Source organism: Arthrobacter sp. NPDC058130, assembly GCF_042884475.1.
GTDB lineage: Bacteria > Actinomycetota > Actinomycetes > Actinomycetales > Micrococcaceae > Arthrobacter.
In genome coordinates, this window is record NZ_JBHVTV010000001.1 from 350,245 (window position 1) to 404,953 (window position 54,709).

A 54,709-nucleotide genomic window follows, 5' to 3' on the forward strand; every position below is an offset into this window, starting at 1 on the left:
GCCCAGCCAGTATTCGGTCTTCTCCGACAGTTCGGCGATCGAATGCCGCGCCCAGAACCCGGCCCCGACCGTCCTGAGCGTGTTCTCCTCCGCCACGGCCTTGGCGCCGTTCTCGCAGAATTCCGCCGTCTTGCGTTTCTTGTCCGATTCGGGCCAGGCGCAGCCCGGGCAGTCGAACCCGCCGCGCTGGTTCAGCCGCAGCAGCGACTGAGCGGTGCGGGTGACTCCGGCCTGGGCCACGGCGCGTTCCAAGGCGACCATCACGGCTTTGACGCCCGCCGCCTCGGTCTTCGGTTTGTGGACTTCGAGTTCGTCCTCGTTAATGTCCGCGACGGGGGCGGGCTGTTTCCCGAACTTCATTGTTCCAACTTCCTTGCCGCTAAATTCCTGCTGGTTCGATCGCCAGTAAGGCGCGCCCGGCTTTCCAGGCGCGCCTTACTGGATGTGTTGCTCAGAACCCTGCTTACTGGGGCACCTTCGCGAGGGTCTCCCGCTCTGCCGCGATGGATGTGTTGTCGCCGTGGCCGGTGCGGACCACTGTGGCCGCCGGCAACGTCAGCAGCCGCTCGCGGATCGAGGCGAGGATGGTCGGGTAATCGCTGTAGGAACGTCCCGTGGCGCCCGGGCCGCCGTTGAACAGCGTGTCCCCCGTGAAGACGGTCCCCTCGTCCTCCAGGTAGAAGCACGTGGAACCCGGCGAGTGGCCGGGAGTGTGCAGGGCCCGGAGGGTCGCGCCGCCCACGTGGAATTCCTCGCCGTCGGTGAGGTAGCGGTCCGGTTTGACGCCGGGGTAGACCTGTTCCCAGAGCATCAGGTCCTCAGGGTGCAGGTGGATCGGCGCGTCCACCGCCTCCGCCACGGCCCGGGCCGCGCCGATGTGGTCGTTGTGCGCGTGCGTGAGCAGGATGGCCAGCACCTTCCGCCCGCGGACCTGGTTGATGATCGCGTCCGCGTCATGCGGGGAGTCGATGACCACGCATTCATCGTCATTTCCCACGATCCAGACGTTGTTGTCCACGTCCCAGGTGCCGCCGTCGAGCGAAAAAGTGCCGGAGGTGACCAGGTTCTCGATGGTGACGCTCATGCGGAGGCCACCGACGTCTCGATTTCGACAGCGGGGCGGATTTCAACCACGGAACGCAGGACCTTGCCCTCGTGCATCTTGGTGAAAGCCTCCTCCACCTGGTCGATGGAGATGCGCTCGGACACGAAGGCGTCGAGGTCGAGGTTTCCCTGCTTGTAATGCTGGACCAGCATCGGGAAGTCCCGGGAGGGCAGGCAGTCGCCGTACCAGGAGGACTTCAGCGAGCCGCCGCGGCCAAAGACGTCCAGCAGCGGCAGCTCGAGCTGCATCTCCGGGGTGGGTACGCCCACCAGCACCACGCGGCCGGCCAGGTCCCTGGCGTAGAACGCCTGCTTGTACGTTTCGGGGCGTCCCACCGCTTCGATCACGACGTCGGCGCCGAAGCCGCCGGTCAGCTCGCGGATGGCCTCGACCGGGTCCGCGGAGCGGGAGTTCACGCCGTGCGTCGCGCCGAGGGACTTGGCCATCTCGATCTTGTTGTCGTCGATGTCCACCGCGATGATCGTGGTGGCCCCGGCCAGCTTGGCCCCGGCGACTGCCGCGATGCCCACGCCGCCGCAGCCGATCACGGCCACGGACTCGCCGCGTTTTACCTCGCCGGTGTTAATGGCGGCGCCGATGCCCGCCATGACACCGCAGCCGAGCAGGCCGACGGCGGCGGGATCGGCGTCGTCGTCCACCTTGGTGCACTGCCCGGCGGCGACGAGGGTCTTCTCGGCGAAGGCGCCGATGCCCAGCGCCGGTGAGAGCTCCGTGCCGTCCTCGAGAGTCATCTTCTGCGTGGCGTTGTGCGTGTTGAAGCAGTACTGCGGCTGGCCCTTGGCGCAGGCCCGGCACTGACCGCACACCGCGCGCCAGTTCAGGATCACCCTGTCGCCGGGAGCCACCTCGGTGACGTCCGGCCCCACGGCGCTGACCACACCGGTGGCCTCATGGCCCAGCAGGATGGGGAAATCGTCGGTGATTCCGCCCTGCTTGTAGTGCAGGTCCGTGTGGCAGACCCCGCAGGTGAGGATGTCCACCAGGGCCTCACCGGGTCCGGGATCCGGCACCAGGATGGTCTCAACCGAGACCGGTGCGTTCTTCTCCTTGGCGACAACTGCTTTTACTTTATGAACCATTAGCTCTGTTCCTTTCCTGAGCCCGGGGCTCTTTGCAACGGCGCCCGTTGCCAATCTAGCTGACTTGTTGCGGTTCCAAATCTTTGTCTCGCCGGTCGGCACTGTCCCGCGGATCGTTGCTTCCGCTCCGGGCCTCGCGGAGGTCCATCTGGACCGGAAGTTCCTGCGACGTGGCTGACGCCCGGGACGTTCCTTGATCGAGAAGCCGGCCTGCGCACACCGCAAAGAAGGATCGGTGAATTGCGTATTACACAACACGATGCACATGGCGCGTACCGGAAAATATGACAGCCGTCACATGGGGATGTCAATAGATCGCCCAAGTGCTACGGGCGGGCTCGCTGCCCGATTACTGCTTCTTTCTGTGCAACTCAGTCTCAATATATGCAACGAAACAAAGTCCGGTCCCGGCTCTTCCTGTGCCAGCGCCTAGGAGTATTTCCCCAATTAACTCACAAGTCTCAAGCAAAAAAGCCTTGACTGTGGTACGCGTCACCTCTACTCTGGTGCAACAGCGTTGCATTGAATGCAACCCCAAAACACTTTGGTGGACACATGAGTAACGAACCTTCTTCTCCCGCCGCTCTTGCGGGGGAGACCAGCCCGGAGTCGAATGGCGGGCATGGCAGTACCTACTCTGGGCAAACCTCGTTGATAGGCCGTGGGGGGCCGGGCGGGCAAGACGCACCGGCTAACGGCCAAGGCGTCAGCAGGGAAACCCGACGGCGGGTAGTCGCCGCCAGTTTCATCGGCAACTTCGTCGAATGGTTCGACTACGCCGTCTACGGCTACCTGGCCGCAACCATCGGCGCCGTCTTCTTCCCCGAATCCAATCCCCAGACCGCGCTCCTGCTGACTTTCGCGCTGTTCGCCATCTCGTTCCTGGTCCGGCCGCTCGGCGGCTTCGTATGGGGCCACATCGGCGACCGGGTGGGGCGCCGGACCGCGCTTTCGCTCTCCATCCTGATCATGTCCGGAGCAACCTTCTGCATCGCCCTCATTCCGGGGTTCAACTCCATCGGCATCTGGGCGCCGATCCTTCTGCTGGTGGTCCGCGTGGTCCAGGGCTTCTCCGCCTCCGGGGAATACGCCGGCGCCTCCGCCTTCCTGGTGGAGTATGCCCCGGCCAACAAGCGCGGACTGTACGCCGCCGTGGTTCCGGCCAGCACGGCCGCGGGGCTGCTGCTCGGCTCCCTGCTCGCCGGCCTGCTGACCATCCTGCTCAGCACCGAGGCGATGCAGAGCTGGGGCTGGCGCCTGCCGTTCCTGCTCGCGGCCCCGATGGGCCTGATCGGACGCTACATCCGCACCAAGCTCGAGGACACCCCGGTCTTCCGCGAACTGGCCGAGGAGGACCACGCCGTCAAGGCGCCGGTATCCAGCCTGTTCCGGAACCACTGGTGGTTGCTGCTGAAGGCGGTCGGAGCCGTGCTGCTCAACGCCGTCGGCTTCTACGTGATCCTCAGCTACATGCCCACGTATCTGTCCTCGGAACTGGGCCTCGGTGCAGCCGAGTCCTTCCTCGCCACCACCATCGCGCTGGTGACCTACATCGGGTTCATCTTCCTGACCGGGATGCTCTCGGACCGCTTCGGCCGGAAAAAGGTCCTCATCGCCGCATCCCTGAGCTTCATCGTGCTGACCGTGCCGGCCTTCGCCCTGCTGGACACCGGAAACTTCCTGGTGATCGTCCTGGTCCAGATCCTGCTGGGCGCCATGCTGACGCTGAATGACGGCACCCTGCCGAGCTTCCTGGCGGAAATGTTCCCCACCCGGGTCCGCTACAGCGGCTTCGCCGTCAGCTTCAACCTCTCCAACGCCCTCTTCGGCGGCACGGCACCCTTCATGGCGACCCTCCTGATCGCCGCCACGTCCAATGACCTGGCCCCGGCCTGGTACCTGGCGGGCGCCGCGGCCGTCTCCCTGATCGCCGTCGTCCTCTCCCGCGAAACCAGCAAGGAACCGCTGAGCCACGAGTAGCCCGGCCGGCCCCACATCTTCCCTCCAAAGAAACCGAACCGCAGAAAGGCACCACCACCATGACCATCACCACCTCAGACAACGCCTCGTCCATCGCCGAACTGGAGCGGCTGAAAGTCCTGCACAACGGGCAGAAGGAAAAGCTGACGTTCTCCAACGCCGAATTTGAGCGCCGGCTCGGCGGGCTGCGCCGCATCATGGCAGAGAAGGACCTGGACGCCGTCGTCCTGACCAGCTACCACTCCATCAAGTACTACTCCGACTTCCTCTTCACCTACTTCGGCCGGTCCTACGCGATGGTGGTCACCAAGGACGACACCGTGACCGTTACCGCGAACATCGACGCCGGCATGCCGTGGCGGCGCAGCTACGGAGACAACGTGGTCTACACGGACTGGCGCCGGGACAACTACATCTTCGCCATCCAGGAAGCCCTGCGCACCCGCGGCATCAACCCCCGCCGGCTCGGCGTCGAAGACGACTCGCTCCCGCTGGACAACCGGAACAAGATCCAGGCGGCGTTTGCAGGGGCAACCCTCGTGGACGTGGCCCAGGCCGCGATGCGCCAGCGGATGATCAAGTCCGCCGAGGAGATCGAGGTGATCAAGCACGGAGCCCGGATCGGCGATCTCGGCGGCGAAGCCATCCGCAACGCCATCACCGCAGGCATCACCGAATACGAGGTCGCCCTGATCGGCACCGAAGCCATGGTCCACGAAATCGCCCGGACCTTCCCGGATTCGGAAATCCGTGACACCTGGGTGTGGTTCCAGTCCGGCATCAACACCGACGGGGCCCACAACTGGGCCACCACCCGCAAGATCCAGGAACACGACATCCTGTCCCTGAACTGCTTCCCCATGACCTCCGGCTACTACACCGCACTGGAGCGCACCCTGTTCTACGGCGAACCCGACGCCCGCTCCCTGGAACTGTGGAACATCAACGTGGAGGTCCACAAGCGCGGCCTGGAGCTGATCAAGCCGGGAGCCGTCTGCAAGGACATCGCCGCCGAGCTGAACGAGATCTACGTGAGCCACGGACTCCTCGCCAACCGGACGTTCGGCTACGGACACTCCTTCGGCGTCCTGAGCCACTACTACGGCCGCGAAGCCGGGCTGGAACTCCGTGAGGACATCGACACCGTGCTGGAACCGGGCATGGTGGTCTCCATGGAACCCATGATCACGGTCCTGGACGGCCAGCCCGGCGCCGGCGGCTACCGCGAGCACGACATCCTGGTGGTCGGTGACGACGGAGCCGAGAACATCACAAAGTTCCCGTTCGGCCCGGAATACAACATCGTGGGCGCCTGACACACCCACACGCCCCTGAAAGGGACAGCCGCCCGACAGGGACGGCAGAAGCGGCGCCACGTCCACCGTGGCGCCGCTTTTCGGCCCCTATACGGAATGATGGTAGACACCATGACCCCAGCAGAATCTCCCGAGACCACCGGAAACGGCGACACCAAGGGCACCTCCGTCATCGTCAACGCCATCGCCGTGCTGCGAACGTTCACCCCGGATGAACCGCTGCTCGGCGTCACCGAGATCGCCAACCGGGTGGGCCTGCACAAGAGCACCGTTTCCCGGATCCTGGCCACCTTCGAGCAGGAGCACCTGGTGGAACGGGACCCGGAAACCCGCCGCTTCCGGCTGGGGCTGGGGCTGATCGCCGTCGCCGGGCCGCTGCTGGCCGAACTGGAAGAACGGCGCGTGGCCTACCCGGTCCTGCGTGAACTCACCGAACAGACCGGTGAAACCAGCGCCCTTATGGTGTGGAACGGCGCCGAGTCAATGTGCGTGGAGCAGATCGCCAGCCACCACCAGATCAAGCACGCCACCCCGCTGGGCGCCCGGTACACGGACGCCATGAGCGCCTCCGTACAGGTTTTCCTGTCCGCCGAGCCCGCCGAACGCGTCCGTACGCTCCTGCGCAGCGGGGCCATCAGCTACCCGGGCCTGGACGACGCCGGCCTGGACGGCTACCAGATCAAACTCAAGGATGTGGCGGCTCGCGGTTGGGCCATCAACTACGGCGAATCCTCCATCGACGAAGTTGGTGTGGCGGCCCCCGTCTACGACCACCGCGGCGACGTCGTGGCGGCCGTCCTGATCTCGGCACCCCGGTTCCGCGTCTCCCGGGAACGGCTGCAGGGGCTGGGCGAAGCCTGCGCCGCCGCGGCAGGGAAGATCACCACACGGCTGGGCGGACGCGCCCCCCGCAGCGCTGACCAACACAGCGCGGACTAACACAGCGCGCACTAACACAGTCCGACTAACGCAGTTCGACCAACCCAGTCCGACCAGGGCAGTCCGGCCAGGGCGGCACCGGCGCCTCAGTCGAGCCGGGCCAGCCGGGCGGCCAGGTGCAACGCCGCGAGCCGGCCGGTGCCCCGCGGGTCGCCGCCGCACAGTTCGAAGATCCGTTGCAGCCGTTGATGCATCGACTGCCGTTCCACGTGGAGCTCCCTGGCCGCCTGGGCGGTGTTGCAGCCGGAATCCAGCCACGTGGCCAAGGTGCCGAGCAGCCGCGAATTGCGTTGCGCATCATGGTCCAGGACCGCGCCCAGCTGCTGGCGCACGAAGTTGCGCCGCTGATCGGAGTCCAGGCTCCCCACCGCGAGGCGTTCGACGGCGAATGCCTCGGAATCGATCACGGGACACTGGCCGGATGACCCCGTCTGTGGTCGTCCCGGCGCGCCCGCCAGCTCCAGGGTGAGCCTGGTTTCCGAGAGGGACCAGGGCGCATCCGAAATGCCGTCAGCCAGCGGGCCAACGGCAACAAGCGTCCCTGCCAGCGCCGGAAGCGCCCGCAACCCGGCCAGGAGCGCGAGCCGGCTCTCCCGCGGGCTGTCGCCGGAGAGGACGGCCACTGCCAGGAGCTCGGCGTTATCGACATACGTGGCGCACGGCTGCGCCCCCCGGGACAGCAGCTGTTCCACGGACGCCCGGAGCTGTTGCAGCATGTCAGACCGGACCACGAGCGCCACGAGCGGGGCGGCGGCCGGAATCCCCGCCGCGGAAGCCAGCTGCTGGAGCCGCCAGGCCTGGCTACCTGAATCGATCGCCCGCAGCAGGGCTGCCCCGGCGACTTCCTTGAGCCCGGGGGACATCCGCTGCAGCAGGGCGAGGGCCAGAATGTCCACCGAGCGGTTCCCGGCTGTGCGGGCCAGGTTCTCGTCCTCACCCGAGGGAACCCGGAGCAACAGCTGCGCCGCCAGGATGCCGCGGATCGGAACCTCGATGCGGATCAGGCGTGCCTGCTCCTGGGGCCCAACGGCTGAGCTGTCGGCGCCGGCGGCCTCAGCGTTCCCCGGCGCTGCGCTGGCCAGGGTGGCACCCGTTGTGGACGTCAGGGTCACCTCGGAATGGGTGATACCGGCCAGCACGGCGAGAATCCGGTCCAGGCTGCCGCCGTGCGCCAATTCGACGGCCATCGCGTGGCTGGCCTCGTCGGCCCGCCGCAACTGGGACACCGAGTCACTGACCAGCATGGAGTTGATCGACTGCATGACGCCGACGAACGGCACCACCCTGCGGAGTTCAATCAACGGCAGGCCGGCCGCTTCGGCGGCTGCCACCATGGAGGAGGGGAGCGACGGAAGGGCGTCACCGGTTTCGATGGCTACCGCCGCGATGCCCCGCTCGGCCAGTTGGCGGACGTAATTTATCCGCCGCTCCTCGGAGGCGAGGGCCAGGGCCTCCCCGCCGGTCAGCAGTAGCTCCCCGCCGGCAAGCAGGGGCGCGATGTCGATAATTTCGCTGGAGTGGATCCACCGCAGCTGCGCCTGCGCCGCGGCCCGCGCCGCTGCCCGGATGACGGGATCGGCGGCGGCCAGGGTCGGATGGTTCAGGGCGTCTTCAAGACGTATGGACATTACACTCCGTCGCGTAGCTCTACGTTTATTCAGACACATTGTACATAGTGTGATGTGGCCTGCGACACATAATCTTGAGGAATTCCACACACCCTCGGAGGCTCCCAATGCGTCAAAACTCCCCAGCGGCCCCTGCCGGCACCGCGCCGGTGGCCAGCCAAGACCACGAAGCCTGGCTTCACCCCATCCCCGAATCCGAGCGGACCCGCAAAGTATCCGGCCAGTTCTGGATCTGGGCCGGCGCCAACCTCGCCCCGATCAACTGGGTGCTCGGAGCGCTCGGCATCCAGCTCGGCCTGGGATTCGCGGACACGGTCACCGTCCTGGTCCTCGGAAACCTGATCGGGATGCTGCTCTTCGGGTGCTTTGTCCTGCTGGGCCAAAAGACCGGAGCGACCGGCATGGTGCTGGCCCGTGCCGCCTTTGGCCGGCGCGGGAACTACCTGCCGGCGGGCATCCAGGCCCTTCTGGTGATCGGCTGGTGTGCGGTCAACACCTGGATCATCCTGGATCTGGTCATGGCGCTGTTCGGAACCCTGGGATGGGTTGACCCCGAGGCCAAGAACTATGCATGGAAGATCGGCATCGCCACGTTCATCATGGCGACCCAGGTGGCCATTGCCTGGTTCGGCTACAAGGCGATCGCCGCGTTCGAGAAGTGGACCGTCCCGCCAACCATCATCATCCTGACCGTGATGTCGGCAGTGGCCTGGTTCGGCATGCAGATCAACTGGACCTACGCAGGCCCCGCGGGCCACATCCTGGAAGGCTCTGAACGAATCGCCGCGATGAGCGCCGTCATGACGGCCATCGGCATCGGCTGGGGCATCACCTGGTTCACCTACGCCGCAGACTACTCCCGCTTCGTCAGCACTTCGGTGCCCAAGCGCAAGGTCTACCTTGCCTCGGTGCTGGGCCAGTTCATCCCCGTCGTCTGGCTGGGCATCCTGGGGGCCAGCCTGGCCACCAACACAGGCGAAATTGATCCCGGAAAACTCATCGTCCTGAACTTCGGTGCGCTGGCCCTTCCCGTGCTGCTCATGGTGCTGCACGGCCCGATCGCCACCAACATCCTGAACATCTACACCTTCTCCGTCGCCACACAAGCACTGGACATCTCCATCAGCCGGCGCAAGCTGAACCTGTTCGTCGGCGTCTTCTCCCTTGCCGCGGTGATCTTCTTCATCTTCCAGGAGGACTTCGCCGCCGTGCTGGATGCCTGGCTGATTGGGCTGGTCGCCTGGGTGGCCGCCTGGGGCGGGGTCATGCTGGTTCACTACTTCTGGATCGAGAAGCGCTGGCCCGGCGACCCGGCCAGGCTCTTCGACGCAGTCGGCACCAAGCGCCTTCCGGGCGTGAATCCGGCCGGTATTGCGTCCCTGATCGTCGGCATCTTCGCCACCTGGCTGTTCATGTACGGGCTGGTCCCGGTCATGCAGGGACCCATCGCCGTCGCCCTGGGCGGATGGGACTTGTCCTGGCTCGCCGGGGGCCTGTCCAGCGCCGCGACCTACGCCGTTCTCGGACCGCGGTTCCACCGCAAGTTCCTGTCGGTCCCCGGCGGAGACGCGCAGGCCTCATCAGGTTCAGTCATGTCTCCCACGACAGACCTTCCGGTCACGTCCACCACCCCCGCCCTTTAGCAGGAGATCAACCCGTGAACTTCCCCGCCTTCGCCGATACCGCCCACCCCATCACCTGGCCCGAGGGCCACCGAGCCGCAGCTTCCTTTACTTTCGACGTCGACGCCGAATCCTGCACCATCGCGCACGACCCGCAGAGCACCCGGCGCATGTCACTCATGACGCACCAGTCCTACGGGCCCAAGGTCGCCGTCCCGCGGATCCTGCAGATCCTGGAGCGCCAGGACATCCAGGCGACGTTCTTCGTCCCGGGTTTCACCGCCGAGTGCTACCCGGACGTGGTCCGCCGGATCGCGGACGGCGGCCACGAGATTGCCCACCACGGCTACCTGCACGAACCCATGCAGGGCATCGACGCCGCCACGGAGGCGCGGTATCTGGACCGCGGCCTGGACGCGCTGGCCAAGGCCGCCGGCGGCCGGCCGACGGGCTACCGGGCACCGTGGTGGGAGCTCAACTGGCACTCCGCGACGCTGCTCGCCGACCGCGGATTCCTTTACGACTCAAGCCTGCTCGACGGCGACGCCCCCTACCGCTTCAGCGTTGCCGAAGGAGACCCCCGCGACCTCGTGGAGATCCCCGTCGACTGGGCCCTGGATGACTGGGAGCAGTATGCCTTCTACCCCGGCGTGACCGGAAGCGGGGTCATCGAAAGCCCCGCCAAGGTCCTCGAAATGTGGACGCTCGAAGCCGAAGCGCACCACGCCGCGGGGAGCTGCTTCGTCCTGACCAACCACCCCTTCATCTCCGGCCGGCCGTCGAAGGCCGTGGCCCTGGAACAGCTGATGGACCGGGTCAAATCCATGGACGGCATGTGGGTCACCACCCTGGAGAAGATCGCCCAACACACCCGCGACTCCGTCCAGGAAGTCCACAGCCATGCCCGCATTGCCGTGCCGGAATTCCCGGATACCGGCGCACGGTTCACTGCCGCGACAGTGCGGCAGCCCCACGGAGCCGCAGGGCGGCACTGAGTCGACATTTAAGCAGCCGAAATCTAGGCAGCCGAAATCTAGGAACCGGGTCGTCCCTGCGAAGCGCAGGTCCCCGGCATGCCACCTCATCAGCAGGTGCGTGCCGGGGACCTGTGCATCTAACAGGGACCCCTTCCACTTATCCGGTCTTGGCCATGGCGTAGGCGGCGGTGGCATAGGCCAGGGCGCCGGACATTTCGGTCAGCAGTTCGGGGTTGGTGTTGGCGATGGTGTCGCAGGCCTCGTGGTAGCAGGGGTCCAGGTCCTTGCCGGCGGTCCCGCCGTAGGCCTGGGCCTGGGCCTGGGTTTTACGTTCCACGTCGCCGGTGAACAGCCCTCCGCCGGGAATGCCGGCCGAGAGGAAGGCGTCGTAGTCGGATCCGCCGTCAAAGGGCGTGGTCTCGGCCGGCAGCGCGTTCTCCCGGAAGTAGCGGAAGAAGATCTCCTCCATCGCCCCGGACCCGTCCGGACCGGCGTGGCCGAAGTCCGAGCCGTCCCCGTCGTGCACGGACCGCACGCCGTTGGGCGAGGCCGCCATGTCCACGTTCAGGTTCGCCGCGGTCTGGCCGACCTCGGCCTGGCTCAGTTCGTCCACGTAGTGCTGGGAGCCGTAGAGGCCGTCCTCCTCCCCGCCCCAGAACGCGAACCGGACCCGGTTGGCCGGGCTGATCCCGGCCTCCTTCAGCCACGCCGCGGTTTCCAGGACCGCGGCCACCCCGCTGGCGTTGTCGTTGATGCCTGGACCCTCCCGCACCGAGTCCAGGTGCGCGCCGACCACCACGGTGCGCCCGGCATCGCCGCCGGTCTCGGCCAGAATGTTGAAGGACTCCACCCGCGGCCTGCCCCGGCCCTCGCCCCGGAACGAGAAGGACTGCCGCACCGGGTTGTACCCGGCCGCGCGCAGCTGCTCTTCGACGTACCGGGCCGACTCCTCGTACCCGGAGGTTCCCGACGCGCGGTTTCCGCCGTTGGCATCGGCCACCCGCTGCAGCGCCTCCATATGCCCCACCATGTTCCGGGACTTGAACGCCGCCAGCACCGTCCGCGCGTCCACCGCGCCCACCGGATCCAACCGCGGCACGGAAACGCCGGGACTGGTCGGGGCGCCAGGCTTGGCGGACGCACTGGGGCCGGCAGAAGCATTGGGTCTGGCGGGCTTGGCGGCCTTGCTCGTCGGGCTATTGGACGGGGCTCCGGTTGCGGTCTCGGAGGTACAGGCCGACGTCGTGAGCAGGACCAGGGCCAGGAGTGAGGGAAGCCCGGGCTTGCGCAGCGTGACTTTGGGCTGGGTGATTTTGCTGAGTGCAATCTTGCTGCGGGTCATCATGCTGGGAGCCCATCACTAGTCGGTGCACTTTCGCTTGCTCGCGGTTCGATCGGCAAGACGCTCGCCACTGACGCTCCAGTAAGTCGCGGCCACCATCGCCCGGCAAATACTCCTATCAGGTCGAACCATTGTCGGTCCTTCGGCGGCGCCTCTCATAGCTTCCAAAGCTGTGAATATGCTGAGGAAACCGGTTGAGGTCCCGCTAACGCAAGGAAGCGCGCACGCCGGTGGCGTTTTCGGGTGGGCCGTGAGGCGGCGGAGCATGCCCGAATGCCGCTTCCGGACCACAGAATCTAGGGGAGCGAGCGGGTCTAAAGACCCGCTGTTTCTTAAAGCAATACAACTGTTGACTGGTGAGCAACTTCACAGTTAGAGTTGCGAAACCGAAAAGCCGCTGGAAGGCGGATTCGACGGCTCCAAGTGGAATTGATGGCGTGCGCGAACCGCCGCTGTCACTTCTTCCCGCTTCCCCGCGCTACACGCAGTCGCACGCACCACTCCCGCAAAACCGGCACGTCTTCCTTCGGCGTGCCCGCGTCCATGAGAGGCATTTCCCCCATGACAGCATTCCGTTCCACCCCCTTTGACCGCAGGCAGCTCCTCAAAGCCGCAGCACTGACGCCGTTTGCGGGCCTGGCGCTCTCCGGCTGCGCAACCAAGCCCGCCGAAAGCGCCGCCGCCAACAAGACGGTGACGGTCACGTCCTACGGCGGCTCGTACAACGACCAGCTGACGCAGACCATCCTGGACCCGTTCTCCAAGCAGTCGGGGATCCAGACCACGCTGCTGGCCAACACCAGCCTGGCCGCGCTCAAGGCCCAGGTTCAGTCCGGCGACGTGCAGTGGGACCTCGTGGAAATCACGGCGCCGGAGTATGAGGTGGCTGTGGCAGAGGGGCTGCTGGAGAAGTTCGACTACGACATCATCAGTGACAAGGGCCTGCCCGGCTACGCGAAGGCCGAATACGGCATCAAGTACCTGAGCTTCCTGTTCGTCATGGCGTGGGACCAGAAGGTCATTTCCGACGCGCAGGCCCCGAAGGACTGGGCCCAGTTCTTCGACCAGGGCAAGTACAACACCAAGCGCTCGGTGTACAACCAGCTCTCGGACAGCTCCGTCCTGGAAGCTGCGCTGCTCGCCGACGGCGTCCCGTTTGAGAAGATCTACCCCCTCGACGTCGACCGGGCCCTCAGGGTCTTGGGCCAGCACCCGGGCAAGGACCGGCTGCTGTATCACGCGGCCAACCAGGAGCCCATCCAGCAGCTCACCTCCGGCGAGGTCTCCCTCTCCACCAGCTTCAACAACCGGATCAACGCGGCCCGCAACGACGGCGCGAAACTGAACTTCTCCGCCGAAAACGCCGTCCTGGCCGGCGACTACTTTGTGGTGCCGAAGGGTGCGAAGAACAAGGAAGCGGCCTTCAAGCTGATGAATTTCATGTCCAACGACGCCGAGGCCGGCGCCGCATTCGACAAGGTCACCAACCTGACCCTGGCCAACACCCCGGCCCTGTCCAAGCTGCCGAAGGAAATCGCCGACACGCTTCCCACCAGCCCCCGGCTGGCGGACAAGATCCTGGTCCGCGACGACAAGTGGTGGTCGCAGAACCTGAAGAAGACCGAGCAGCAGTTCAAGCTCTGGCAGGCCAGCTGAGATGACCAACGCAACCCTGGAACGAACCCGGCCGCGGGGCCGCGGTGCGCCGCCTTCCGCTGAATCGGCACCACGACGGCGGCGCGGCGGCTGGTGGCTGCTGCTGGCCCCGATCCTTGCCTTCGACGTCGTGCTGTTCCTGACGCCGCTGGGCAAGCTGGTCGGCGCAAGCTTCGCCGACAACGCGTACCAGCGGGTCCTCGAGGACCCGCTCGTGATGCGCGCCCTGGTCAACACCCTGACCATCAGCCTGGCGAGCACCACTGTGACCGTGGTGCTCGGCTACGTCATCGCCATGGTCCTGTGGCGGGCCGGCAACGTCACCCGGGTGATCCTGTTCGCCGTCGTGCTCCTGCCTTTCTGGACCGGCATCCTGGTGAAGAACTTCGCCTGGGCGGTCCTGCTGCAGGACAACGGCATCGTGAACGCCTTCCTGCAGGGAATCGGGCTGACGGGTGCACCGATTCCGTTGCTGCACAACCGGTTCGCCGTGATCGTCGGCATGGTGCACTGTCTCCTGCCGTACGCGGTGTTCCCGATCTTCTCCTCGCTGGCCTCCATCGATGACCGGCTGGGACTGGCGGCCCGCTCGCTTGGCGCGCGGGAAGGATCGGTCTTCCGGCGGATCACGCTGCCGCTGAGCATGCCCGGCGTTTCCGCCGCCGGGCTGCTGGTCTTCATCATCAGCACGGGCTTCTTCATCACCCCCGTGGTGATGGGCGGGCCCGGCGACATGATGATCGCCAACCAAATCGACTACTACGCCCGGCAGCTTACGGACTTCTCCGGGGCAGCTGCGCTGGCCGTCATCCTGACGGCGATGGTCAGCATCCTCGTGGCGCTCTACCAGCGCGTCCTCAAGGCAGGAGGCCAACATGAAGACAACTAATCCGCAGCACCGCCTGCTGGTGCTGCTTTCCATCCCGGCATTCCTGTTCCTCGTCATTCCGACGGCGATTGTGGTGCCGGTGGCACTGAACGACAGCCGCTACATCACCTTCCCGCCGGAGGGGATCTCCTTCGCCGCCGTAGCCGGATTCTTCGCCGACCGGGCCTGGACTTCCGCACTGACTGCCAGCCTCCAGTCGGCGGCAATCGCCGTCGTGATCGGTGTCCTGCTGGGCGCCACCGCGGCGATCGGCCTGCACGGGCGCAAGTTCCCCGGGCAGCCCGCGGTAGTGGGCCTCATCCTCGCGCCGATGATCGTCCCCACCGTGGTGCTAGCGCTGGCGTTTTACCAGTTCTTCATCTCGATCGGCATGGTGGGCAGCATTGTTCCCATCGGCCTGGCGCACGCAGTGATTGCAACCCCGTATGTGTACCTGACCACCCGTGCCAGCCTCGCCGGACTCAACCCGGCCCTGGTCCGGTCGGCACAGAGCCTGGGGGCCGGCCCGCTCTCCGTCCTGCGCCACGTGTATCTGCCCATCATCCTGCCCGGCCTGATCTCCGGGGCGCTCTTCGCGTTCTCGGTCTCGATCGACGAGACGGTGATGTCCCTGTTCATGCAGTCCCCGGGGGCCACAACCTTGCCGGTGAAGATGTTCACGGATATCCAGTTCAACCTGACCCCAAAGATCGCGGTGTCCTCCGCGCTGCTGGTCAGTGTCGCCACGATCGGGCTCCTGCTCCAGGTCCTGTTTGTCCTCAAGCGCCGTTCTACAACCCGGATGCTGCCGCTGGCCGTGTCCGCCCAAACGTAAGGAAAGTCGATGACCGCATCAGTGATTTCCGCGGAGTCAATTCCCGGGACGGGGAGGGCCGCCCAGGGCGCCATTGAGCTCCGCCAGGTCAGCAAGCACTACGGCGACGTCGTTGCCGTGGACCACCTGGACCTCACGGTCCAGCCCGGCGAGTTCGTGACTCTCCTGGGGCCCAGCGGGTCCGGCAAGACGACCACCATGATGATGGTTGCAGGGTTTGAAGAACACACCGCCGGAACCGTCCTCATCGACGGCAAGCCCGTGGACTCGCTGCCGCCACGGGACCGCAACCTCGGTGTGGTGTTTCAGAACTACGCCCTGTTCCCGCACATGAGTGCGCTGGAAAACGTGGAGTTCGCGCTCCGCATGAGGAAAGTGTCACGGGCGGAACGGCGCCAGCGCGCCTCGGATGCCCTGGACCGTGTGGGCTTGGGCAAGATGGGCGACCGCAAGCCCCGCCAGCTTTCCGGAGGGCAACAGCAGCGCGTGGCCCTGGCCCGGGCGCTGGTGTTCAACCCGGCGGCCCTGCTGCTGGATGAGCCGATGGCGGCCCTGGACAAGCGCCTCCGCGAGCAGATGCAGGAGGAGATCAAGACCCTGCAGAAGAGCCTGGGCATCACCGTCCTGTTCGTGACGCACGACCAGGACGAGGCCATGGCCATGTCCGACCGGATCGTGGTGATGAAGGACGGGAAGATCGTCCAGGCCGGCCCGCCGGAGGAGGTTTACAACCACCCCACCACCGACTGGGTGGCTAGTTTCCTCGGCGATACGAACCTCATCCCGTGCACCGTTGTCGAGCGAAACGGCGAGGAGGCCGTGGTTGATCTCGGCGGCCTGGGCCGGGCGCGGGTCAGGGACCGCGGGGCAAGTGGCGAGAACTATGCCGTCTCCATCCGTCCCGAGCACCTCAAATTCAGGACGCGGGCCTCGGCGGGCAACGGATGCGCCGCGACCCTGGTCTCCTCCACGAATCTGGGCGCCACGGTCCGCCACCGTCTCACGGCCGGCGGCCACGAACTCCAGCTCCGTGAACTGAGCTCTGACCGCTCTGACCGCTCTGACCGCTCTGACCGCTCTGACCGCTCTGACCGCTCTGAGTGGCGTGCCGGGATCCTGCCGGACGACGAGCTGTGGGTGGGGTGGGACGCAGACAAGGCCCAGTTGCTGGTCCTGGAGTCCTGAGCCGGGAAGGACAATGCGGGCCGGGCGAAGCCGGTGCCGGTCTGCGGGTCACGGGCCGGTCGAGCCCCCTCGCCTCGGGACATGCCCTCCTCTGGCGCCCGGGGATGGACATAGTCCCACTATGTCCGTTCCTGGGCCATGCCGGGGGACATGTCCACTTGAGTCCGCTCCTTGAGGGGGACATGTCCACTTGAGTGCGCTCCTGAAGGGACATGTCCAGTCGACCCGCACGTTGCCTCGGGACATGCCCTCCTCTGGCGCCCGGGGATGGACATAGTCCCACTATGTCCGTTCCTGGGCCATGCCGGGGGACATGTCCACTCGAGCCCAGTCCTTGAAGGGGACATGTCCGTTCGAGTCCGTTCTTGAAGGGACATGTCCAGTTGACTCGCCACGCGCGCCCCGGCTGCAAAGACCGCGCCCACCAGGGCCGGCCCTACAATGGTCACAATGATGCCAGGACCCATAACCGCAGCCGACGGGAAGAACGTGCTCAGCGTCGGCGCGGGCATCATTACATCGGTCTGGCAGCCGGGCTCCTTTGTTGATGTCAACGACGCCAAAGACGCCATGCGGGCCGTGGCGCAGATCAGCCGCGGGATCCCGATGCCCATGCTCTCCGAAATGACGGATGTGGAAATCAGCGCGGCCGCCAGGTACGAGTTTGCACAGACTACAGGGGTGCTGGCCATTGCCGTGCTTGGATCCAGCACCGTGGATCGGGTCATTGCCGCGGCCATGAGCCGGCACACCAAGTATCCCCACGAGTTCTTCACGTCCAGGGACGACGCCATGGCCTGGCTGCACAACTTCATCTCCGGCCGCGGCCAGTCCGGCGGCTACGCGGACGGCATGTCGGCCCTGGCGTGAGAGGCCCTCGCATGTCCGCCCTTGCGTGAGAGGCCCTCGCATGTCGGCCCTGGCGTGAGAGGCCCTCGCCGTTAGGCCCTGGCCTGAGCGGCCTCAGCGTGAGAGGCCCCTGGCGCGAGCGTTCCGGCCGGCTCGGGGCGGTTAAGCCTTCTCCGCCGCGGTAACCGCCGTGACCGGGGTACCCGCCTCGGCCTCCTTGACCTGCCGGTTGGTGGCAGCCCAGCCGGCCAGGAGGTGCAGGGCGTCCTCCGTCGCGGAGCCGGGCTCGGCGGTGTAGACCAGCATGGACAGTCCGGCGTCGGCCGAGACGTCCAGCGCCTCGTACATCAGGTGGAGTTCCCCGACCACCTGGTGGCGGAAGTGCTTGAGCCCCGTGTAGTGCTGGCGCACGTTGTGCGCGGCCCACAGGGTGCGGAATTGCTCGCTCCGGGTCGAGAGTTCGCCTACCAGGTCGGTCAGCCCGCGGTCATAGGGGTCCCGGCCGGCCTCGGTGCGAAGGATCGCGACGGTGTCGTTAGCCGCACGCTCCCAGTCCGGGTAGAAGCTGCGCGAGCGGTCGTCCAGGAAGATGAACCGGGCATGGTTCGCCGGGCGGGCCGGACCCGCGTACATGTCCGAGTACAGGGCATAGCCCAGCGGGTTCGCCGCGATGATGTCCATGCGCCCGTTGCGAACAAAGGCAGGCGCGCTGGTGATTGCGTTCAGCGTCAGCTGCACGCTGCGTCGAACGGACTCTGCGGGACGGGAACGACGGCGGGTCCGGCTTCCCGGGGCAGCTGCCCGGGCCAGATCGAAAAGGTGGGCCCGCTCGGCGTCGTCGAGCTGCAGGGCCTTGGCCACCGCATCCAGCACGCTCTCCGAAACCCCCGACAGGTTTCCCCGTTCCAGCCGGGTGTAATACTCGACGCTGACACCGGCCAGCATCGCGACTTCCCCGCGGCGCAGCCCGGGCACCCGGCGCTTGGTGCCGTAGACCGGCAGCCCGGACTGCTCAGGGGTGATCTTGGCCCGGCGCGAGGCAAGGAATTCGCGGGTCGCGTCTCGATTGTCCATGCCATCAACGTTAGGCCTTGCCGCCCCCTGAGGGAGACCCTGCCAGTACCCCTATCAGCAGGGACTCCCTCTGTAGTGCGGCGACGGGTTTGATGGATGGTGTTCCGTTGAACAACCCCCCAACGATCGACAAGCAGGAGATTCATTGCTTACCGTCAACGCTTACGCATCACCTTCCGCGACCGAGCCGCTCGCCCTTACCACCATCGAGCGCCGTGACGTGGGCCCGCACGATGTCCTGATCGAGATCAAGTACGCCGGGATCTGCCATTCGGACATCCACACAGTCCGCGGCGACTGGTGCCCGCAGTCCTACCCGCTGGTCCCCGGCCACGAGATCGCCGGGATCGTCACCGAGACCGGCTCTGCCGTGACCAAGCACACCGTCGGCGACCGGGTCGGCGTCGGCTGCATGGTCAACTCCTGCGGCGAATGCGTCAACTGCCGGGCCGGCGAGGAACAGTACTGCCTGGCCGGAAACACTGGCACATACGGCGCCGTCGACCGTGACGGCACCATCACCCAGGGCGGCTACTCCACGCACGTGGTGGTGGCCGAAGACTTCGTGGTCACCATCCCCGAGGGCATCGAGCTCGACGTCGCCGCGCCGCTGCTGTGCGCCGGCATCACCACCTACTCGCCGCTGAACCACTGGGGCGCGGGCCCCGGCAAGAAGGTCGCAGTCGTGGGCCTGGGCGGCCTGGGCCACATGGCCGTCAAGATCGCCCACGCCATGGGCGCCGACGTCACCGTCCTGTCCCAGTCGCTGAAGAAGCAGGAAGACGGGCTGCGCCTGGGCGCGGACCGCTACTACGCCACAAGCGATGAAAACACCTTCACGGAACTCGCCGGCAGCTTTGACCTGATCATCAACACGGTCAGCGCCCCGATCGATATCAGCGCCTACCTGCAGCTGCTCTCGCTCGACGGCGCACTGGTCAACGTCGGCGCACCCGCGGAACCGCTACCGGTGAACGTGTTCTCCCTGATCATGGGCCGCCGTTCCTTCGCCGGCTCGGCCATCGGCGGCATTCGCGAAACCCAGGAAATGCTCAACTTCTGCGCCGAGCACGGTTTGGGCGCCGAGATTGAGGTCATCCCGGCCGCGAAAATCAACGACGCCTACGAGCGCGTCCTGGCCTCCGACGTCCGCTACCGCTTCGTGATCGACACCGCGACCCTGAACTAGGGCCTCCGGTCGCGCCAGGCGAAATCAACACCAAGAAAAAACCCAGTGAGGGCATGGCACTGGCACGGCGCCGCGCCGGAGCATTTCATGACCCACCCTGCGATGTGGGAAGCCCCTGCCGACGGCGCCGAGTCCGAGTGGGGCGAGCTCGTCACCGACGCGGAATACAATTCCGCTCAGTAGCGCAACCGCTGCAACACCAACGCCGCAAATAGCACAGCCGCGCTAAAACCCCGCCGCCGGTGTGGAGCCTACCTTGAAGGGCCGGGTCCGCACCGACGGCGGGGTTTTGGCGCGGTTGCTGTTTGCCCGGCGGCCACCGTCAGACTCACTGCCTTGAGGCCCATCGCCCTGCAGCCGCTTGCCTTGCAGCAGTGCCCGGCTACGACCCCGTAGCGGCCGGAACCATCCAGAATCCCGCGACTGCGCCGGTCCCTGGCCCGGTCCTGCGGCGTACGGTCTGGGCCTGGACCGGACCAGCCGCGAGGTCCACCTGTGCTTGCGTGGCCTTTCCGCAGTCGAGGGCCAGTTCGAGTTTCCCTCCGTCCCGGAGGCCGTCCTGGGAGATCACTATGAAGCCTTTGGGCGCCCCGATGCAGGCGGCGGTCACCGTGTAGGTCCCTTTCGCCAGGGCTTGAACCGATTTGCGCACCCCGGCGCCGCCGAGACCGCCGGCGCCTTCCAGGACGATCCCCTCCGGCCGGGCGCCCAGGATTGCGCCGAGGTCATTGAGGTTGCGCTGTTCAGCGGCGGCCGCTTCGGGGTCCGCCGTGGGCGGAGGCGGAGGTGCGCCCCGGCCGGTCCTGCTGGGGGCCGCCGTCGGCTCAGTCACGTCGTCAGGATATTCACACCCGGCCAGGCCTGCAGCCGTGGCGGCCACTGCCAACAGCAGCGCCGCGCCGCGCAGCCAGTGCCTTCCCCGGCCGGGTGCCCCGCCGAATGACGTTTGCTGCAACTTCCCCAGTGACATGCCCCGAGCCTACTGGCAACCGCGGCTAATGCCGCTGAAAGGAGAAGGCTGTGGCGAAGTAGATCGTGGACACGAGCACCAGGGCGGCGACGCCGTAACCGGTCGCGAGGGCGGTGAGCGCCAGCCCGCGTCCCCGCTCGGCGCGCATCCTGATCTGGTTGAGCGATGCATGGCCGGCGCCGACGGCGAAGACGGCGAGAACCGCCACGCCCGCGACGACGGTCCCGATCACGGCCAGTGTGGCCAATGCGAGCGAGGCAATGGCCAGACGGTTATAGCGCGTGCCCTGACGCATTTGTAGCCCAGACAATCCCATGAGTCCCCCAATTCACGTAGCTGGACCGAGTCTAGCCCTGCGGCTCACGGTGGGCGCAGAACCATGAACACGCGGCCCTGCCGGTGTTGGTGGGGTGAGATCGTGTGTTCGGGTGATTGGGGCGGGGAATTACTGCCCTGGCGCCCGGTACGACGGCGTCTTTGTGATTGCCTCGTCGAGATCCTCCGGCGTCATGAGCGGCTTGAGGTGCAGGTCCACCGCCCCGGTGGAGTTGATCATCAGCGACAGGGCGACCGCGTTGGCCTGATCGGGGATTTCGAAGACCCCCACGACGTCGGTCTCGCCGAAGGCGTAGTAGAAGCTGTCCAGTGAGCCACCCACCGATTTGAGGGCTTCGACAACCGCATCACGCCGCTTGGTGCCGCCCTCCCGCATGAGGCCCTTGATACCGTCACCAACGTAATTCGCTTCGAACAGATATTTGCTCATGGTCTTTTTCCTATCCTGTGACGCCCAGGACATCGGCCTCTCGAATGTGTGACCGCTCCCGACGATGGAAGGTCCGGGGCTGGTCCCCAGAGTGGGGCTCTGCCCACATGCTAGGCCTTCCACCGCAACTCGGACAACGGTTCATTTTGCAGGCCCCAAACCGCGCTGCGGGCAATCCGGCCCTACCGCCGCCCGGGGGACAGGAACATAATCGCGTTATCAACCCAGTACGGACAATGGAGGCGATCGACGTGTCTGTTTATACGCTCGGAATCTGGCTGGTGCATCCCGGTCGCGAGAACGATTTTGTGCAGGCTTGGCGGGATCTGGCCAGGAAAACGAAGGAGGATTTTCCCAACGCGAAAGGCGTGCTGATGCACGACCGCGACGTCAAGAACCGGTTCATCAGCACCGGACCGTGGGATTCCCTGGAACAGATTGAGCAGTGGCGGGATTCTGCACTTTTCAAGCAGGGCCTCGAGGCGATGAAAGACATGCTGGAGCATTTCGAGTCCCGCACCCTGGATGAGGCAGCCAGTATCGGCTGGGATGCAACCGACATGTGAATTCAGGCAGGCTAGCCAGCCTCCAGCGCCTCAAATACGTCAGTCAGCAAGACATCGTTCCGACCCCAGATGGGATCGAAGATTTCCACGTACCACGCATCCGCCAGGACCAGGGCCAAGGTCTCATTGGACTCCGCCGCCCAGTCCCGGAGCTGGTCTTCGCCATCCGGCCCCTCGCTGCTTCCAAGGACGGTGACGACGGCGTCATCCTGCACGGTCACCGGGATGGAGGCGCTGCTCGCCTCGCCAGGGGCATGGGCGACCGTCACCAGCCCGGTCCGCGTGGACAGCGCCAGGAGCGCCGACGCCGTCTCCGGGCTGCAGAAGGCCGTCACGTAGGCGCGCTGCGCGAGGCCCCCGGCCCGGACGCCCGGCTGCGATTCCTTGGTGAAGAGCCCGTTGCGGTTGAGCCGGGCGAGCTCTCCGGCGATGGCCGTGGTTTCGTCGTCGAACCCGGGCGAGAATACTCCCGGCTGGTATTCGCTGTTGCCCTCCAGCCAGCGGGCGGTCAGTTCGCCGGCCGCCGGGATGGTGGTGGCCTGCCGCCAGACTTCGCGGTCCGCGAGAAGCCGGCCGAAGCTGTCCCGTTCGGTCGTGAACCTGTCCTCTGACATTCAGGCCTCCTTTGCGGTGGGCGGCGGCTGGGGTGTGGGCTCCGCCGTGGAATGGGGCGGCGTGGGCTGCGTCTGCGGGGCGTGGTGCTGCAGGAGCAGGGACAGCCGTTCGCAGCTGACCCGGAGCGCCTCCAGTTCACGCCGGCTGTAGTCCTCGATGATCGCGATGACCCGCCCGGCGAGGTCTTCGTCGTCGACCTCGAACTCATGGTGCAGCGTGACTTCGGAGAGCCCGTCCGCCGGCCGGATTTCCCAGTCGCCGGCGAGTTCCCGGAGCGGGGTGTCGAGTTCCAGCTGGTGGAACTCGGCACGGTGGCTGGCGGCATCGAAGACGCGCCAGCTGTGGCTTGAACTGAGTGAGCCGTTGGAAACCACCGAGGTGCGGAGCTCGTGGGCCACGTCGTCGCCGCTGACACGCTCGGAGTAGACCGTCAGTCCGTCGAGGTACGGCCAGTGTGAGGCATCGCGCAGCATGCTGAAGACAAGGTCCGCCGGGGCGTTGATGCTGAGCCGGTGCGTGGTCCGGTGCGTTCTCTGGTGCGTGCTCACTGACAAGTTCACCCCTCCTTTGTCGTGCTGTCACCGTGCAGGTCTTCTTAGCAGGCTAGGCCAGTTGGGGCCCGGCCGGAACAATTCCGTCCCGCCGCGTCACGCAGGGCAATCTTCGGTAACACTGGCCCGCCGCCGGCCGCCTCCGCGGACGCCGGATGAACGGGTATTACCGTCTGTATCCCTTGGTTTCACCCGGTTTCACGGCGTTTTGACCGGGTTTCCGGCCCCCCGGATAGTTGCTGGCATCAGCACCATGACCACCCTTTCAAGGAGAATACATGTCCGGTCTTTCATTCAAGTCAGGCGTCGCCGTCGCGTTGGCGGCCACCACTGTCCTGGGCCTCGCGGCCTGCTCCGATCCCGGCGCCGCCGCTGCCGGCGGAGCTGCGGCGGCGCCGTCGTCCTCTTCCGGCGTGAAGCAGTTCAACCTCTCGCCGCAGCAGGACCGGATCAAGGCCACGGAGGATGCCGCGGCCGCCGCGCTGGTCCCGGAGGCCGTCAAGAAGGACGGGAAGCTGACCGTGGCGGTGAGTCCGTTCGCCGCGCCGCTGGCCGTTTACGCCACTGACAACAAGACTCCGGTCGGCAACGAGGTGGATCTCGCCGTCGCACTGGCCGAGTCGCTGGGCCTGGAAGCGGACATTGTCCCCACCGCGTGGGCCGACTGGCCGCTCGGCGTCGATTCCGGCAAGTACGAGGCGGTGCTGTCCAATGTCACCGTCACGGAGGAGCGCAAGCTCAAGTTCGACTTCGCCAGCTACCGTGAGGACAAGCTCGGCTTCTACGCCAAGGCTGACAGCAGCGTCAGCAAGGTCGAATCGGCACCGGACGTCGCCGGCAAGCGCGTGATCGTTGGCTCCGGCACCAACCAGGAAGCGATCCTGCTGCGCTGGGATGAGGAGAACAAGAAGAACGGGCTCAAGCCCGTGGAGTTCCAGTATTACGACGACGACTCCGCCTCCCAGCTGGCTATCCAGTCCGGCCGGGCGGACCTCACCTTCGGCCCCAACGCCACGGCAGCCTACAAGGCGGCCTCCGACGCCAAGACCAAGCTGGTGGGCCTCGTGGACGGCGGCTGGCCGCTGAAGGCCAGCATCGCCGCCACCACCAAGAAGGGCAACGGCTTGGCTGCCGCGGCCCAGGCCGGGCTGAACCACCTGATCCAGGACGGCACGTACGCCAAGATCCTGGACCGCTGGGGGCTGTCCGCGGAGGCCGTGGCGACGTCGGAGCTGAACCCGGCAGGCCTGCCGAAGAAGTAGCCCGCCTTAAGCAGGGAAAAACCCCGCCGGGACGTCCGGCGGGGTTTTCTGTGCCCGTTGGGTGCAACGGTTGCTCCGTAACCGCCCTTATGGGGCCCGAAAACGGCAGTTACGGAGCAATCGATGACGATTGATTAGGCCTGTGCGGTGACGGGGTTGGCGTCGATGCCGGCGGCTGCGCGGACCGGCGTGGCCAGGCCCAGGTTCTCCCGCAGCGTGCTGCCGGCGTACTCCGTGGGGTACACGCCGCGCTCCTGCAGCTGGGGGACGAGGTGGTTGACGATGTCATCGAGTCCGGACGGGATGAGCCACGGCGAGATGTTGAAGCCGTCGACGGCGCCGGTCCGGGCATACTCGGCCAGCCGGTCCGCGACCTCGGTGTAGGAGCCGGTGAAGGTGGAGTCGCCCCGGCTGGTCTTGGCCGAGACGAACTGCCGGATGGACAGTCCCTTCTCCTTGGCCTCGGCCCGCCACTGGTCGGCCAGCTGTCGGGCCTTGGCGCCGTGGAAGCCGCTGCCGCGGGTTTCGGAGGTCTCTTCCACCACGGGATCGATGTCCGGCAGCGGGCCGTCGGGATCGTAGCCCTGCAGCTCCCGTCCCCAGAACTGCTCAAGGTACGCGATGGCCTGCTGCGGGCCGATCTGCAGGCTGCGGACCCAGGCCTTCTTCTCGAGGGCCTCGTGCGGCGTGGCGGCGAGGATGAACTCGCTGGCGGGCATGATCTTCACATCGTTGGCGCCCCGGCCGGCCCGGAGCGTGCGCTCCACGATGTCGCGGCGGAACTCCAGGGCGTCGTCGAGCTGGGGGTGCGCGGAGAAGATGACGTCCGCCAGGCGGGCGGCGAAGTTCCGTCCCTCGGGCGAATCTCCGGCCTGGAACAGCACCGGCCGGTACTGGGCGCTGCGCGGCAGCCGCGGGGTGACATCCACGGTGTAGTGCTGGCCGGTGTGGCGCACCCGGCGGACCGCTCCCTCCGCCGACCAGCGTGCCGAGGAGGCTGACGGGGCGATTGCGGCGTCGTCCCACGCGTCCCAGATCCGCCTGGCGGTTTCCACGAAGGCCTCGGCGTGGGTGTACCGGTCCGCGTGGTCCAGGTAGCCGCCGCGGCGGAAGTTGGCGCCGGTCCAGGCATTGTCTGTGGTGACGATGTTCCAGGCCGCCCGGCCGCCGGAGAGCAGATCCAGGGTGGAGAGACGGTGGGCCAGGTCTGCGGGGTCGTTGTAGGTGGTGTTCTGGGTTGCGACCAGGCCGATGTTGGTGGTCACCGCGGCGAGGGCGGCCAGCGCGGTCTGCGCGTCGGGGCGGCCGGCGACGTCGAGGGCGTGCGGACGGCCGAGGTGCTCGCGCAGCCGCAGGCCTTCGCCGAGGAAGAACGCCGCGAACAGGCCGCGTTCGGCGGTCTGGGCGATGCGCCGGAACGACTCGAAGTCGGTCTGGGAGCCGGACTCGGCCGCCTTCCAGACGGTCCCGGAGTTGACGCCCTGGAAGAAGACGCCCAGCTGGAGCTGGCCGGACGGCATGAATTCGGACGCAGCGAATTCGGTGGCGGGGTTGGTGCTGTGGCTCATGGTGGGTTCCTTAGTTTTCCGCGCGGGCGGCCGCGGTTGCGGCAGCCGCATCGGTGCCGTAGCGGCTGGCGGGCCGCGTCAGCCCCAGCTGCTCGCGGAATCTGGTGTCGGGGGAGTTCGGTGCCAGCAGCCCGCGCCGGCGCAGTTCAGGGAGCACACGCCGCGCGAGCTCCTCGAGGTCCGTGTCCAGCACGGCGGGGTGCAGCCGGACGCCGTCGGCCCAGGCCAGCACGTCGGTGAGCAGCTCGGTCAGCTCGGCTGCCGTTCCGACGAACCGCGCCCGCGGGCTCAGCCAGGCCGTGTGGCTGTCCAGCCCGGCCAGCCTGTCGGCGGCGGCCTGTCCGCGGGCGTCCAGCACGACGTCGAGCTCGGCGATCAGCGCAGGCTCGCTTCCGCCGGCGGCTAGTCCCGCCCGTACCTCCGCGAGCTCGGCGGCCAGGAGCTCGGGAGTCGGTGCCGACACGAGGAGCGCATCAGCCGCTCCGGCCGCGACGGCCTCCGGGGCCAGGAGCCCGGCCGGGGCCAGCACTGGGAGCTGGCCCTGGAGCGGCCGCGGAATAATCGACGGTCCCTTGACGGAGTAGTTTTCCCCCTCAAAATCCGCGTAGTGCAGCTTGTCGACGTCGAGGTAGCGGCCGGTGGCGACGTCGCGGATCACGGCGTCGTCCTCCCAGGAGTCCCAAAGCCTGCGGCCGACCTCGACCGAATCGGCGGCCTCGCGGGAAAGCCCCTCCCCGGGGACGGTGTCCCGTCCGACGGCGGCGGCATCGGCTGCGCTTGTAGAGGCGGCCACCAGCCAGCCGGCCCGTCCGCCAGAGACATAGTCCAGGCTGGCCAGCTGGGTTGAGACGTGGAATGGCTCGGTGTAGACGGTGTCCACCTCGGGAATGAGGGCGAGGGAGCGCGTCACGGGGCCGGCGAAGGCAGCGCGCTGCAGGGCGTTGAGCCGGGCGGCGGTGTCGGGACCCTGGCCCTGCTGGCCCGCCTGCAAGGAGTCCGGCAGGCCGGGGTCCGAAAATGTCGCCGCGTGGAACCCGGCGGACTCGGCGGCGAGCACCGTGCCGCGGAGGTTTTCCGGGGCCAGCACGGCGGCGGGTGCCGTGCTGGAATACCGCCACGCGGCGGGGTGGCTGCCGGCGCCGTCCAGCTCCAGCAGCAGGAGGCCGCGACCCCGGGGCTCGTTCGTGGCGGGCTGGGTGCTCATGATGCGTCCTGACGTTCGTAGGGGATCTGCTCGCCGGCTTCGATGGCCACGGGCAGGCGGTTCTCGGCCGGCGGCAGCGGGCAGGTGGCGAGGTCCGTGTAGGCGCACGGCAGGTTCACCGCCCGGTTGAAGTCGAGCCGGACTGAGCCGTCGGCGCCCGGCGCCTGCACGGTGAGCGAGCGGTTGGCCGCATAGGTGGTTTTGCCCGACGTCGCGTCCGTGAACAGCACCGACAGCGTGCCCGGAGCGTGGCCGTTGAAGGCGGTGAGGCTCAGCTCCTCACCGCGCAGCCGGAAGCGGATTTCCCCCGGGGCCTCGTAGACGTGCTGGATTCCTTCGACCGCCGCGCCCACGGTGGTGGGCCGCGGTGCGGCGAACGGAACGAATATTCCAGAAACGGCATATTCGGTGCTGGGGGCGTAGGCGGGGGTGCCGCGGTAGCGGGCGAGCAGCGGGTTCAGGGGGTGCCGGGGCCGCACGACGTAGCGGCCGCCGCGTTTGGCGAGCTCGATCACGGTGTGGCCGGCGCCGTCGTCCTCCACCCGCAGATTGAGGCCTTCGCGCTCGGGAATCGGGCCCAGGACCACGGTGGCGCCGGTCCCGTCGGGGTTCAGTTCGTGCCCGTCGCGGAGGACGCGTTCGCCGGCGCCCAAAACCAGGCGGACCGCGTCGTCCTCAACGCTCCACGTGCCCGGCGCGCCGTCCAGGCGGGCGGGAGCGGTGTCCAGCCAGTGCAGGTGCGTGACGGCGAGGAAGCCGTGGGGGTCGGCGCGGTGCCGTTCGTGCGCGGCGTGCCAGTCCGCCCAGGCGGCCTGGAATTCCCGATCGGCCTGGTACTCCCGATCGGTACCGGGGCCGGGAAGGTTCCGGCTCTCCGGGGTGCCCGCGCCAGGGGAGCGGCCGTCGATGTCAGTGGGTGTAGACATGGGAGCTCCTGTGGTTGTTGTGCTCGGGTTCGGTGGTTCCTGCAGTGCCGGCGCCAGTGCCAGTGCCAGCGCCCGCCGGGCGGCCGGCGTAAGGGTCGCCGTCGGCCCACAGGGTGGTGGGCGCCGCCGCGCGGACGGCCGGAATGACCTCGAGGGCGAAGCGCTCCAGGATGTCCAGCTGCTGGCCGAACGGCAGGGTGGTGGGCAGGGAGATGGACTGCAGGTCGTGGCCGTAGAGCGCGTGGTAGCTGAGGATCTTGTCGACCACCTGTTCCGGGCTGCCCACCAGGGCGGGGCCTTCGGCGACGGCGTGGTCGATGTCCCGGTAGGGGGAGTTGTTGCCCGGAACATTCCGCCCGGTGGTGAGGGCCTCGTAGACCGGGCCGAACTGCCCCTTGGCCTCCTGCGTGGTGTCCGCGATGAACACCCCGCCCGCACCCGATCCGGAGCCCAGGTACTGGTGCCGGGGATCGTGGCCGTGCCGGTCGTATTCCTCGCGGTAGTGATCGATCAGCACCTTGTAGTTCTCGCGCGGCTGGATGGCGTTGGCGGTGAACAGGGGATCGCCCCACTGTGCCGCCAGGGCCGCCGACGTCAGGCTGGTGGCGGACCCGTGCCATACCCGGGGCGCGCCGGCGAATGGCCGCGGCGTGGTGGTGGTGGGCTCGGTCAGCGCCGGGCGGAACGTCCCGGACCACGTGACGTTCTCCTCGGTCCAGAGCCGCCGCAGCAGCCCGTACTTTTCCGCGAGGAGCTCCCACTGGTCCGCCAGGTCCAGTCCGAACAGCGGGTACTGCAGCACCTCGTTGCCCTTGCCGATCACCAGTTCCAGCCGGCCGCGGCTGAGCTGGTCGATCGTGGCGTAGTCTTCCGCGACCCGCACCGGATCCAGCACGGAGAGCACGGTCACGCCGCTTTGCAGCCGGATTTTGGTGGTGACCGCGGCGATGGCGGCGAGCACGGTGGCGGGGGAGGAGGAGATGAACTCGCCCGCGTGGCGTTCCCCCACCGAGAAGCTGTCGTAGCCGAGTGCTTCGGCCCGGCGCGCGGTCTCCACCACCTGGTTGAGCCTGTCCGCGGTGGAGACAATTTCTCCGGTGACGGGGTTCTTCAGGTGCGGGATGATGTCGAGGACCTGGAACCTCATGGTGTTTTCCCTGCGGGGCCGTTCCCGAAGTTGGCCTCGGTGACCGTTTTCGACTCCGGAAGCGCTTCCTCGGAGAGTCCCCAGCGGTCCAGGACCTTGGCGTAGGAGCCGTCCTTGATGGCGGAGTTCAGCGCGTCCGTGATGGCCGGGGCCAGACCGTTGCCCTTCAGCGTGGTGGCCGCGACCAGGGTCTCGGACGGCCAGCCGGCGTTGACCTTGCCCACCACCTTGAGGTCGTCCCGGGTGTTTTCCCGGTACGTGACGGACGGGTAGGGCGCGAGGTTCAGGTCGGTGCGCCCGGAGGACAGGGCCAGGATGGTGTCCGCGTCGGAGGAGTAGTACTGCAGCGCCGCCGGTGCCTTGCCCTTGGCCTCAAGCTCCTTGTTCCAGGCGATCAGGATCTTCTCCTGGTTGGTGCCGGATCCCACGGAGATCTTCAGGCCGGAGATGTCATCGGAGCCCTTGATGTTGTAGCTGGAGCTCTTCTTGGCTTCGAAGCCCATGTACGCGGCGCGGTAGCTGGAGAAATCGAACAGCTTCACCCGGGCCGCGTTGATGCCCACATTGGAGAACACGGCCTCGAAGTCGCCGGACTGGGTCTTCAGCGGCCAGTTCTCCCACGAGGTCACCTGCACATCCAGGTCCAGGCCCAGCTTGTCCGCCACCAGCTGGGCCAGGTCAACCTCAACGCCGATCGGGGTCTTGTCGTCCGTGGCGTGGAAAGACAGCGGAATCGCGCCCGCCGTCGTGGCGACAGTGAGCTTTCCGTCCTTGCCGATCAGTGCGGGCACCTCGGCGGCCAGGGCCGTGTCCTTCTCCGCCCGGATCGGCTGCTGGTCCGGCGAGGTGTTGTAGACGACGCCGTTGCGCGCCGCCGTCGTCGCCGGCGGACCGGCCGCGGAAGCGCCGGGATCGGCGCAGGCGCTCAGCGCCAGCGTGCCGGAAAGGGTGCCGATCAGCACGACGGCGGGAAGCGCCGCACGCTTCCGCCGGGGACCAGTACCGGGGCGGGCGAAGCGGTGGTCGGTGCGGATTGCCATGGGTGTTCCTTAGATGTTGAAGGCGGGTTCGAGCACTTTGGAGAAGAAGCTCCGGGTGCGCTCCTCGCGCGGGTTGGTGAAAATTTCATGGGGTGTGCCTTGCTCGACGATCTGGCCCTGGTCCATGAACACCACGGTGTCGGCGACGTCGCGGGCGAAGCCCATCTCGTGCGTGACGATGATCAGCGTGGTGCCGGACTTGGCGAGCCCGCGGATGACGTCCAGGACCTCGTTGACCAGCTCCGGGTCCAGGGCCGAGGTGGGCTCGTCGAAGAGCAGGATCTTGGGGTCCAGGGCAAGGGCGCGGGCGATCGCGACGCGCTGCTGCTGGCCGCCGGAAAGCTGGCGCGGGTAAGCGCCGGCCCGCCCCTTCAAACCCACCCGGTCCAGCAGTTCCAGCCCGCGTTCGCGGGCCTCGGCCTTGGTCAGCCGGGGTTTTCCGGCCCGCGGCGCGACGACGGGAGCCTCGGTGACGTTTTCCAGCGCGGTCAGGTGCGGGAACAGGTTGAAGTTCTGGAACACCATGCCGATCTCGGTGCGCTGCTTCAGGATCTCCTTTTCGCGCAGCTCGTGGAGCCGGTGGCCGCGGACCTCGTAGCCCACGAGCGTGCCGTCGATCGCGATGAACCCGGCGTCGACCTTTTCCAGGTGGTTGATGGTGCGCAGGAGGGTGGATTTGCCGGACCCGGACGGGCCGACGATCACGGCGACGCCGCCGGGCTCGACCGTCAGCGTGATGCCCTTGAGGACTTCCGTGGCGCCGAAGGACTTGCGGACCTTGGTGATCTGGACGAGGCCGCGGGTGGCCTCGGTGGTCCCAGTTGTTCCGGCCGGGCCGGCAGATTCAGCGGCGGCGAGGACTTCGGTGCTCATCGGGTGCCCCTTTCCTGGTTGGTGTCCCGGGTGGCGGGCGCATGCGTGGCGAGGAACTTGCGGACCTTCTGCAGCGGGGTCAGCGGCAGCGTGCGGACGGCGCCTTTGGAGTAGTGCCGCTCGATGTAGTACTGGAAGACGCTGAGGACCGAGGTGATGACGACGTACCAGAGGGTGGCCACGAGCAGCAGGGGCAGGACCTGCTGGGTCCGGTTGTAGATGACCTGGACGGTGTAGAACAGCTCGGAGTAGGCCAGGACGTAGACGATCGAGGTGCCCTTGACCAGGCCGATCACCTCGTTGAACGCGGTGGGCAGGATGGCGCGCATGGCCTGCGGCAGCACGATCCTGGTGGAGCGCCGCCAGGCCGGAATGCCCAGGGCGGCTGCGGCCTCGAGCTGGCCCTGGTCCACGGAGAGGATGCCGCCGCGGATGATCTCGGCGGAGTAGGCGGCCTGGTTCAGGGTCAGGCCGAGGACTGCGGCGGCGAACTGGCTGATCAGGGTGGTGGTCTGGGCCTCGAAAAAGCGCACGTCCGTGAAGGGGATGCCTAAGCTGATTTTCTCGTAGAGGTAGCCCAGGTTGTACCAGAGCAGCATCTGCACCAGCAGCGGCGTGGAGCGGAAGATCCAGGAGAAGGTCCAGGAGACGGAGACCAGCAGCGGGGACGCGGAGAGCCGCATCAGGGCCAGGACGAATCCCAGGATGAAGCCGAGCGCCCCGGAGATCGCCGTCAGCTTGAGGGTTTCCAGCAGGCCGTTCACGATCGACTGCGCGGTGAACCACTGTGCCACCACGCCCCACTCCCAGCGCGGGTTCGTGGCCAGGGACCAGGCGATGCCGGCCACGCCCAAAGCGACGACGGCGGTGCCCACCCAGCGCCACGGGTGGCGGGCCGGGACAAGACGGTAGTCGGCATAGTCGGTGGCGGCCTGGCGTCCGGCCGAGCCGGAGACGGCGGTTTCCGGGACTTCGGCGCCAGCGGTTCCGGCGGCGCCAGGTCTTCCGGCAGCGCCGGTTGTGGTGTCGGGGACGGATTCGATGCCGGCGGACGCCGGCCCGGGGGTGGACTGCGCCACCGGGGTTGCTGTTGAACTCATGCGCCACCTCGCTTCTTCCAGTTGCTGTGGGGGTACGGTTGGCTGCCAATCTAGGGGCCGCCGAAATCGCGCGGCAAGGCGGCAAGTTGCATGCGTTCACGCAGGTTCGCACGGCGTCACACGACGAATTCTTGCCTCGACTTACGCCGTGTTACGTGCGGTGACCGGCCGTGACCCGCGCCTCGACCGGCCCGGATTCCGGTGCCTAGCATGAGGGCTCCGCACCAGAGCCGAGGAGACCGCCATGCCAGTGAATGAACCATCCGTGGTCCTCATCGGCGGCGGCCCCCGCACGGCCGGGTTGCTGGAACGCCTCGCCGCCAACCGGCCCGAGCTCCTCTCCGGCGCGCTCCAGATCCACGTCGTGGAGCCGCACACCCCGGGCGCCGGCAGGATCTGGCGCTATGAGCAGCATCCCGGGCTGATGCTCAACTCCGCTGCCGCGGACGTCACGATGTTCACCGATGCCTCTGTCCAGTGCGAGGGACCGGCCGTCGAAGGCCCCGGCCTGGCGGATTGGGCCGCCGGGGTCCTGGCCGGCACCATCACCGATGTTCCGGAGCTGCCGCACGAACTCCGTCGCCAGCTGGCCTCCCTCACCGGCGGCACCTTCCCCACCCGGCAGCTGCAGAGTGTCTATCTGGAATGGTTTTTCCGCCGTTCTGTCGCCGCACTGGGGCCGGCTGTCAGCGTTACGGTGCACCGGGACACGGCCACCGCCGTCGAACCCGTGCAGGGCGGAACGGAGCCGGCCAGCCAGCAGGGCGCCGAACGCTACCGCGTCCGCCTGGCCGGTGGCGCGGTGCTGCGCGCCGACGTCGTGATCGCCGCCCTGGGGCACACGGATTCGCAGCCGGACCGGGAGTCTTCCGCGTGGGCTGCTTTTGCCGCCCGGCACGGCGCGTTCCACGCGGCGCCCAGCTACACCACCGACGTCGACTACTCACCGCTCGCCGCCGGCCAGGACGTGATTGTCTCCGGCATGGGCCTGGCCTTCGTGGACCTGCTGGTGCTCCTGATGGAAGGCCGCGGCGGCAGGTTCGAGGAGCTGCCCGACGGCGGTCTGCGCTACCTGCCCTCCGGCGCTGAGCCGAGGCTGTGGGCCGGGTCCCGGCGCGGCGTGCCCTACCACTCCAAGATCACCTCAGCGCTTCGCGGCGATGCTGCGGCGGAGCCGGCGTTCTTCACCGCAGAGGCCCTCGCCGGGCTGCTGGATGCGCCCGGGGAGCTGGACTTCCGGGCCCAGCTGTGGCCCCTGATCGCCAAGGATGCCGGCTACGCCTACTACCGCGAGCTGTTCACCGGCTACCCTGACCGGGTCCGGATCGGCTGGGAGGAATTCTCCGAACGGTTCTCCGCCGCGGACTGGTACAGCCAGGACCGCCGGCGGCTCGTCACCGAGTCCGTCCCGGATACCGAGCTCCACCTGGACCTCGAGCGGCTGGACCATCCCTTCGCCGGCCGCACCTTCACCGGCCACGCGGACATCCAGGACGCGGTAGCCGCGTACATCGGCCGCGACCTCGAGCTGCGCACCGGACCGGACCATTCGGAGACCCTGGCGCTGTTCACTTCCCTGCTCAAGACCTACATGGACCTTGGCCGGCTGGTGCCGGCCGAACGGTTGAACGCACGGTCCCAGCGCGAGGTCCAGGGCTGGTGGCACGGCTTCTTTAGCTTCGTCGATTCCGGGCCGCCCCCGCGCAGGCTGCGGGAGATGCTGGCGATCCACCGGGCGGGGCTGCTGCAGTTCATTGGCCCGGGGCTGGAGATCGACGCCGCGGAGTGCTCGGGCCGGTTCGTTGCCCGCTCGGCCCAGTCCGGCATCACCGTGTCAGCGACCGCCCTGATCGAGGCCCGGCTCCCGGCGCCGTCGGTGGCCCGCTCCGCGAACCCGCTGCTGCACCAGTTGCACACCTCCGGGCTCGGCACCGAGCAGCAGCTCCTGACCGCGGACGGTACGCACGCGACCGGGAGGCTCCTGGTGTCCGCCCACAACGAGCTGGTCAGCCCGGTCGGGGAGCGGCACGAGAGGCTGTTCGGCGTCGGGCCCGGCACCTCCGGCTGGGGCGCCGGCGCCTTTGCCCGGCCCGGCACCAACGCCGCGCCGTTCCGCGAAAACGACGCCCTGGCGCGGCGCATACTGACCCTGCTGGCCAGCAACATCAAAGGCCAGGACGCCAACGGCCAGGACGCCAACGGCCAGGACACAACCAGCGAAGACATCACCCATCGAGCGACAAGCGAGTCGGCGGTTCCGCAGGCGGCCGCCAGCGGAAAGGACCGGGCATGACCCCGTCACCACTACACGCCACACCCGTGGACAACCGGCCGGCGGACGCCCCGGGCGTTCCGCACGGGGGCAACCAGCCCGAGGGCGCCCAGCCTTTGGGCGGCAGGCTTGTGGCCGGCCGGCCGCTGGACAACTCCGCGCTGACGGTCCTCAGCCTTCCCATGGATGATCCCCGGGTCCGGCCGCTCCTGGACGAGCTCGCACTTGAATATGACGCCCGGTACGGCAACCTCTTTGGCCAGGGGGCTGCCGCGGAGGAACTCAACCGCTACCCGGCCGGGGAGTTCGCCGCGCCGGGCGGGGCCCTGCTGATTGTGCGCGAGAACGGTGAATCCGTGGCAGGCGGTGCCTTCCGCCGGTACGGTCCGCAGACCGCCGAGTTCAAACGGATCTGGACGCATTCGGCGCATCGCCGCCGGGGGCTCGCCCGGTTTGTCCTGGCCGAGCTGGAGGCGCTGGCCGCCCGCCGCGGCTACCGGAAGGTCTATCTGACCACCGGACCCCGCCAGCCGGAGGCGAAACACCTTTACCTGAACACCGGCTACGAGGCACAGTTCGATCTCTCCGCGGATCCGGAGACCATCGGAGCACTGGCATTCACCAAGGACCTGCCCGTCGGGTCACGCCCCGGGCCGTCGAGGCGATAACGTCTGCGCCGCCACCGTGCCGCTCTAACTCCACCGCAGCGGCGGGATCAGGTCCTACGAGGCCAACCGCTCACGTGCCTCGCTGCCAGATCTGGGCGGTTCTGCGCGTCGTTCGGGCTGGCTGATCTCGGCCCACACCGCATCGAGGGAAAGGCCCAGGACACCGGCGATCGCCGCGATGGTTGGGAAGGCAGGAGTCGCCACGCGGCCCGACTCGATCTTCCGAAGGGTCTCCGGGGAGACGCGGGCATCCAGCGCGGTATCGAGCATCGAGCGTTCCCCCCTTGCGAGGCGCAGCAGGGCACCGAGGCGCTGCCCGCGCTCGACCTCTGCGGGAGTGAGCGGCAGTCTGACCATGGCTCCAATACTAATACCGGGATAATATGGCCGGGATAGTTATTGGTTGCGTAGGAAAGGCGCCACATGATCGAGATCCTGAACCCCACCGAACTGCACCGGGCGAAGGAGGCGGGTGCCCTGGTCGCCAACATTCTGCAGACGCTGAAGGGCCGCAGTTCAGTAGGTACCAACCTCCTGGACATCAACCGGTGGGCCGAGGCCATGATCGTCGAGGCCGGGGCGCTGTCCTGCTACGTCGACTACGAGCCATCCTTTGGACGCGGGCCGTTCGGCCACTACATCTGCACGTCCGTCAACGACGCCGTGCTCCACGGACTGCCATATGACTACACGCTTGCCGACGGCGATCTGCTCTCACTCGATCTCGCCGTCTCCAAAGGCGGAGTCGTTGCGGACTCTGCCATCAGCTTCATCGTGGGCGACTCAAAGCCCCCGGAGAGCGCCGCGATGATCAGCGCGACCGAACGAGCGCTGATCGCAGGGATAGCCGCCGCCGGACCTGGGGCTCGCATCGGCGACATCTCCCATGCCATCGGCTCGGTCCTCAGCGAGGCGGGGTATCCGATCAACACCGAGTTCGGGGGTCATGGCGTCGGGTCAACGATGCACCAGGACCCGCACGTTGCGAACACCGGACGGCCCGGCCGTGGATATAAGCTCCGGCCCGGGCTGCTGCTGGCCCTGGAGCCGTGGGTCATGGCGGATACCGCTGAACTCATCACCGATGCCGACGGGTGGACGCTCCGAAGTGCGACGGGCTGCCGGACGGCGCACAGTGAGCACACGATCGCTATCACCAGCGACGGTGCCGAAATCCTCACCCTGCCGAAGCAGCCGGACTCCTGAGATCGGAGTCTAGGCCTCCTGCGCCGCGGCGTCCCGGAGCGGGCGCCGGGCCAGCCATGCGGCCACGATTGCGCCGGAGATGTTGTGCCAGAGCGAGAACACGGCGGAGGGCAGGGCGGTCAGCGGGCTGAAGTGCGCCGTGGCCAGGGTGGCGGCCAGGCCGGAGTTCTGCATGCCGACCTCGAAAGCCAATGCCCGGCGGGCCTTGTCGTCCAGGCGCCCCAGCTTGCCGGCCAGATACCCCAGGCCCAGGCCGAAGGCGTTGTGCAGCACCACGGCGAGGAACACGATTCCGCCGGCGGCGACGATCTTGCCGGCGCTGCCTGCCACCACGATCGCGACGATCAGTGAAATCACGACGGCGGAGGCCCAGGGCAGGGCCGGCAGTACCTTGGCGACGAGCTTCTTGAGGAACAGGCGGGCCAGCAGGCCGGCGATCACCGGCAGGAGGACGGTCTTGACGATGTCCTGGACCATGGCTCCGGCGTCAATCTGCAGGTAGGAGCCGGCCAGGAACAGCACCAGCAGCGGCGTCACCACGGGGGCGATGAGGGTGGAGACCGACGCGACGGCAACCGAGAGGGCGACGTCGCCCTTGGCCAGGAAGGCCATCACGTTGGACGCGGTGCCCGAGGGGGCGCAGCCCACCAGGATCAGGCCCACGGCCAGCTCGGGTGGCAGGTTCAGTGCGACGGCGATCAGCCAGCCCGCCCCGGGCATGATGACGTAGTGCGCCACGATGCCGAGGACCACGGCCCAGGGGCGCTTGGCCACCGAAGCGAAATCAGGCGGGGTCAGCGTCAGGCCCATGCAGAACATGATGATGCCCAGCAGGAACGGCACGCTTGGCGCGAGGGGTTTGAACGCCCCCGGGAGCAGGAAGCCGGCGACTCCGGCCACCACCACGAGGATCGGGAAGATTGTCACAGCGATCCGGGCGACCTTTGCCTCGGCGGCGAGGGCGGGATTGGCCGGGGCGTCAGCGGCAGCGCTCGCGTCCAGGGCGGTATTCGGAGTTTTAGTTGCCTCAAGCATCCAAGAATGGTGCCACCGGGGCGTGCTGACTGGCCACTTCGTGACCACCTGTCAGACAAATATGTCAGATTTTTGGCCGACGGTGAGAGGGCGGCCGGTAGGGTTCATAGGGTGGGTGAGCCGCAAGCGGCGCGCTCCCCACCGTGGCGCGACGCGGCCCACAATCCCCACATTCTTGAACTCCCCGCACTTGAACTGCCCACATTTTCACTGCGGAGGCCGCTGTGCCTTCTTGACCACGAACGGGAGCCGGCGATGGCCACCAGTACTGAAGCGGGGGCCCCGGCCTTTGCCCCGGAGCAGCTGAAATCGGTTCGGGGCGCCCTGGCGTCCCCGCGCCGGCTTAAGACGGAGGTCCTGGGCGGACTCGTCGTGGCGTTGGCCCTGATTCCTGAAGCGATCGCCTTTTCGGTCATCGCCGGCGTGGACCCGAGGATCGGCCTCTTCGCGTCCTTCACGATGGCGGTGACCATCGCCTTCGTCGGCGGCCGCCCCGCGATGATCTCGGCTGCCACCGGCGCCGTCGCCCTGGTGACCGCCCCGCTGGTGAAGTCGCACGGCCTGGGCTACCTCGTGGCGGCGGTGATCCTGGCCGGAATCTTCCAGATCGTCCTGGGCCTCTGCGGCGTGGCCAGGCTGATGCGCTTCATCCCGCGCCCGGTCATGGTGGGCTTTGTGAACGCCCTCGCCATCCTGATATTCATGGCGCAGGTGCCCGAGCTGATCGGCGTGCCCTGGCTGGTTTATCCGCTCACTGCGCTGGGCCTGCTGATCGTGTTCGGCCTGCCCAGGCTCACTAAGGCCGTCCCCGCACCACTCGTGGCCATTCTGGCCCTGACGCTCATCACGGTGACGGCCGCCGTCGACGTTCCCACGGTGGGGGACAAGGGTGCGCTGCCGGATTCGCTGCCCTCCCTGTTCGTGCCGAATGTCCCGTTCACGCCCGAAACGCTGCAGGTCATCTTCCCGTCCGCGCTGGCCATGGCCTTCGTAGGGCTGCTCGAATCCCTCATGACGGCCAAGCTCGTGGATGACGTCACCGACACGCGCTCATCGAAAACCCGTGAGGCCTGGGGGCAGGGAGTCGCGAACATCGTCACCGGCATCTTCGGCGGCATGGGCGGCTGCGCCATGATCGGCCAGACCATGATCAACGTCAAAGCCTCCGGCGCCCGCACCCGGATCTCCACCCTCCTGGCCGGCGTCTTCCTGCTCATCCTTGTGGTGGCCCTCGGCGACATTGTGTCCCTCATCCCGATGGCCGCACTCGTGGCAGTCATGATCTTCGTCTGCGTCGCCACCTTCAACTGGCACAGCATCCGGCCCGCCACGCTCAAGGCGCTGCCCAAGAGCGAAACCGCGGTCATGGCGGCCACCGTGGCGGTGACCGTAGCCACGCACAACCTGGCGGTCGGCGTCGGCGTCGGCGTCATTGTCGCGACGGTCCTGTTCGCCAGGCGGGTGGCCCACTTTGTCACGGTGGAGCGCACAGTGACGGCGGACGACGACGGCCCGCTCGCCACCTACCGGGTGGATGGCGAGCTGTTCTTCGCCTCCTCGAACGACCTCTACACCCAGTTCGACTACGCACTGGACCCGGAGCGCGTGGTCATCGACATGCGCGACTCCCACCTGTGGGACGCCTCCACGATCGCGGCCCTGGACGCCATCACCGAGAAGTACCGCCAGCACGGCAAGAGCGTCGAGATCGTCGGCCTCAACGAGGCCAGCATCCTGATGCGCGAACGCCTGGCCGGCAAACTCGGCGCGGGCCACTAGCCGGGACGGCGCCTCCGGCCGGGCCCTGCAAGCCGGCCGGCCCCTGCAATAGGTCACACGATTGGGTCTTTTTGTTTGCCACGGTGCGTCCTAGCGTGGACCTAAGGGTTGCCCAGCCGGGTGGCCGGACCCCGGAGGAATATCCCATGACGACGCACGTAGCCGACTGCAGCGTAAACAATTGCTCCTTCAACGACCATTCCCACTGCAACGCCGCCGCCATTACCGTCGGCGGCGCTGAAGATCATGCCTCCTGCGCCACCTTCATCGACATCGGCGTGCACGGCGGACTCCCCAAGGTACTGGCCGACGTCGGCGCCTGCCAGCGCACCGAATGCGCCCACAACGACCACCTGATGTGCAAGGCGCCCGAGGTGCACGTAGGCCCGGGGGTCGACAACGCAGACTGCCTCACCTACGCCCACCGGTAAACGTCGCGCGGCGTCCGGTGACCGGCGGGGCCGACCCTACCCTGGACTTCCAAACCATCGAGCGGAGCATGACCGAAGGCCACCCCGGCTTCGTGGCCAACAACGGGCGGCTGGGCTTCGGCATCGCCGACTGCCACGTCTTCGCCCCGGAGGCAGGCGCCGCCGTGCAGCTCGACTGGATGGCGGTGCACCGGAACCAGGCCGTCTTCACGTCCGCCGAGGGGCTCGGCTACCGGGACCACCTCGACGCCGAACTGGGAACGTCCGCCGTCGCGCACTTCGACGCCGAGCCTGTACGCCCACGAACTGGCGTTCATGCCGCACGGGGAAAACGTCATCCTGATCCTGGAGGACGGCGTCCCGGTCAGCGCCATCATGAAAGACATCGCCGAGGAAATCGTGGTGATGGGTGACCGCCTGGACTTGCCCGTAGAGGTGGCGCGAATCAAGGTCGAGATCCCCGACGAGGAAATGGTCCTGGCCATCTTCACGGACGTCTTCGACTGCATCTTCCGTTCCTCAGCGCGTTGCTGGAGGAAGACGGCAAACTCAGCGGCGAGGACTTCTGGCGCACTGCCGCTGATGTGGTCCGCAACTACCAGACCGAGCATCCCGAGCTCGCGGAGCAGTTTGCCCGGCACGATCTGTTCGCCAAGGACTTTCCGCTGTCGTGCCTGAACCGGCTGCAGCTGCGCAACAACCAGCAGATGCTGGACCTGAGCGACCCGTCCGGCGGACTGCAAATGGCCGGCCGGCTGCGGAACCCACTGGCACGGTTCGCCTGACGCGTCCAGCCTGCTTTGCCGCCCGCCTCCTGCCAGCCCACGCCGCCGGAATCCCCACACCTTTGCGGGCCGGACCCCGCGTGTCGCGCCAAATCGCCGGTGAGTTCCGCCGTCGCTGTGTCAAAAGTGGGGAGAATCCGCGAAGGAAGGAAGGAAGGAAGGAAGGAAGGAAGGAAGGAAGGAAGGAAGGAAGGAAGGAAGGCAGGAAGGCAGGAAGGCAGGAAGGAAGGAAGGAAGGAAGGCAGGCAGGAAGGGGGCGAGGCAGGAAGGCAGGAAGGCAGGCAGGGAGGCGGCCAGGCAGGACAGGGCGCGGGGGAGTCGGGGAGGCCAGCCGCAGCCGTCACTCTGCGCTCTGCCCGCCCGCTTGCCCTAGCCCTGCGTGAGCCGGTACCGCTCGATCTGCTTGAGCCGGCGGAGGAGGCTGTCGCGCCGGGGGTGCGGGACGGCGTCGGCCGGTTCGGCGGTGAGCTCGATGTGCTCGGTGCCGTACTGCCACAGCAGCAGGTCATCGAGCAGCCGGTCCGGGCCGGGGGAGTAGCGGTGGTCCAGCGCCTGGCGGACTTCGGTGATCCGGTTGGCGCTGAGCAGCCCGGCGAGCTGCATGGTCTGGTTGAGGCCGTGGGCGGCCATGAGTTCGGCGGCCCAGCCCCAGTCGTCGTCGACCTTCCGGTCCACGTGCGGCAGCAGGGTCCGCCAGACGTCGCGGATCCGGTTGGGCGTCAGCGGCGCGGCGCCCTCGCCGTCCACATCCCAGTAGCTGCGGACCTCCTCATAGCGCTCGTGCAGGTCCGAGAACGCGCTTTCCACTGTCTCCAGCATGGCGGCGGTTGCGGTGAACTGGCGGTCGAAGTGCGGGGTCCAGGCCCGGGGGTCCTCGGCCTTGAAGCGGATGTCGTGCTCAATCTCGCTCCAGGCGTGCGCGAACACCGTGCGGATCTGGCACTCGAAGAAGTAGCTGCCGTTCGGCGGGACGTCCGGGTTGAAGGCCTGCTGGTACTCCTTGACGACCTCGTTCTGGATGGTCCGCAGGATCAGGTGCCGGCTGGAGTAGCCGTAGGTGCCGGACTCGATCGAGCCGATGTCCTTTTCTCGGTCCCCCCGGCAGTCAAAAAGCTGGCGCTGGCGCTTGATCAGATTGGCCACCACCGCGTTTTCGGCCGGCAGCTTGGTGATCACGCGGATGCCCACCATGTCATTCAGGGTCCGGAACGGATCCGGGAACTTCAGGACGGGCGGCCCGCCGGGCTCCAGCGGTTTCTCCGTGCGGGAGATCTTCTCGCGGAAGGATTCAACGGTCTTGGTGCGGCCGGTGACGAACAACGGCGTGACCTCCGTGTCCTTGAGCATGGTCCGCAGGTTGAGCAGGACCTCCCTGGTGACCAGCTTCAGGGCAGGCCGGACCCGCTCATAGAGTTCCACGTTCTCCTGCACGGATTCGCGCAGGCTCGCGTCCAAACGGTCCCAGTTGCTCGCCATGGATCCCAGCTTACGGGGCACCGCCGACGCCGGCCCGCAAGCACTCCCTCCGCGGCTGTCCGCAGGCTCCCCGGGAGCCGGCTCCCGCAGGCTCTCCGGGAGCCGGCGCCGCCGGGCGGCGTGCAGGGGGCCTGCCTGCGGGGAGCCGCCTGGAGCCCAAGGTAGGCTCTCCACATGGCTGAAATGCGGCGACGGGGTATCATCGCTGCCGCAGCGGCGGTGACTTTGGGGGCAGTCTCCGTCGCCTGTTCACCGGGCCCCAAGGAGGACGCTGTGAAGAGGCAGAAGTACCAGTACGGCGAGGACCCCAGCCAGTGGGGTGAGCTCTTCCTTCCCGAGGTGGCCGCGCCCAAGGGTGTGGTGGTGGTGATCCACGGCGGGTACTGGCGTTCGCAGTACGGCGCAGAGCTTGGCGAACCCCTTGCCAAGGACCTCGCCGCGCACGGCATGGCTGCCTGGAATCTGGAGTACCGGCGGGCTGGCAACGGCGGAGGCTGGCCCAACACGTTTGCCGACGTCCTGGCCGGAATCGACAAGCTACGTGAACTCGCCGGCGAGCACGGACTCGGACTGGACCGCGTGGTCGCACTGGGCCACTCGGCCGGCGGCCACCTAGCGGTCTGGGCGGCGGGACGCAGCCGGCTCGCCGGACTCGGAGCCCCGGACGCGGACCGCCAGCTGACGCGTCGTGGGGACGACGACGGCGCGGTGCAGCTGACCGGCGTCGTCAGCCAGTCAGGGGTGCTCAACCTCGCTGCCGCCGAGCGGCTCAACCTCAGCAACGGCGCCGTCAGCAACTTCCTGGGCGGATCGTCCGAGAAGTATCCAAAACGGCATAAATTCGCGGACCCGATGAGCGCGGTGCCACTGGGCGTGCCTGTATATGCCGTTCACGGTACGGAGGACGACACCGTGCCGGTCAGCCAGTCCGAGACCTACGCCGGGGCGGCCAAGGCGGCCGGCGCGCCGGTCCAGTTGCTGAAGGTCGCCGGCGACCACTTTGCCCTCATCGATCCGAAGGCACCTGCCTACCGGAAGTGCCGCGAGCTCGTGCAGCAACTGCTGGTCTGAGATCCGGCCGGGCCGGCCCACGGGCCCGTCCAGGATTGCTCCCCGTCCGGCGGACGGCGCCTGCCGGAAGCGAATAGACTGGACCAAGGTGCGCCGGGAAGTCTGGTCGGCATGATTCCGTCGACCCTACTTTGAGGACTCCATGAGCGCCCTGCCACCTACTCCCACACCCCGCCGCCTCTCGGTGTTCGGACGCGGCAGCTACGCCGAGGCCCTGCGGATCGGCGAAATCCTGCGGAAGGAAACCGTCGGCGGCGCACTGCTGGTGGCCGCGGCGGTGATCGCCCTGATCTGGGCCAACTCCCCGGCGGCGGAGAGCTACTTCGCGCTGCGCGACTTCAAGATCGGCTACGAGGCTTGGCACCTGGACCTGAGCCTGGGCGCGTGGGCCGCCGACGGACTGCTGGCCATCTTCTTTTTCCTGGTCGGGCTCGAGCTCAAGCGCGAGTTCGTCGCGGGCGACCTGCGCCAGCTGAACAAATCCGTGGTCCCGGTGGCCGCCGCCGTGGGCGGCGTGGCCATTCCCGCACTCATCTATGCCGCGGTCAACCTCGCCGGCTCCGACGCACTGAGGGGCTGGGCGATCCCCACGGCCACGGACATCGCCTTCGCCGTCGCGGTCTTGGCAATCATCGGTTCCCACCTGCCGAGCGCGCTGCGGATCTTCCTGCTCACACTCGCCGTCGTGGACGACCTCCTTGCCATCACCATCATCGCGATCTTCTACACGAGCGAGCTCCACACCGTGCCGCTCCTGCTGGCCCTGATCCCGCTTGGCCTTTACACGTTCCTTGTCCAGAAGTACCCGCGTTTCTTCGGGCTGCACGCACTGGCCGCCTGGGTGATCCTGCTGCCGCTCGGCGCCGCCACCTGGGCGCTGGTCCACACCTCAGGCATCCACGCCACTGTGGCCGGCGTCCTGCTCGGTTTTGCCGTCCCCGTCCTCCGCTCCCGGGCCAGCGGCGGACCGGAAGCCGGGCCGGGCCTCGCGGAAATCTTTGAACACCGGTTCCGCCCCATCTCGGCCGGAATCGCGGTCCCGGTCTTCGCGTTCTTTTCCGCCGGAGTGGCCGTCGGCGGCCTGGCGGGCCTCGGTGCCGCACTGACGGACCCGGTGGCCGTGGGGATCATCCTGGCCCTCGTGCTCGGAAAACCCGCCGGAATCCTCGGCACCACCTGGCTCATCACCAAAGCCACGCGCGCCCGGCTGGACAGCTCCTTCAAATGGATCGACGTCTTCGGGCTCTCAATCCTTGCCGGTATCGGTTTCACGGTGTCGCTGCTGGTGGCCGAGCTGAGCTTCGGCCAAGGCACTGTCCACGATGACCACGCGAAGGTGGGGATCCTGGCGGCCTCGATGATCGCCGCACTCCTCGCGACTGCCGTGCTGCGGACCCGCAACAAGTACTACCGCCAGGCGGAAGCGGAAGAAGGGATCGACTCGGACCACGACGGCATCCCGGATGTGTACCAGCAGGACCCCGCCGCAGACTAGGTGAGGGGCCGGATTTAAGGGACACTTGGGCGAAGGGGGAAGGCACTGCACGCAGCCCGTCGATACCCCAAGGGGTATCATGGTCTAGCTGAAATACGCACTGAAATATGCACCGGCCCTCCGGTGCCCCCGAAAGGAACAGGCATGAAGAGCATCTCCGTAAAGGACTTGGCCGCCCTGGGCGATGACACCGAAATCGTCGATGTGCGCGAGGAAGACGAATACGCTGCCGTCCGGGTCCCTGGCGCCAGGAGTATCCCGCTCTCGCGCTTTGTCCAGTCCCTCGCCGAGGTTCCCGCCAGCGGAACGGTCTACGTCATGTGCGCAGCCGGCGGCCGCAGCGCCCAGGCCACCGCCTACCTGGAGGACCAGGGGTACGACGCCGTCAACATCACCGGCGGGATCATGCAGTGGCAGGACGAAGGGCATCCCGTCAACCGGGGCTGACCTAACGGAGGGGGCCATGGAAGTCATCGTCATCGAGACCCGCCAGCTCGGGGACCGCAGCTACCTGGTCCACGACGGCTCTGTGGCGCTGGCGATCGACCCGCAGCGTGACACTGACCGCATCGAGGCGGCCGCCCTTGGCGCCGGGGTCACCATCACGCACGTGGCCGAAACCCACCTGCACAATGACTACATCACCGGCGGGCTGATCCTGGCCCGCGCCCACGGCGCCAGCTATCTCGTGAACGCCGCCGATCCCGTGGCGTTCGAGCGCACCCCCATCACGGACGGCCAGACGGTCCGGGTCGGTTCGCTCACGGTCACGGCGGTCGCCACGCCCGGCCACACGCACACCCATATGTCATTCATTGTGGACGACGGCGGGAAGCGGGCGGTCTTTTCGGGCGGCAGCCTGCTTTACGGCTCGGTGGGCCGCACCGACCTTGTTGCCGAGGCGGACACTGTGGGCCTGACCCGCGACCAGTACGCCTCGGTCCGGCGCCTCGCCGCGGAGGCCGGCGATGACGCCGCGCTGTTCCCGACCCACGGATTCGGCTCGTTCTGCTCCTCCGGACCCGCCACCGGAGCCCGGTCCTCCACCATCGGCGACCAGTTCGCCGCCAACCACGCCCTGACCGACCCAGACGAGGACCACTTCGTCCGCGAGCTCATCGCGAACCTCACGGACTACCCGTCGTACTACGCCCACATGAGTCCGGCTAACGTCCGGGGCCCGGGCGCCGCGGAGCTGGCCGTTCCCGCATCGCTTGATCCCGCCGAGCTCACCCGTCGGCTGGACGACGGCGAGTGGGTGGTGGACGTGCGGCGGCGCGTGGCGTTCGCCAGCAACCACCTCAAGGGCAGCGTCAGTTTTGAGTATGGCTCCGGTTCCAGTTTCACCACCTATCTCGGCTGGGTGCTGCCGTGGGGTGAACCGCTGACCCTCGTGGGCTCGCGGGACGATATCGAGAGCGCCATCCGCGACCTCTCCAGGATCGGCATCGAATCCCCGGACGCCGCCGTGGGAACCGAGCCCCACATCCTGGCGCCTCGGGCTGCACTCGCCTCATACCCCCGCGTGGGCTGGGACGGCGTGCTCGCCGGACGGGCCGCCGGTGACACCGTCCTGGACGTGCGCCGGGCCGACGAGTTCGCCGCATCCCGAGTGGTGGGCGCGGTCAACGTGCCGCTGCACGAACTGCTGCTGCGCCTTGACGACGTCCCGGCCGGGAAGCTCTGGGTGCACTGCGCGTCCGGGTACCGTGCAGGGATCGCCGCCAGCCTCCTCCAGCGGGCCGGCCGGGACGTGGTCCACATCGACGCCCGGTTTGCCGAGGCCGCGTCCGCCGGGATCGCCCTGGACAAGTCGGCGGCCTGAGCTGCGGCCTGAACCCCGGCAGATGTCCCGGTAGCCGGTCCAGCGGCCGGAGGTAACCAAACGGCGCCGAAGCGGATTCTCTGGCAGAGTATGAGCATGCTCACAGTTATTGGCGAGGGACTCGTAGATGTAGTCCAGCGGTCCTCCGGCGTCCAGGCCCATGTCGGCGGCAGCCCGCTCAACGTGGCGGTCGGGCTGGCCCGGCTGGACCATCCGGTCCAGTTCATCGGGCGCTACGGCCGCGATGCCTACGGCGAGGCCCTGGCCGCGCACCTGAAGTCGAGCTCCGTGCTGCTCCCGCTGGGACCCGACGAGCTGCCCACCAGCGTGGCCGCGGCGCTGATCGACGACGCCGGCGCCGCCACCTACACCTTTGACCTCGCCTGGGAGCTTCCCGGCGTCACGGCGCGGCTGCCCTTCCTGCTGCAGGGAACTACGCTGCTGCACACCGGCTCCATCGCCACCATGCTGGCGCCCGGCGCCGCCGACGTGCTGGCCGCCGTCGAGCGCGCACACCCGTCCGCCACCATAAGCTTTGACCCCAACTGCCGCCCCAGCATCATCCCGGACGTGGACTTTGCCCGCGCCCAGGCCGAAAAGTTCGTGACCCTCGCCGACGTCGTGAAAGCCTCCGACGAGGACCTCGAATGGCTCTATCCGGGTGCCGACCCGCTGGATTCGGCCCGCCGCTGGCTGGCCATGGGCGGCTCGGAAGGTCCGGCAATGGTGGTGGTGACCCGCGGCGGCGAGGGCCCCTGGGGCGTCAACGCCGCAGGTGCCGCGCAGTTCCCAGCCCCCGAGATCAGCGTCGCGGACACAGTCGGTGCGGGGGATTCGTTCATGGCCGCGCTGCTGTCCGGCGTGGTGGACCTGGGCCTGGACGGGGCCCAGAACCGCAAGGCCCTGCGCGAACTGTCCGCCGAAAGCCTCCGCGATCTCCTCGCCCATGCCTCCCGGGCGGCAGCGGTCACCGTGTCCCGCGCCGGCGCCAACCCGCCCACGCGCGCGGAGATGGCACGGATGGAAACGGGGGCCCAGCCCCTGCAGTAAGTGAAAGGCAGCCATGACACGCCACGATGTTCCGGTGTTCCCGGTCCGCAGTGAATCATTCACGGAGGGCCAGACCCTCCCGCCTGCCCAGCGCAGCGGCCGGATGCGGGCAGGCGGCCAGGACCAATCGCCGCAGCTGAGCTGGAGCGGCGCCCCGGCCGGCACCAAGGGCTATGCGGTCACCATGTTCGACCCCGACGCCCCGGGGCGCGGCGGCTTCTGGCACTGGGCCGTGCTGGACGTCCCGGCCGACGTCACGTCGCTGCCGGCCGGAGCGGGCGCCGAGGGTGGCAAGGTTCTTCCCGCGGGTTCCATCCAGTTGAGGAACGACGGCGGGTTCCACGGCTACCTTGGCGCCGCGCCGCCTCCCGGACACGGGCCGCACCGCTACGTCATCACCGTCCACGCCCTCGACGTTGCGCCGTCCGGACTCAACGAGCGCACTTCTCCGGCCAGCCTGGAAGCGAAGCTGTCGGGGCACACCCTTGGCCGGGGCACGCTCACCGGCATCTACGAACGGCACTAGCCCTCCGCCGCCCGCCGGCCAGCCGTCAGCAGCCCGCCGCTGGCGCAGCTACCAGCCGTCGCCCGACGTCGGATTCGCCGGAAACTCGCCAGTTCGCCGGAAATTTCCGGCGAACTCGACGCGGTCCGGCGATCTCGGAGAACGCGGACGCGGATGCCGTAGCGGATCCGGACGCCGATGCGGCCCAGGCGGACGCCGATGCGGCCCGGCGGCGGGCCGTCCGGGCCCACGTAGACTGGCTCTATGCGGCTGGTAGCAAGTGACATCGACGGAACGATCCTGGGCCATGACGGCAAAATCAGTGAACGGACCGTCCGCGCGTTCCACGCCTGCCGCGAAGCCGGGCTCGAACTGGTCTTCGTCACGGGCCGGCCGCCGCGCTGGCTCCATCCCCTGCAGGACCAGTTGGGGCACACCGGAACTGTCATCTGCTCCAACGGCGCCGTCGTGTGGGACCTCGAGGCGGACCGCATGCTCTCGGCGCGGACCCTCGACCTCGACGCCGTGTTCGAGGTCCGCCGCATCATTAAGAAGCTGCGCCCCTCGGCGTTGTTTGCCGCCGAAACCCTCACCGGCTTCCACCTGGAACCGGGCTTCATCGAAAACGGCTCGAGCGAACTGCTCTCGGAATTCACGCCGGCCCCGCTGCACACCACCCTCGCAGCGGGCGACGCCGTGGTGAAGTTCCTGGCCATTGTCCGGGAAGGAACCGCCGATGAGTTCCTCGCCGACGTGGCGCCCGCCGTCGCCCATCTGGCCGCCGCGACGCACTCCGCGCCGAACATGGCCCTGCTTGAGCTGTCCCTGCCCGGCGTCAACAAGGCCGTGACCCTCGCGGAATATGCGGCGTCCCTGGGAATCGGCGCCGCGGACGTGGTGGCGTTCGGGGACATGCCTAACGACATCGAGATGCTCCGCTGGGCCGGGCACGGCTACGCAATGGCCAGCGGCCACCCGGAAGCGATCCGCGCCGCAGGCCAGCAGGCGCCGCACTTCGACGACGACGGCGTCGCCCAGATCCTGGAGGCCAAGCTCGCCGAACTCGGCGTGCCGTTGCCCTAAGAGGCGCCCCACAGACGACCCGGGCCCGCCGGGGCCGCGGCCCGCGGCCCCACGGGACACGGGGGCGCCCCTGGCGGCGACCCGCCGGCGTCATACACGTCCCGGCCGGACACCGGATTCCCAGCGGACGGTCAACTGGCGTTCACCTTGCCCTCCTAAGCTGAAGGCTCGCGACAGATCGTATGACCGATAGTGGGGACATCATGGCCAGGCACCGCATCAACAACACCGACGATCAACCCCTGCACCCGGCGGAACCGGACCGGCAGTGGAGGCAGCTGCGCCAGGGCGACCGCGTCAGCGTCCGGCTGGCACCCGGCGTCGAGACCAGCGGCCTGGTGGACGCCGTGACGGCGGACCACAGCGTCGTCTGGGTGGACCTCGACGGCGGCCGCGGCCGCACATTGCTGCACTGCGGGGACGGCGTCGAAATCCGCCCGCACGATTCCTGACGCCCTCCCGCTAAGGCCGCCCCCGCGGGGCCGGCCCCGCTAGGGCCCGGTCCGGCAGACCGTCCCGAGCCGGCAGATCCAGGCTCGGGTACGCTTCAGGAGTGACCAGCCCGCACCCGTACTTTGCCCCTCGCGGCAACCGCGACTCCGGTCCGGAGGACGCCGCGGGCCGTGCCGCGGACGGCCCCGCTGCCCGTGCCTCCGTCGGTTCCCGGCCGCCCCTGGCGATGGCCCACCGGGGTTTCTCTCTGGACGGGCTCGAGAACTCGGTGGCCGCGTTCCGCGCCGCCGTCGACCTCGGATACCGGTATCTGGAGACGGACGTCCACACGACGGCCGACGGCGTGATGGTGCTCTTCCACGACACCACCCTGGACCGGATTACGGAGGGAAGGGGCCGGATCGCGGACCTTCCGGCTGAGACCGTGGACCGGGCCAGGATCGGCGGGACCGAGCCGATCCCGCGGTTCGAGGAACTCGTCGCGGCCTTCCCGGACGTCCGGCTCAACATCGACGTCAAGGACTGGAAATCGGTGGGGACCCTGGCCGCGGCGATCGAGCGCCACGGGCTGCACGACCGCGTGCTGGTGGCCAGCTTCTCGGACCGGCGGCGCCGCGCCGTGCTGAAACGGCTGAGCCGTCCCGCCGCGAGCTCGGCCGGCATCGTGTCCAGCGCCGTGTTCGTCCTGCTCGGCCCCGTGCTGCCGGTTCGGCTGATGTCGCTCGTGGCGCGCCGGGCACTGCGCGGAGTCCACGCCCTGCAGGTCCCGGTCCGCTACGGTGCTGTGCCAGTGGTGACGCCCGGCTTCATCCGGCGGGCGCACCGGCACGGCCTGCAGGTACATGTGTGGACGGTCAACGAGCCCGCCGAAATGCACCGGCTGCTGGATCTCGGCGTCGACGGGATCGTCACGGACCGCGCGGACCTGCTCAAGGCGGTCCTCCAGGAGCGCGGGACCTGGTCTTAGAGGGAGAGCCCGGCGTCAGGCGGAAAGTTCCATCATGAGTGGCGGCAGTTCCTCGTTGAGCTCCCGGGCGAGGTAACCCAAGCCGCCCAGCCGACTGGCAAGCCGGTCTCCGGCCGCAGCATGCAGATGCGTTCCCCAGCAGGCAGCCTGCGCGTTGCCCGTTCCCCTGGCACGGAGGCCGGTGATGGCGCCGGAGAGGACATCTCCGCTGCCCGAGGTGCCCAGTCCGCTGTGCCCGGTGGTGATCTCCCAGAGGCCAGTTCCGGACGCAGCAGCCCTGACGCTGCTCCGGGGTTCTGCGATCACGCCCTGGCAGGAGACCACGGCCTGATATTTGTCGGCCACGTCAGGGAGCTGGCGGTGCAGGTCCTCGATGTCCCGCCCGATCAGGATGGCCGCCTCCGTGATGTTCGGGGTCAGGATCAGCCGGCCAGCCCACGGAGACAGTTCGTCTTCGAGCTCTGGCAGGCTGGCCAGGGCAAAGGCGTCCAGCACAAAGCACGGCTGGTTGCCCGGGGTGGCTTTGAGGAGTTCACGCAGCAGCGCCGTAGTTTGGTCCTTGTCGTCCAGACCGGGCCCCACCAGGACGGCGTCTGCGGTTTCCAGCTCGGCGGCCAGGGGCCCGGCGGCGGAACCGACCACGGTCCCGGCCGTCGTTTCCGGCAGTCCAAGGACGCCAGCTTCGGGCAGGGCAATGGCCAGCGGTACCGCCACGGAATCCGCCACGGCCAAGGTCAGCCGGCCCGCACCCGCGCGGAGGGCAGCGACACCGGCGAGCAACGCCGCCCCGGGCGTCTTGCGCGCGCCGCCGATGACCAGCACGGAGCCGCGGTCATCTTTACCGGAGCCGCCGCCGGGAAGCGGCCAGGCCCGCAGCAATGTCGGGGTGACGGCCTCGGCCTGAGGGGGCTTGGCCTGCCTGGACTTAGCGGGGATGGACATCCGCGTCCCCCGAGTGCTGGGTTACCGGGACACCTTCGCTCATGAGGTGGTCGGCCATATTGAACGTCTCCAACAGCCAATCCCCCCTGCCGTCGGGCCGGACGAAGCGGCTGACGGAAGCATTGAGGATGGTGGATGTGGCCGCGATGTCCAGCAGCTGCTGCTCCGAGAGCCCCTCCAGGATGTAGCGGATGAGAAGGATCACCGCGTCGTGGCAGACCAGCAGGACGCCCTCACCGGAATGCTTGTTGTCAAGGTCGGCGAGCAGCGAGCGAAGTCGCAGCACCACATCCGCCCAAGACTCACCGCCCGGGGGCCGGTAATAGAACTTGCCGAGCCACCGCCGCCGGCCGGCCTCCTCGGGGAGCCGGGCTTCCACCCCGGCCGTGGTGAGCATGTCCAAGATTCCCAGCTCGCGATCGCGCAGCCGCTCGTCGATCAGGACTGCCGTTTGCCAGCCGCCGGTCTGGACGGCGAGTTCTGCGGTCTGCCGGGCACGCAGGTAGGGCGAGGACCACACTGGAGTGCGCCGGCCGTCAGGGTACCCCGCGAGCAGCCTGCCCAGGGCCAGGGCCTGCTCCCGCCCCGTGACCGACAACCCGACATCCGCATCCCTGGCGGGGACATCGATGACGTGCGCGCCGGCCTGTTGAGCCAGCGTGGCGGCAACATTGCCCTCGCTTTCACCGTGGCGTACCAGCAGCAGCTCAGTCATGCCCGGGACGCTGCGGATGTGTCCGTTCTCGCTCACCGTTCCCCCTGCCCGTTGGTTTCCGGCGCCGTCATCTGCCGGCCCGGCCCCAGCCGGAATGTGTGTGGCAGCCCACGTTACTCCCGGTGGCGCGGATTTGTCGTGCGCCGGGCGAGCGAGCAACATCCGGGACCGCCGGACTGGCAGGATAGAGCCATGCGCATCCTCATCGCCCCGGACAAGTTCAAGGGTTCCCTCACCGCCACCGAAGCCGCCGCCGCTATTGCCGAAGGCGCCCTGCGCGTCTACCCGGACGCCGAGGCCATCCAGTTTCCGGTGGCCGACGGCGGCGAAGGGACCCTCGAAGCGGCCATTGCGGCCGGTTACGAGGAACGGCTCAACGCGGTCGTAGGCCCGATCCTGGCCCCGATCGGCGCCGCCTGGGCAATTCGCGCGGACGCCTTCGGCGGTGCCACCGCGGTGATCGAAACGGCGCAGGCGTCCGGGCTGGCGCACATGGAGCCCACGCCGGTGAACTCGCTGCGCGCCCATAGCTACGGCTGCGGACAGCTGATCGCCGCCGCGCTGGACGCCGGTGCCAACGAAATCGTGCTGGGCGTGGGCGGCTCGGCCATGAGCGACGGCGGCAGCGGCGCCCTCCGGGCCCTCGGACTCAAGCCCTTGGACGCCGCCGGGAATGTCGTGCCCCTTGGCGGCGGATCGCTCGCCGACGTCGTGTCCGTGGACACCAGCGGCCTCGATCCGCGGCTGTCCGAGGTGAAGTTCAGGATCGCCGTCGACGTCCAAAACCCGCTGTACGGTACCGAAGGGGCCGCGCACGTGTTCGGTCCGCAAAAGGGCGCCGACGCCGATGCTGTGGAGCTGCTCGATGCCGGCCTGCGGAACTGGGCCTCGGTCCTGCGTCAGGCGACCGGCCGGGACGTCAACGTGCCCGGCGCCGGGGCGGCCGGCGGTTTCCCGGCGTCGTTCCTGGCCTTCAGCACCGCCGCCCTGGAAGGCGGCTTCGAGCTGGTGGCGGGCCTCACGGGGCTTGCCGCGAAACTGGCGGTGGCGGACCTGGTCATCACCGGAGAAGGCTCCATGGACAGCCAATCGCTGACGGGCAAGGCGCCGATCGCCCTTGCCGATGCCGCCCGGGCCCTCGGCATTCCCGTGATCGTGGTTGCCGGCCGGATCCTCGTCACGCCTGAGGACCTTGCCCGGCACGGAGTGGTGTCCGCGGCGCAGCTGCTGGACGTCGCGGGCAACCCGGAGGACGCCGTCGCCAACGCGGCAAAGTACCTTACCTGGGTCACCAGCCAGGTCCTCGAGGGCGCGTAGGGGAGCAGACAGCGGCCGGGCGCCGCCCGGCACGCGCCGGTCTCAGGCGCCGGTCTCGTAGTGCGGTTCAGCGACGGGCTTGGACTCGGGGGAGCCCTTCTCGCGCAGGTAGACCGAGGCGCCTACCAAGACCGCCACTGCCAGGAACTCGCTTTGCCAGTTTTGGAATGACTGAAACCAAAACTGGCTGGTCGCCAGGAAGCCCAGCAGGGTTACCGTGGGCTGTCCGTGGCTCTGCTGCTCACTGTTGTAGGCGTCCGCGCCGCCCACCGCGTGCAGGGCGAAAGAGGCGAGGAACAGCAGGATGAACAGGATCGACAACGAGTGTTCGTAGAGCTTGAGCACCAAGCCGCCGCGCCGGACGGGCCACGGCGTGGACTTTGTAATTCTGGCGTGCCGCGGGTCCTCGTCCTGCGGCGCCCGCTTGCCCATCGGTTTGGACTCGGAAGACCCCTTCTGGAACAGGAAGACGGTCAGGATGACGTACATCCCCATCTGGAGGAATTCCGACTCCCAGTTTTCGAACGTCGCCTCCATAAAGTCCCCGGTGCCCAGGTACTCGAGGATGCTCACCGCTGGTTCCCCATGTGCCATCTGATCCTCGCTGTAACTGGCTGCCCCGCTGAGGATCATGCCGCCGAAGAACACGGCGAACAGACCGATATTGGCCAGCAGCAGGCCGTGGTTCCTGACCCATCTGCCTGTGGGTCCTCTTTTGTTTGCGGAGCGGCGTTCATGAGAAACGTTAGTCACAGTGACTCCTCCTCGCGTGCCTGCCGGCGGATCCGGGCAGGGACAAGAACCAATAGCAAAACCAGTACGGTCAGCAGCCCGACGCCGGCGATCAGGCCCGCTGTCCGGCCCGCGGTGACGTCGAAAACGAGGGAGGTGGTGCCCACGCTCAGCAGCCCGACGCCGGCCAAAGAAATCTTGGCGATAGCGTCGGCGCTCCTCACGAGCGTCTCCTTCAGCCCTTGCTGGAACAGCCGGCGGTGCACGCTGACGGGCAGCAGGATGGTGGCCGTAGTGAGGGCGGCCACTACCACGTTGGCGAGGTACAGCGACGTCTGGTAGTCATCCAGGGTTTCGAAGCGGGACTGGAAAGGCAGCGTCAGGAGGAAGCCGGCGAGAATCTGGACGCCGGTTTGGAGCACCCGCAGTTCCTGCAGGAGCTCCGCCCAGTTGCGGTCCATCCGCTCAGCAAGCGATTCGTCCCTGCCGTCGTCCTTCGGCGCCGCTGGGCCTGTCATCGGTACTCCTCCGCACAATCCTGAAAACAATCCCTGTAAACAACTGTGAACCTGCCGCAGCCTGCGGCTCCACCCTCAACCTAGGCTTTAGAGTTGCCAAAATACAAGTCAATAGTAAGTTTGCTGAGGAC

The 54,709-nt window shown here is 67.7% G+C and carries 55 protein-coding genes and 1 pseudogene (1 of these 56 cut by a window edge); 31 read left to right on the forward strand and 25 right to left on the reverse strand.

All coding sequences use genetic code 11. From position 1 onward, the window contains the following. The 3 genes from ACFVTM_RS01640 to ACFVTM_RS01650 all read right to left on the reverse strand — a co-directional run. On the reverse strand, positions 1-360 hold the beginning of the coding sequence (locus tag ACFVTM_RS01640) for an FdhF/YdeP family oxidoreductase (protein WP_390201584.1). Its footprint begins 1,995 nt before the window's first position; 360 of the gene's 2,355 nt are visible here — the first part of the coding sequence; it begins with the start codon at positions 358-360; its stop codon lies off the left edge, out of view. Positions 361-463: 103 nt separating this feature from the next. Continuing rightward, on the reverse strand, positions 464-1,084 hold the full coding sequence (locus ACFVTM_RS01645; protein ID WP_390201585.1) for an MBL fold metallo-hydrolase: 621 nt from the start codon (positions 1,082-1,084) through the stop codon (positions 464-466). After that, positions 1,081-2,205 (reverse strand): S-(hydroxymethyl)mycothiol dehydrogenase, encoded by a 1,125-nt coding sequence (locus tag ACFVTM_RS01650; protein WP_390201586.1) that lies wholly within the window; start codon positions 2,203-2,205, stop codon positions 1,081-1,083. Before ACFVTM_RS01650 ends, ACFVTM_RS01645 begins: the two co-directional genes overlap by 4 nt. Positions 2,206-2,760: 555 nt before the next feature. Here ACFVTM_RS01650 and ACFVTM_RS01655 point away from each other — a divergent pair. From ACFVTM_RS01655 to ACFVTM_RS01665, 3 genes are all read left to right on the forward strand, one after another. Continuing rightward, positions 2,761-4,185: an MFS transporter gene (locus ACFVTM_RS01655; RefSeq protein ID WP_390201588.1), complete on the forward strand. Its 1,425-nt coding sequence runs from the start codon at positions 2,761-2,763 to the stop codon at positions 4,183-4,185. A gap of 59 nt (positions 4,186-4,244) precedes the next feature. Next, positions 4,245-5,501, forward strand: a complete 1,257-nt coding sequence (locus ACFVTM_RS01660; RefSeq protein WP_390201590.1) for an aminopeptidase P family protein — start codon at positions 4,245-4,247, stop codon at positions 5,499-5,501. A gap of 111 nt (positions 5,502-5,612) precedes the next feature. Beyond that, entirely contained in the window at positions 5,613-6,440 is an 828-nt protein-coding gene (locus tag ACFVTM_RS01665) for an IclR family transcriptional regulator (protein WP_390201591.1), read from the forward strand. Between the two features lie 86 nt (positions 6,441-6,526). On the opposite strand, the gene ACFVTM_RS01670 is transcribed toward ACFVTM_RS01665, so the two are convergent. Further along, on the reverse strand, positions 6,527-8,068 hold the full coding sequence (locus ACFVTM_RS01670) for a PucR family transcriptional regulator (RefSeq protein ID WP_390201592.1): 1,542 nt from the start codon (positions 8,066-8,068) through the stop codon (positions 6,527-6,529). Positions 8,069-8,175: 107 nt separating this feature from the next. On the opposite strand from ACFVTM_RS01670, the gene ACFVTM_RS01675 reads away from it, so the two are divergent. After that, positions 8,176-9,711 carry a purine-cytosine permease family protein gene (locus tag ACFVTM_RS01675; protein WP_390201593.1) on the forward strand — a complete coding sequence of 512 codons (1,536 nt, stop codon included), beginning with the start codon at positions 8,176-8,178 and terminating at the stop codon, positions 9,709-9,711. Between the two features lie 14 nt (positions 9,712-9,725). Further along, positions 9,726-10,685, forward strand: coding sequence for a polysaccharide deacetylase (locus ACFVTM_RS01680; RefSeq protein ID WP_390201594.1), 960 nt, complete (start codon positions 9,726-9,728; stop codon positions 10,683-10,685). A 139-nt stretch (positions 10,686-10,824) separates the two neighbouring features. Here the strand turns inward: ACFVTM_RS01680 and ACFVTM_RS01685 are convergent, their stop codons facing one another. Then, a complete protein-coding gene (locus ACFVTM_RS01685) occupies positions 10,825-12,012 on the reverse strand; it encodes a M20/M25/M40 family metallo-hydrolase (RefSeq protein ID WP_390201595.1) in 1,188 nt (395 codons plus the stop codon). Between the two features lie 558 nt (positions 12,013-12,570). Between ACFVTM_RS01685 and ACFVTM_RS01690 the strand changes: the two genes are divergently transcribed. The 5 genes from ACFVTM_RS01690 to ACFVTM_RS01710 all read left to right on the forward strand — a co-directional run bounded on the left by ACFVTM_RS01690 (position 12,571) and on the right by ACFVTM_RS01710 (position 17,423). Then, on the forward strand, positions 12,571-13,665 hold the full coding sequence (locus tag ACFVTM_RS01690; protein ID WP_390201597.1) for an extracellular solute-binding protein: 1,095 nt from the start codon (positions 12,571-12,573) through the stop codon (positions 13,663-13,665). Position 13,666: 1 nt separating this feature from the next. After that, the gene (locus ACFVTM_RS01695) at positions 13,667-14,554 is read left to right on the forward strand and encodes an ABC transporter permease (protein ID WP_390201599.1); all 888 of its coding nucleotides are present in this window, start codon (positions 13,667-13,669) and stop codon (positions 14,552-14,554) included. After that, on the forward strand, positions 14,541-15,368 hold the full coding sequence (locus ACFVTM_RS01700) for an ABC transporter permease (RefSeq protein WP_390201601.1): 828 nt from the start codon (positions 14,541-14,543) through the stop codon (positions 15,366-15,368). The genes ACFVTM_RS01695 and ACFVTM_RS01700 overlap by 14 nt, the downstream gene beginning before the upstream one ends. Positions 15,369-15,377: 9 nt before the next feature. Continuing rightward, a complete protein-coding gene (locus ACFVTM_RS01705) occupies positions 15,378-16,553 on the forward strand; it encodes an ABC transporter ATP-binding protein (RefSeq protein ID WP_390201602.1) in 1,176 nt (391 codons plus the stop codon). Between the two features lie 450 nt (positions 16,554-17,003). Next, entirely contained in the window at positions 17,004-17,423 is a 420-nt protein-coding gene (locus ACFVTM_RS01710) for an STAS/SEC14 domain-containing protein (protein WP_390201603.1), read from the forward strand. A 141-nt stretch (positions 17,424-17,564) separates the two neighbouring features. Here the strand turns inward: ACFVTM_RS01710 and ACFVTM_RS01715 are convergent, their stop codons facing one another. Beyond that, positions 17,565-18,476, reverse strand: a complete 912-nt coding sequence (locus ACFVTM_RS01715; RefSeq protein WP_390201604.1) for a helix-turn-helix transcriptional regulator — start codon at positions 18,474-18,476, stop codon at positions 17,565-17,567. Between the two features lie 145 nt (positions 18,477-18,621). Between ACFVTM_RS01715 and ACFVTM_RS01720 the strand changes: the two genes are divergently transcribed. Further along, the gene (locus tag ACFVTM_RS01720) at positions 18,622-19,665 is read left to right on the forward strand and encodes an NAD(P)-dependent alcohol dehydrogenase (RefSeq protein ID WP_390201605.1); all 1,044 of its coding nucleotides are present in this window, start codon (positions 18,622-18,624) and stop codon (positions 19,663-19,665) included. A 45-nt stretch (positions 19,666-19,710) separates the two neighbouring features. Then, positions 19,711-19,848, forward strand: coding sequence for a hypothetical protein (locus ACFVTM_RS01725; protein ID WP_390201607.1), 138 nt, complete (start codon positions 19,711-19,713; stop codon positions 19,846-19,848). A gap of 199 nt (positions 19,849-20,047) precedes the next feature. Here the strand turns inward: ACFVTM_RS01725 and ACFVTM_RS01730 are convergent, their stop codons facing one another. The 3 genes from ACFVTM_RS01730 to ACFVTM_RS01740 form a co-directional block, all read right to left on the reverse strand. Continuing rightward, on the reverse strand, positions 20,048-20,635 hold the full coding sequence (locus ACFVTM_RS01730) for a hypothetical protein (protein WP_390201608.1): 588 nt from the start codon (positions 20,633-20,635) through the stop codon (positions 20,048-20,050). Positions 20,636-20,660: 25 nt separating this feature from the next. Then, positions 20,661-20,930 (reverse strand): DUF4190 domain-containing protein, encoded by a 270-nt coding sequence (locus ACFVTM_RS01735; RefSeq protein ID WP_390201609.1) that lies wholly within the window; start codon positions 20,928-20,930, stop codon positions 20,661-20,663. Between the two features lie 150 nt (positions 20,931-21,080). Then, the gene (locus ACFVTM_RS01740; RefSeq protein ID WP_390201610.1) at positions 21,081-21,401 is read right to left on the reverse strand and encodes a GYD domain-containing protein; all 321 of its coding nucleotides are present in this window, start codon (positions 21,399-21,401) and stop codon (positions 21,081-21,083) included. A gap of 236 nt (positions 21,402-21,637) precedes the next feature. On the opposite strand from ACFVTM_RS01740, the gene ACFVTM_RS01745 reads away from it, so the two are divergent. Further along, entirely contained in the window at positions 21,638-21,967 is a 330-nt protein-coding gene (locus ACFVTM_RS01745; RefSeq protein ID WP_390201612.1) for an antibiotic biosynthesis monooxygenase family protein, read from the forward strand. An 11-nt stretch (positions 21,968-21,978) separates the two neighbouring features. Here the strand turns inward: ACFVTM_RS01745 and ACFVTM_RS01750 are convergent, their stop codons facing one another. Both ACFVTM_RS01750 and ACFVTM_RS01755 read right to left on the reverse strand, forming a co-directional pair. Further along, the gene (locus ACFVTM_RS01750; protein ID WP_390201613.1) at positions 21,979-22,581 is read right to left on the reverse strand and encodes a DUF6919 domain-containing protein; all 603 of its coding nucleotides are present in this window, start codon (positions 22,579-22,581) and stop codon (positions 21,979-21,981) included. Next, positions 22,582-23,130 (reverse strand): SRPBCC family protein, encoded by a 549-nt coding sequence (locus ACFVTM_RS01755; RefSeq protein WP_390201614.1) that lies wholly within the window; start codon positions 23,128-23,130, stop codon positions 22,582-22,584. 281 nt (positions 23,131-23,411) lie between these two features. On the opposite strand from ACFVTM_RS01755, the gene ACFVTM_RS01760 reads away from it, so the two are divergent. After that, positions 23,412-24,395, forward strand: a complete 984-nt coding sequence (locus ACFVTM_RS01760) for an ABC transporter substrate-binding protein (RefSeq protein ID WP_390201615.1) — start codon at positions 23,412-23,414, stop codon at positions 24,393-24,395. A gap of 134 nt (positions 24,396-24,529) precedes the next feature. On the opposite strand, the gene ACFVTM_RS01765 is transcribed toward ACFVTM_RS01760, so the two are convergent. The 7 genes from ACFVTM_RS01765 to ACFVTM_RS01795 are packed head-to-tail and all read right to left on the reverse strand — an operon-like array spanning position 24,530 to position 32,253. Then, complete coding sequence (locus ACFVTM_RS01765) at positions 24,530-25,963, reverse strand: NtaA/DmoA family FMN-dependent monooxygenase (RefSeq protein WP_390201616.1); 1,434 nt, start codon at positions 25,961-25,963, stop codon at positions 24,530-24,532. A gap of 10 nt (positions 25,964-25,973) precedes the next feature. Then, the gene (locus ACFVTM_RS01770; RefSeq protein ID WP_390201617.1) at positions 25,974-27,167 is read right to left on the reverse strand and encodes an LLM class flavin-dependent oxidoreductase; all 1,194 of its coding nucleotides are present in this window, start codon (positions 27,165-27,167) and stop codon (positions 25,974-25,976) included. Next, positions 27,164-28,093: a DUF1684 domain-containing protein gene (locus tag ACFVTM_RS01775; protein ID WP_390201618.1), complete on the reverse strand. Its 930-nt coding sequence runs from the start codon at positions 28,091-28,093 to the stop codon at positions 27,164-27,166. The genes ACFVTM_RS01770 and ACFVTM_RS01775 overlap by 4 nt, the downstream gene beginning before the upstream one ends. Beyond that, positions 28,077-29,240 (reverse strand): LLM class flavin-dependent oxidoreductase, encoded by a 1,164-nt coding sequence (locus ACFVTM_RS01780; RefSeq protein ID WP_390201619.1) that lies wholly within the window; start codon positions 29,238-29,240, stop codon positions 28,077-28,079. Before ACFVTM_RS01780 ends, ACFVTM_RS01775 begins: the two co-directional genes overlap by 17 nt. Further along, on the reverse strand, positions 29,237-30,280 hold the full coding sequence (locus tag ACFVTM_RS01785; protein ID WP_390201620.1) for an ABC transporter substrate-binding protein: 1,044 nt from the start codon (positions 30,278-30,280) through the stop codon (positions 29,237-29,239). Before ACFVTM_RS01785 ends, ACFVTM_RS01780 begins: the two co-directional genes overlap by 4 nt. Before the next feature lie 9 nt (positions 30,281-30,289). Then, positions 30,290-31,153, reverse strand: coding sequence for an amino acid ABC transporter ATP-binding protein (locus tag ACFVTM_RS01790; RefSeq protein WP_390201621.1), 864 nt, complete (start codon positions 31,151-31,153; stop codon positions 30,290-30,292). Then, positions 31,150-32,253: an amino acid ABC transporter permease gene (locus ACFVTM_RS01795; RefSeq protein ID WP_390201622.1), complete on the reverse strand. Its 1,104-nt coding sequence runs from the start codon at positions 32,251-32,253 to the stop codon at positions 31,150-31,152. Before ACFVTM_RS01795 ends, ACFVTM_RS01790 begins: the two co-directional genes overlap by 4 nt. Positions 32,254-32,497: 244 nt before the next feature. Here ACFVTM_RS01795 and ACFVTM_RS01800 point away from each other — a divergent pair, with 244 nt between their 5' ends. Then, positions 32,498-34,546: an FAD/NAD(P)-binding protein gene (locus ACFVTM_RS01800; RefSeq protein WP_390201623.1), complete on the forward strand. Its 2,049-nt coding sequence runs from the start codon at positions 32,498-32,500 to the stop codon at positions 34,544-34,546. Between the two features lie 161 nt (positions 34,547-34,707). Further along, a complete protein-coding gene (locus ACFVTM_RS01805) occupies positions 34,708-35,193 on the forward strand; it encodes a GNAT family N-acetyltransferase (protein ID WP_390202088.1) in 486 nt (161 codons plus the stop codon). A 54-nt stretch (positions 35,194-35,247) separates the two neighbouring features. Here the strand turns inward: ACFVTM_RS01805 and ACFVTM_RS01810 are convergent, their stop codons facing one another. Then, positions 35,248-35,550: a helix-turn-helix domain-containing protein gene (locus ACFVTM_RS01810; protein WP_390201624.1), complete on the reverse strand. Its 303-nt coding sequence runs from the start codon at positions 35,548-35,550 to the stop codon at positions 35,248-35,250. A gap of 66 nt (positions 35,551-35,616) precedes the next feature. On the opposite strand from ACFVTM_RS01810, the gene map reads away from it, so the two are divergent. Then, positions 35,617-36,399, forward strand: coding sequence for a type I methionyl aminopeptidase (gene map / locus ACFVTM_RS01815; RefSeq protein WP_390201625.1), 783 nt, complete (start codon positions 35,617-35,619; stop codon positions 36,397-36,399). Positions 36,400-36,408: 9 nt separating this feature from the next. On the opposite strand, the gene ACFVTM_RS01820 is transcribed toward map, so the two are convergent. Next, positions 36,409-37,434 (reverse strand): bile acid:sodium symporter family protein, encoded by a 1,026-nt coding sequence (locus tag ACFVTM_RS01820; RefSeq protein WP_390201626.1) that lies wholly within the window; start codon positions 37,432-37,434, stop codon positions 36,409-36,411. A 255-nt stretch (positions 37,435-37,689) separates the two neighbouring features. Here ACFVTM_RS01820 and ACFVTM_RS01825 point away from each other — a divergent pair, with 255 nt between their 5' ends. From ACFVTM_RS01825 to ACFVTM_RS01840, 4 genes and pseudogenes are all read left to right on the forward strand, one after another. Continuing rightward, entirely contained in the window at positions 37,690-39,213 is a 1,524-nt protein-coding gene (locus ACFVTM_RS01825) for a SulP family inorganic anion transporter (RefSeq protein WP_390201627.1), read from the forward strand. A 146-nt stretch (positions 39,214-39,359) separates the two neighbouring features. Then, on the forward strand, positions 39,360-39,644 hold the full coding sequence (locus ACFVTM_RS01830; RefSeq protein ID WP_390201628.1) for a DUF1540 domain-containing protein: 285 nt from the start codon (positions 39,360-39,362) through the stop codon (positions 39,642-39,644). Between the two features lie 68 nt (positions 39,645-39,712). Continuing rightward, positions 39,713-40,057 carry an IucA/IucC family protein gene (locus ACFVTM_RS01835; RefSeq protein ID WP_390201630.1) on the forward strand — a complete coding sequence of 115 codons (345 nt, stop codon included), beginning with the start codon at positions 39,713-39,715 and terminating at the stop codon, positions 40,055-40,057. Further along, positions 39,960-40,429 (forward strand): annotated as a pseudogene (locus tag ACFVTM_RS01840) (IucA/IucC family C-terminal-domain containing protein). The gene ACFVTM_RS01835 and the pseudogene ACFVTM_RS01840 overlap by 98 nt, the downstream one beginning before the upstream one ends. 369 nt (positions 40,430-40,798) lie before the next feature. Here ACFVTM_RS01840 and ACFVTM_RS01845 read toward each other — a convergent pair. Continuing rightward, positions 40,799-41,905 (reverse strand): GTP pyrophosphokinase family protein, encoded by a 1,107-nt coding sequence (locus ACFVTM_RS01845; RefSeq protein ID WP_390201631.1) that lies wholly within the window; start codon positions 41,903-41,905, stop codon positions 40,799-40,801. Between the two features lie 273 nt (positions 41,906-42,178). Here ACFVTM_RS01845 and ACFVTM_RS01850 point away from each other — a divergent pair, with 273 nt between their 5' ends. The 9 genes from ACFVTM_RS01850 to ACFVTM_RS01890 all read left to right on the forward strand — a co-directional run bounded on the left by ACFVTM_RS01850 (position 42,179) and on the right by ACFVTM_RS01890 (position 50,354). Beyond that, complete coding sequence (locus ACFVTM_RS01850; RefSeq protein WP_390201633.1) at positions 42,179-42,976, forward strand: alpha/beta hydrolase; 798 nt, start codon at positions 42,179-42,181, stop codon at positions 42,974-42,976. 142 nt (positions 42,977-43,118) lie between these two features. Then, positions 43,119-44,471 carry a Na+/H+ antiporter NhaA gene (gene nhaA, locus ACFVTM_RS01855; RefSeq protein ID WP_390201634.1) on the forward strand — a complete coding sequence of 451 codons (1,353 nt, stop codon included), beginning with the start codon at positions 43,119-43,121 and terminating at the stop codon, positions 44,469-44,471. Between the two features lie 144 nt (positions 44,472-44,615). Then, a complete protein-coding gene (locus ACFVTM_RS01860) occupies positions 44,616-44,918 on the forward strand; it encodes a rhodanese-like domain-containing protein (RefSeq protein ID WP_390201635.1) in 303 nt (100 codons plus the stop codon). A gap of 16 nt (positions 44,919-44,934) precedes the next feature. Continuing rightward, positions 44,935-46,296 (forward strand): rhodanese-like domain-containing protein, encoded by a 1,362-nt coding sequence (locus tag ACFVTM_RS01865; RefSeq protein WP_390201636.1) that lies wholly within the window; start codon positions 44,935-44,937, stop codon positions 46,294-46,296. A gap of 96 nt (positions 46,297-46,392) precedes the next feature. After that, entirely contained in the window at positions 46,393-47,346 is a 954-nt protein-coding gene (locus ACFVTM_RS01870) for a carbohydrate kinase (protein ID WP_390201637.1), read from the forward strand. Positions 47,347-47,359: 13 nt separating this feature from the next. Then, positions 47,360-47,872: a YbhB/YbcL family Raf kinase inhibitor-like protein gene (locus tag ACFVTM_RS01875; RefSeq protein ID WP_390201638.1), complete on the forward strand. Its 513-nt coding sequence runs from the start codon at positions 47,360-47,362 to the stop codon at positions 47,870-47,872. Between the two features lie 243 nt (positions 47,873-48,115). After that, positions 48,116-48,934 (forward strand): HAD family hydrolase, encoded by an 819-nt coding sequence (locus ACFVTM_RS01880; protein WP_390201639.1) that lies wholly within the window; start codon positions 48,116-48,118, stop codon positions 48,932-48,934. 203 nt (positions 48,935-49,137) lie between these two features. Then, on the forward strand, positions 49,138-49,386 hold the full coding sequence (locus tag ACFVTM_RS01885) for a hypothetical protein (RefSeq protein ID WP_390202089.1): 249 nt from the start codon (positions 49,138-49,140) through the stop codon (positions 49,384-49,386). A gap of 101 nt (positions 49,387-49,487) precedes the next feature. Beyond that, positions 49,488-50,354: a glycerophosphodiester phosphodiesterase gene (locus tag ACFVTM_RS01890; RefSeq protein ID WP_390201641.1), complete on the forward strand. Its 867-nt coding sequence runs from the start codon at positions 49,488-49,490 to the stop codon at positions 50,352-50,354. A 15-nt stretch (positions 50,355-50,369) separates the two neighbouring features. Here ACFVTM_RS01890 and ACFVTM_RS01895 read toward each other — a convergent pair whose 3' ends face one another. Both ACFVTM_RS01895 and ACFVTM_RS01900 read right to left on the reverse strand, forming a co-directional pair. Next, complete coding sequence (locus ACFVTM_RS01895; protein WP_390201642.1) at positions 50,370-51,296, reverse strand: NAD(P)H-hydrate dehydratase; 927 nt, start codon at positions 51,294-51,296, stop codon at positions 50,370-50,372. Beyond that, positions 51,280-52,011: a histidine phosphatase family protein gene (locus tag ACFVTM_RS01900; protein WP_390202090.1), complete on the reverse strand. Its 732-nt coding sequence runs from the start codon at positions 52,009-52,011 to the stop codon at positions 51,280-51,282. The genes ACFVTM_RS01895 and ACFVTM_RS01900 overlap by 17 nt, the downstream gene beginning before the upstream one ends. Positions 52,012-52,203: 192 nt before the next feature. On the opposite strand from ACFVTM_RS01900, the gene ACFVTM_RS01905 reads away from it, so the two are divergent. After that, on the forward strand, positions 52,204-53,328 hold the full coding sequence (locus ACFVTM_RS01905; protein ID WP_390201643.1) for a glycerate kinase: 1,125 nt from the start codon (positions 52,204-52,206) through the stop codon (positions 53,326-53,328). A 42-nt stretch (positions 53,329-53,370) separates the two neighbouring features. Here ACFVTM_RS01905 and ACFVTM_RS01910 read toward each other — a convergent pair whose 3' ends face one another. Further along, complete coding sequence (locus ACFVTM_RS01910) at positions 53,371-54,081, reverse strand: DUF6766 family protein (protein ID WP_390201644.1); 711 nt, start codon at positions 54,079-54,081, stop codon at positions 53,371-53,373. Then, positions 54,078-54,578, reverse strand: a complete 501-nt coding sequence (locus ACFVTM_RS01915; RefSeq protein ID WP_390201645.1) for a DUF6328 family protein — start codon at positions 54,576-54,578, stop codon at positions 54,078-54,080. Before ACFVTM_RS01915 ends, ACFVTM_RS01910 begins: the two co-directional genes overlap by 4 nt. Between the last annotated feature and the right edge of the window lie 131 nt (positions 54,579-54,709).

Coding starts and splice junctions, on each gene's coding strand:
- ACFVTM_RS01645 (WP_390201585.1), bottom strand. CDS start 1,084: ATGAGCGTCACCATCGAGAACCTGGTCACCTCCGGCACTTTTTCGCTC.
- ACFVTM_RS01650 (WP_390201586.1), bottom strand. CDS start 2,205: ATGGTTCATAAAGTAAAAGCAGTTGTCGCCAAGGAGAAGAACGCACCG.
- ACFVTM_RS01655 (WP_390201588.1), top strand. CDS start 2,761: ATGAGTAACGAACCTTCTTCTCCCGCCGCTCTTGCGGGGGAGACCAGC.
- ACFVTM_RS01660 (WP_390201590.1), top strand. CDS start 4,245: ATGACCATCACCACCTCAGACAACGCCTCGTCCATCGCCGAACTGGAG.
- ACFVTM_RS01665 (WP_390201591.1), top strand. CDS start 5,613: ATGACCCCAGCAGAATCTCCCGAGACCACCGGAAACGGCGACACCAAG.
- ACFVTM_RS01670 (WP_390201592.1), bottom strand. CDS start 8,068: ATGTCCATACGTCTTGAAGACGCCCTGAACCATCCGACCCTGGCCGCC.
- ACFVTM_RS01675 (WP_390201593.1), top strand. CDS start 8,176: ATGCGTCAAAACTCCCCAGCGGCCCCTGCCGGCACCGCGCCGGTGGCC.
- ACFVTM_RS01685 (WP_390201595.1), bottom strand. CDS start 12,012: ATGATGACCCGCAGCAAGATTGCACTCAGCAAAATCACCCAGCCCAAA.
- ACFVTM_RS01690 (WP_390201597.1), top strand. CDS start 12,571: ATGACAGCATTCCGTTCCACCCCCTTTGACCGCAGGCAGCTCCTCAAA.
- ACFVTM_RS01695 (WP_390201599.1), top strand. CDS start 13,667: ATGACCAACGCAACCCTGGAACGAACCCGGCCGCGGGGCCGCGGTGCG.
- ACFVTM_RS01700 (WP_390201601.1), top strand. CDS start 14,541: ATGAAGACAACTAATCCGCAGCACCGCCTGCTGGTGCTGCTTTCCATC.
- ACFVTM_RS01705 (WP_390201602.1), top strand. CDS start 15,378: ATGACCGCATCAGTGATTTCCGCGGAGTCAATTCCCGGGACGGGGAGG.
- ACFVTM_RS01710 (WP_390201603.1), top strand. CDS start 17,004: ATGATGCCAGGACCCATAACCGCAGCCGACGGGAAGAACGTGCTCAGC.
- ACFVTM_RS01715 (WP_390201604.1), bottom strand. CDS start 18,476: ATGGACAATCGAGACGCGACCCGCGAATTCCTTGCCTCGCGCCGGGCC.
- ACFVTM_RS01730 (WP_390201608.1), bottom strand. CDS start 20,635: ATGTCACTGGGGAAGTTGCAGCAAACGTCATTCGGCGGGGCACCCGGC.
- ACFVTM_RS01735 (WP_390201609.1), bottom strand. CDS start 20,930: ATGCGTCAGGGCACGCGCTATAACCGTCTGGCCATTGCCTCGCTCGCA.
- ACFVTM_RS01740 (WP_390201610.1), bottom strand. CDS start 21,401: ATGAGCAAATATCTGTTCGAAGCGAATTACGTTGGTGACGGTATCAAG.
- ACFVTM_RS01745 (WP_390201612.1), top strand. CDS start 21,638: ATGGAGGCGATCGACGTGTCTGTTTATACGCTCGGAATCTGGCTGGTG.
- ACFVTM_RS01750 (WP_390201613.1), bottom strand. CDS start 22,581: ATGTCAGAGGACAGGTTCACGACCGAACGGGACAGCTTCGGCCGGCTT.
- ACFVTM_RS01760 (WP_390201615.1), top strand. CDS start 23,412: ATGTCCGGTCTTTCATTCAAGTCAGGCGTCGCCGTCGCGTTGGCGGCC.
- ACFVTM_RS01765 (WP_390201616.1), bottom strand. CDS start 25,963: ATGAGCCACAGCACCAACCCCGCCACCGAATTCGCTGCGTCCGAATTC.
- ACFVTM_RS01770 (WP_390201617.1), bottom strand. CDS start 27,167: ATGAGCACCCAGCCCGCCACGAACGAGCCCCGGGGTCGCGGCCTCCTG.
- ACFVTM_RS01775 (WP_390201618.1), bottom strand. CDS start 28,093: ATGTCTACACCCACTGACATCGACGGCCGCTCCCCTGGCGCGGGCACC.
- ACFVTM_RS01780 (WP_390201619.1), bottom strand. CDS start 29,240: ATGAGGTTCCAGGTCCTCGACATCATCCCGCACCTGAAGAACCCCGTC.
- ACFVTM_RS01785 (WP_390201620.1), bottom strand. CDS start 30,280: ATGGCAATCCGCACCGACCACCGCTTCGCCCGCCCCGGTACTGGTCCC.
- ACFVTM_RS01790 (WP_390201621.1), bottom strand. CDS start 31,153: ATGAGCACCGAAGTCCTCGCCGCCGCTGAATCTGCCGGCCCGGCCGGA.
- ACFVTM_RS01795 (WP_390201622.1), bottom strand. CDS start 32,253: ATGAGTTCAACAGCAACCCCGGTGGCGCAGTCCACCCCCGGGCCGGCG.
- ACFVTM_RS01800 (WP_390201623.1), top strand. CDS start 32,498: ATGCCAGTGAATGAACCATCCGTGGTCCTCATCGGCGGCGGCCCCCGC.
- ACFVTM_RS01805 (WP_390202088.1), top strand. CDS start 34,708: ATGGATGATCCCCGGGTCCGGCCGCTCCTGGACGAGCTCGCACTTGAA.
- ACFVTM_RS01810 (WP_390201624.1), bottom strand. CDS start 35,550: ATGGTCAGACTGCCGCTCACTCCCGCAGAGGTCGAGCGCGGGCAGCGC.
- map (WP_390201625.1), top strand. CDS start 35,617: ATGATCGAGATCCTGAACCCCACCGAACTGCACCGGGCGAAGGAGGCG.
- ACFVTM_RS01820 (WP_390201626.1), bottom strand. CDS start 37,434: ATGCTTGAGGCAACTAAAACTCCGAATACCGCCCTGGACGCGAGCGCT.
- ACFVTM_RS01825 (WP_390201627.1), top strand. CDS start 37,690: ATGGCCACCAGTACTGAAGCGGGGGCCCCGGCCTTTGCCCCGGAGCAG.
- ACFVTM_RS01830 (WP_390201628.1), top strand. CDS start 39,360: ATGACGACGCACGTAGCCGACTGCAGCGTAAACAATTGCTCCTTCAAC.
- ACFVTM_RS01835 (WP_390201630.1), top strand. CDS start 39,713: ATGACCGAAGGCCACCCCGGCTTCGTGGCCAACAACGGGCGGCTGGGC.
- ACFVTM_RS01845 (WP_390201631.1), bottom strand. CDS start 41,905: ATGGCGAGCAACTGGGACCGTTTGGACGCGAGCCTGCGCGAATCCGTG.
- nhaA (WP_390201634.1), top strand. CDS start 43,119: ATGAGCGCCCTGCCACCTACTCCCACACCCCGCCGCCTCTCGGTGTTC.
- ACFVTM_RS01860 (WP_390201635.1), top strand. CDS start 44,616: ATGAAGAGCATCTCCGTAAAGGACTTGGCCGCCCTGGGCGATGACACC.
- ACFVTM_RS01865 (WP_390201636.1), top strand. CDS start 44,935: ATGGAAGTCATCGTCATCGAGACCCGCCAGCTCGGGGACCGCAGCTAC.
- ACFVTM_RS01870 (WP_390201637.1), top strand. CDS start 46,393: ATGCTCACAGTTATTGGCGAGGGACTCGTAGATGTAGTCCAGCGGTCC.
- ACFVTM_RS01875 (WP_390201638.1), top strand. CDS start 47,360: ATGACACGCCACGATGTTCCGGTGTTCCCGGTCCGCAGTGAATCATTC.
- ACFVTM_RS01880 (WP_390201639.1), top strand. CDS start 48,116: ATGCGGCTGGTAGCAAGTGACATCGACGGAACGATCCTGGGCCATGAC.
- ACFVTM_RS01885 (WP_390202089.1), top strand. CDS start 49,138: ATGGCCAGGCACCGCATCAACAACACCGACGATCAACCCCTGCACCCG.
- ACFVTM_RS01895 (WP_390201642.1), bottom strand. CDS start 51,296: ATGTCCATCCCCGCTAAGTCCAGGCAGGCCAAGCCCCCTCAGGCCGAG.
- ACFVTM_RS01900 (WP_390202090.1), bottom strand. CDS start 52,011: ATGACTGAGCTGCTGCTGGTACGCCACGGTGAAAGCGAGGGCAATGTT.
- ACFVTM_RS01905 (WP_390201643.1), top strand. CDS start 52,204: ATGCGCATCCTCATCGCCCCGGACAAGTTCAAGGGTTCCCTCACCGCC.
- ACFVTM_RS01915 (WP_390201645.1), bottom strand. CDS start 54,578: ATGACAGGCCCAGCGGCGCCGAAGGACGACGGCAGGGACGAATCGCTT.